Raw genomic sequence first — 46079 nt, forward strand, 5'->3', positions numbered from 1 at the left:
GTTTTTTCAAATTCGATTGCTTCATAGTGGACACTAAATGTCAAGATATTTCCCTGTACCGCTAGGTCAGTCAAGGTCTTTGGTTCAAAAAACACATCTAATGTGTTTGATGGGCTTTGGGGATTGTGATGAGGTGTATTCATGAACTTAGTTGGATAATGTAGTGTCATTAAAGGCGTTTTTTAGGGCGTTTTCGACGGCATGAATGCGTTCTTGGCATACTTTATAGGCATCAATGGATTGCTCTATGATGTTTACTAGGTTGTCAATGTCTGGTTCGTCGCTGTGTTCTAGTAGATTGGCGTTGTTTTTCAAGATGTCGTAAGCATCTTTGAAAGTGGCTGGGGTGGACATAACTGTATACAAAATTGCCTAAAATACTGCCCATTCTACCTAATTGATGAGGGTTAGGCAAGTTGATTTTGTATAAAATGTCTTTAAATAATTGGTTTTCAAATGACAACAATTCTGTTATTATAAAGAAAGTATGTTTTGGTATAAACATCTAGGCTGTTACCGATTTTGATTTGATTGCCTTTTGGGTGGATTTTTCTTGGGATAAGAAAATAAGTCAAATCAAGGTCGGTATTTTTGTGCATGACCGTCTTTGTTGATTTCAAGGATTGAAGGACTAATGATGGCATGCGGTTTGGGTGTGTTAGGTTTGATGGAAGTGTTTACATATTGTAAATATTTTAAAAATAATTAAGTTATCTTTAAGTCTCAATATCAAATATTAACATACCCCCATAAAAAAGGAAAATTATGACTGATTTAAAAAAGCCCAATAGTACCCTTGATGAACATGCCTCTGATTTGACGCTTGATACAGATTTTGTGGGAGGCGACGATAGCGAGGTCTCCTCAGGTGCAATCAGCAAAAGTGCCATCAAAGGCATGATTATCTTTGCGGTGGCAGCCGTTGTCTCCTTAGTGTTGTATCAGGTCATGCCATTTGGTACTGATGTCAACAAAGGTTTGGCCATGTTGTTGTTTATCGGCATATTATGGCTGACTGAGGCGATTCATGTTACAGCAACCGCCATCTTGGTGCCAATTATCGCTGTACTGATTGGCGTGCCTGAGTTTGACACCAAAAAGGCTTTGTCTAGTTTTGCTGACCCTATCATCTTTGTGTTTTTTGGGGGGTTTGCACTGGCTGCTACGCTTCACATCCAAAAACTTGATAAAAAAATCGCTTTTGGGCTTGTACGTCTAGCTGGCGGTAGATTGGGCTTGGCGGTTGTGTATATTTTTCTTGCCACCGCTGCCTTATCGATGTGGATTAGTAATACCGCCACCGCTGCTATGATGTTGCCACTTGCCTTAGGTCTACTTACCCAAATCGACCAAGAAAAAGACCGTTCTACGATGGTGTTTGTACTACTTGGGATTGCATATAGTGCAAGTATCGGTGGCTTAGGGACCATGATTGGCTCTCCACCAAATGGCATTGCCGCTAAGGCACTGGATTTGAGCTTTGTGGAGTGGATGAGTTTTGGTGTACCAATCATGTTGGTTATGCTACCATGCTTGCTTGGCGTGATGTATTTTTACCTAAAACCCAATCTTAAACAAAAAGTCGAGATGTCTGATGAAGTTATCCCATGGACAACTTCACGTATTTTAACCACCATTGTGTTCGTGGCTACGGCATTGGCATGGATTTTTGGTAAGCAGTTGGGCGAGCATTTTGGCTTTAAATCTCCTGATACAGTCATTGCTCTATTGGCTGCCGTTGCGGTACTGGCTTTGGGTCTGGTAAGCTGGAAGCAGGTTTCGGACAATACTGACTGGGGTGTACTCATGCTCTTTGGTGGCGGTATTGCCTTGTCTGATGTCATGAAAAACTCAGGAGCATCGACATTTTTGGGCGAGCAAATTACCAGCGTGCTGTCTGTCGCCCCAGTATTGGTGGTTATTTTGGTGATTACTGCGTTTATTATTTTCTTAACAGAATTCACTTCAAATACTGCATCGGCCGCCTTGCTTGTGCCATTATTTGCACCGATCGGCGTACAGCTTGGACTGCCACCTGAGGTGCTAATTATGGTTATCGGTATTGGTGCTTCTTGTGCCTTTATGCTTCCTGTGGCAACCCCACCGAATGCCATCGTAATGGGTGCAGGTCATATCAAACAAAAAGAAATGATGAGTGTAGGCTTCTTGCTCAATCTTGTCTCCATCGCCATTGTTACTATTTGGGCGTATTTTTTCTTGATTTGATGAATAGTTGCCAAAAAAATGAGCGTGTCTTGCAAGGCACGCTCATTTATTTTATAAATACATATATTTTTATATATTATATATATTACAATTTATGTCAAAATGTGATTTAATACACCAATTTTTTTAAAAATTGAGAGTGCTTATGACCACGACCACCTTAAACACGCCTGATTTTGTCAAACACCAAGCCATCATTGACTGGGTTAATGACATTGCCAAACTCACTAAACCTGCTCGCATTGAATGGTGTGATGGCTCACAAGAAGAGTATGATCGCCTTATCAAGCTCATGATTGACAACGGCACGATGATTAAGCTCAACCAAGAAAAACACCCAGATTCTTACTTAGCTTTTTCTGACCCATCAGATGTGGCTCGTGTTGAAGATCGTACTTTTATCTGCTGTGAAAAAGAAATTGACGCTGGCGAAACCAACAACTGGGAAGACCCTGCCAAAATGCGTGCTACCTTAAACGACAAATTTGACGGTTGTATGGCAGGTCGCACCATGTATGTCGTGCCTTTTTCTATGGGTCCTTTGGGTAGCCACATTGCTCATATTGGTATTGAGATTACTGACAGCCCTTATGTGGTTACAAGCATGCGTAAAATGGCTCGCATGGGCAAGGCGGTGTATGACATTTTGGGCGCAGATGGCGAATTTGTGCCATGCGTACACTCTGTTGGCAAACCACTGGCAGACGGCGAAAAAGACGTGGCATGGCCTTGCAATGCCGAAAAATACATCGTCCACTACCCAGAAACCCGTGAAATTTGGTCATATGGTTCAGGCTATGGCGGTAATGCTCTGCTTGGCAAAAAATGCCTAGCACTTCGTATCGCCTCCGTCATGGGTCGTGAGCAAGGTTGGCTTGCTGAGCATATGCTCATTCTTGGCGTAACCAACCCACAAGGCAAAAAACACTATGTCGCTGCCGCTTTCCCTTCTGCCTGTGGCAAAACCAACTTCGCCATGCTCATTCCGCCAGCAGGATACGAAGGCTGGAAAGTTGAAACGGTGGGCGATGATATTGCATGGATTAAGCCATCAGCGGACGGCAAACTATACGCCATCAACCCAGAAGCAGGCTTTTTTGGTGTCGCCCCTGGGACAAACACCAAAACCAACTCCAACTGCATGGCATCACTCTCTCATGACGTGATTTATACCAACGTTGCCGTTACCGAAGATGGCGAAGTATGGTGGGAAGGCAAGACCAAAGAAGTCCCCGAAAATCTCATCAATTGGAAACGCCAAAAGCATGACGGTAGCGAAAAAGCCTCGCACCCCAATGCTCGCTTTACCGTATCGGCAAGCCAATGCCCATCTATTGACCCAGATTGGGAAAATCCAGCAGGTGTGCCTATCTCTGCCTTTATCTTTGGCGGTCGCCGTGCCGACACCGTACCACTTATCAGCGAGGCAACCGACTGGCTAGACGGTGTTTATAAAGCCGCCACTATGGGTTCTGAAACCACCGCCGCCGCCGTTGGTGCTCAAGGTGTGGTACGCCGTGACCCATTCGCCATGCTTCCTTTTGCAGGTTACAACATGGCAGATTATTTCAATCACTGGCTAGAAATGGGCGAAAAAGTAGGCAAAGTCGCAAGTGAACATGGCAACACCCTACCCAAAATCTTTAACGTCAACTGGTTCCGCCGTGATAAAGACGGCAACTTCGTTTGGCTGGGCTTTGGACAAAACATGCGTGTCCTAGAATGGATCATCAATCGCTGTGAAGGTAATGCCAATGCGGTCGAAACCCCCATCGGACTTGTGCCCACTTACGAAGATTTGAACTGGACTGCGTCTGATTTTAGTAAAGAAAACTTTGAATTGGTAACCTACCAAGACAAAGCCCAGTGGGAAGCAGAACTTGCCAGCCATAAAGAGTTGTTTGATAAACTTGGCGAGCGTATGCCAAAAGCCTTGATTGAAAAACAAAAAGCCCTACTAGAAAAAATCCAAACTCAAATGTGATTTTTTGAAAGATAAAAAACCGACATGATATGAATGATGTCGGTTTTTTTGGCTATTTAAAGAGAGATGCTTGGCATAACGACTTAAATAATAACCAGTAATTTTGGTAAGACAAATATCAAAAATGGATTGATGAATTAACAATGAAGCTTTTATTGCGGAAGTTTTGTGGGGAATTGATTAATGTATAGGTATTGATATACTTATTTTGTTATTTTGTGAAATTATTGTGATATTGGTTAAATCCGCATATCAAAACTGGTGATTAAATAACAAAAATCCTGCAATTCAAATCTAAAGGTCAGTAATATTAGTCTCCTTTATCAACCTACAAGATTAATGTGCTCGGTGTCGCTCACATCAGATGGTCTGTCCATGCTTAAAAACAAAATCCGGTGGCGGACAAGTTGTGGAAGATTGGTATCTTAAAAACAATAAAACTTAAAAGACTGGATTGATGATAATATTTGCAAAGGAGTATTTTTTAAGTGGGTCAGAATTGGCAATGTGAGTAGCTGAAAAATACTGAAAGCTTTTAACGCAATTAAGATAGCCCTCATGTAATATGAGGGCTTTTATCTTTGGCGGTATTTTGGTAAACTTCCAAGAATACCAATAAAAACAGCTTACAAACTAAAAATTCATCTTCCAATCAAAGGGCATTTCATGATGTCCGCGTAGTGCCATCATCAGCGTTTGTTTCATGTGTTGCAAGACTTCTGGTGTGTAGCTGATGGCAGGTAGACCCCAAACAGGATTTGGCCAGCGTACATCATTTTGGTAGCGTGCGATGTGATGAAAATGAAGTTGCGGCACTTGATTGCCAAGAGCGGCCACATTCATTTTATCTGCCCCAAAGATTTTTGCCATTTGACTAGATACCCAGCTGGACTCCCGTAAAAATTGGACTTGGTCAGCATCGGATAATTCATAAATTTCTTTAACGCCTGAGACACGAGGCACTAAGATTAACCAAGGAAATTGACAGTCATTCATGAGTCGCACGGTGCATAGAGGTAAATCGCCCACTAAAAATGTGTCTTTGGCTAAGGTTGGGTGTAATTGAAACATGGTTTGCCTTTTTGTAATTATCAAATTTTAACTGCACATTATAACATATATTTGGCTGAATTTGAGAAAATTTGAAATTTTTATGATAAATAATGGGTATTTTAATAGATTGTGTTAAATTAATAAAAATTCATCAATTTAAACTGGAAGCCATCTAATTTGTGTGCTAAACTAAGACGTTGAGGCAAAATGTCAATGGTAATTTGTGAATATTTGTTCTCAAAATTTGGCAATGTGGTAACATCATGCAGGTGCAAAATCTTGGGTGTGTCATACCGATGTTTGTCCTAATCAATGTGTGTGATGTTTGGGTTTAGGTTTGTAATTTTTTTTGCGCATTGTGTGCTTATGAAAAATCCAACAGATTTTAATTGATAAAAGGTGAAAAAATGGGTAAAAATGTCGTTGTCTTAGGTAGCCAATGGGGTGATGAAGGCAAAGGTAAAATTGTTGATTTGCTGACCGAAAAAGCAACTGCGGTGGCACGCTATCAGGGTGGACACAATGCAGGTCATACGCTGGTAGTAGGCGGCGAAAAGACTGTGTTACATCTTATTCCGTCTGGGATTTTGCGTGAGGGTGTAACTTGCTTTATTGGCAATGGCGTGGTGCTTGCCCCTGATGCTTTATTAAAAGAAATGAAAGGCTTGGCAGATAAAGGCGTGCCTGTGCGTGAACGCCTGCGCATTTCGCCTGCTTGTCCGCTCATCATGCCTTATCATACTGCCCTTGACCAAGCTCGTGAGCTAAAACGTGGCGGCAACAAAATCGGCACGACAGGTCGTGGCATCGGTCCTGCGTATGAGGACAAAGTGGCTCGCCGTGCTTTGCGTGTGGCGGATTTGTTCCGTGCGGATTTGGCGGATAAATTAAAAGAAATTTTAGAATATCACAACTTTGCTTTAACCCAATACTACGGCGTTGAGGCGATTGACTATGAGTTGACCTTAGAGCTTTGCAAAACTTGGGCGGGCGAGCTTAAAGAGCTGGTTGTAGATGTAACAGATGAGCTTGAAAAACGCCGTCAATCAGGCGAGAACTTGATGTTTGAGGGAGCGCAAGGTACGCTTCTTGATATTGATCATGGTACTTATCCTTTTGTAACCAGTTCAAACACCACCGCAGGGGGCGTGGCGACTGGTACAGGACTTGGTCCATTGTATTTTGATTATGTGCTTGGTATTACTAAGGCTTATACCACTCGTGTCGGTTCAGGACCTTTCCCAACGGAACTTTTTGATGAGATTGGCGAGCATTTAGGGACGGTAGGGCATGAGTTTGGAGCGACCACAGGGCGTGCCAGACGTTGTGGCTGGTTTGATGCGGTGGCACTTCGCCGTGCGGTAGTGCTAAACTCAATGAGCGGTATTTGCTTGACTAAGCTAGATGTGCTTGATGGGCTATCTGAAATCAAAATCGCCACAGATTACCAAGTGCCAGAAGGCGAAATCAGGGGAGCGTATGATGCTGAGTATTATGCTCAGGTAACCCCTGTGTATGAGACTTTGGAGGGTTGGACAGAAAGTACGATTGGTATTACCAATTTTGATGATTTGCCTGAAAACGCCAAACGCTACATCAAGCGCATAGAGGAGTTGGTGGGCTGTCCTGTGGATATTATCTCCACAGGTCCTGACCGTGCCGAAACGATTGTGTTAAGAGACCCATTTGACGCATGATGAATTGATTAAAATGGATAAAAATAACCGTATGTTTCATGCGGTTATTTTTATCATAAATAAAAAGCAAACATCATTATTAATGATTTGAAAATAGAAAATCAACATTGCAGGTTAATCAGTTGGGTAAATTGACGATAATATCTAGCAAACTCAAAGCATGATACCAAATTATGGGGTGGGACTTTACCTTGATTTAACCTATAAAATAAACAAGATTTATTATTATGAGCAAATCAATCAACAATCAATTACAGCCTGATATGATTGAGGCGTGTTATTTGTGGGTCAAAGAGCGGTTTTTTGACACCATACCAAAAAGACCCATTGCCAAAGCCAATATTCACAAACAAGCCACCCAAATTACCGCCAGCAAGATAGGCGGTTTGCCTTATTTGCCTTTGGGAGGGTCATTACCGACCAATGATGATGGCGAGATGTTTTATTTATTGGCTCAGATTGATTGTGCGGATTTAAAAGGATTGCCAGATTTCCCCACGCAGGGCATATTGCAGTTTTTTATCATCATGGATGAGATGGGGATGGATTATCGGGTGGTTTATTATCCCATCATTGAGCCTTATTATGATGATGAGCAAATCAAATCCATCTATCAGCCCACCATAAATGACCATATCCAGATTGATGAATATGCCATGACATTTGAGCTTGATGAGACTTATCCTAGTTTTTATGAACATTCAGCAAAATTCACCCAAGAATATTTGGCTCATTTTAATCATACGCTTAATTATAAACAAAAAGACAGGCTCTCTCGCCACATCAATCATTTATATAAGCAAGAATTTGGTGATGATGTTGCTAAAATTGCCTGTGGTGGTTTTGCCTATTTTATCCAAGATGACCCAAGACAAGAGGGCGATGGTTATGATGTGGTATTATTTCAATTTGTCAGCGAGCAGGATATTAACTTGGTTGATATGGGTGGCATAAACTTTTTTATCACAAAATGGGATTTAAAAGATAACATATTTGATGGGGTATTGATGGTATTTGATTATTATTAGTTTTTTTTGATAAAATCAAATCCGTTAAATAAATCATGAGATAATCATGAAATGATGATTGACCGATTTATTTCCTTGTTTATAAAGCGGTTTTTTGCCCAAAATCTTGTTAAAATCGCCCAAATTCCCCCTAAAAAGCCCCAAATCTGCTATAATACCCCAATTTTTCCCTAAATTTTACCAACAGATAAAACTATGACAACACTCTACACTCACCCCAAATCTTATGGTGTCATCGTCATCGGTGGCGGACACGCAGGCACCGAAGCCGCCCTTGCTTCGGCTCGTATGGGCGTACCAACCTTGCTTATCACTCATAACATCGAGACCTTGGGTCAGATGAGCTGTAACCCAGCCATTGGCGGTATTGGCAAATCGCACCTTGTGCGTGAGGTGGACGCATTGGGTGGGGCAATGGCACTGGCAACCGACCACGCAGGCATTCAGTTTCGTGTGCTAAACAGCCGAAAAGGGGCGGCGGTGCGAGCCACGAGAGCCCAAGCCGACCGCTTGCTATATAAGGCGTACATTCGCCATACGCTAGAAAATCAGCCCAATCTTGACCTATTCCAACAACCTGTTGATGACATTATCGTTGAGAACGGCAAGGCGGTGGCGGTGGTTACCGCAAGTGGTGTCCGCATTAACGCACAGGCGATTGTGCTGACTTCGGGGACTTTTTTGGGTGGAGTGATTCACATTGGCTTACAACACCAATCGGGCGGACGAGCAGGCGATATGCCGTCCATTCGCTTGGCTGACCGTTTGCGTGAGCTAAAACTCCCCGTTGGACGACTAAAAACAGGCACGCCAGCCCGTATTGACGCACGGACGGTGGATTTTAGTGTAATGACTGTGCAACACGGCGACACACCGCTCCCTGTGATGAGCTATATGGGCGATGTGTCAATGCACCCTCGTCAGATTCCGTGCTATATCACGCACACCAACGAACGCACCCACGACATTATCCGTGCCAATCTTGACAGAAGTCCGATGTTTAGCGGTAAGATTGAGGGTGTCGGTCCAAGATACTGTCCGTCCATTGAAGATAAGATTCATCGCTTTGCCGATAAGGATAGTCATCAGATTTTTATTGAGCCTGAGGGTTTGACCACGCACGAGCTGTATCCTAATGGCATTTCCACAAGTTTGCCCTTTGATGTGCAGATTGAATTTATCCATAGTATGAAAGGACTTGAAAATGCTCATATCATTCGCCCAGGTTATGCCATTGAATACGATTATTTTGACCCACAAAATTTAAAGCCGACTTTGGAAACCAAATCCATTGACCGTCTGTATTTTGCGGGGCAAATCAATGGCACAACAGGCTATGAAGAGGCGGCGGCACAGGGGCTACTGGCGGGGATAAATGCAGGGCTTGCGGTGCAGGGTAAGGGCGAGTGGACGCCCAAACGCCACGAGTCTTATCTTGGCGTGTTGGTGGACGACCTTATCACGCACGGCACCAAAGAGCCATATCGGATGTTTACCAGTCGTGCCGAACACCGCTTGCTCCTTCGTGAAGACAATGCAGACGCTCGTCTGACCGCCATTGGGCGAGAGCTTGGTTTGGTGGATGACGCTCGCTGGGAGCGGTTTTGCCAAAAACAAGAGCAGATTGAGGGCGAAACCGCCCGCCTAAAAGACATCTGGGCAACGCCAAATAATGAGCTTGGCAAGGCGTTTATGGCAAATACGGGCGAAATTTTAACCAAAGAAAACAGTCTGATTGACCTATTAAAACGCCCCAATGTCAGTTTTGCCGACATTGCCAAAGTGACGGGCAGTCAAGTGAGCAGTGAGGCAGGCGAACAGATTGAAATTAGCGTCAAATATCAAGGCTATATTGACCGCCAAAACGATGAAATCGAGCAAATGCGAAAGCTGGAAGACACGCCCCTACCGCTTGATTTTGATTATAGCCAAGTGTCGGGTCTGTCCAATGAAATCGTACAAAAACTTAGCCATATCCGCCCTGCAACTTTGGGGCAGGCAAGTCGGATTAGTGGGGTAACGCCTGCGGGGGTGAGTTTATTGGCGATGACGGTGAAGAAGATGAAGAAGGCGGAGAAATTAGTGGAGTAATAAAAATACGCACCATTTGAAGCTTGGTTTAATGGTGCGTATTATGCACCTTATATTCAAATAAGGAAAATTCAATGAATACCAAAAAAATCATCAAACAAGCCTTTTAATAATTAACCTATTCTATAAAAATGCTCACAATCATTTTATTTTATGGTGTAGCAAGAAGCAATGAGCGTTTTATTTAAAAACTTGTTTAAATTTAAAAAAGCAAAAAATCGTCAATGCTATTTATCCAATCAAGAGCATTTTGATTTATCGGACGGTTATGAAGTGCTAAGCTCACCGCCAATATTTTTGGGGTGGGATACGACTTATGCCGAACTTGAACGACTTGGCATATGTCGTATTGTGCGTGAAGAAAAAGTAGATAATTTGGTGTATTATTATTTTTTGTACCCCGTTCGTCTAGGGTTATTGATAATAGAAGGACTTTGTGCCAGACATTGTGAATCGATCGATAAGGATAAAATGTCTGTGGTGAGATTTTATCATTATGATTTTATTGATGAAAGTGAAGTCTTAATGATTAAAAATACTTTAATAAAATCGGTAGATCATTACCCAAATACTGCGGTAAAAGTTATTGATCCAAAATTTAATGGGGAAAATCATAATTTTTATATTTCATTAAAGGGCATTGAGTTTGAGAGATATAGTTTTTCTGGTTATTTTGGTATTGGAAATAATAGAGATTTTGTGGGCATTCGTCAAAATCAAGATTATGAAGCAGTAATAAACATTGATAGATTACTATTGCTTGATGAATTTATATGGATTGATGATGATTATAAAAAAAGCAAGTATATTAAACGCATTCCGCCAAAATTGGTAGAACAATATCCCGCTAAGCCCTTAGTTTGGCAAGATGATGTGAATGGCGTAGTAGGGATTGCAGATTGGCAAAATGCGGTGATTATTCCCAAACAAAAGTTAGAAGGAGTTGCCTTGTTTGTTGCTAGACCTGCAAAAGGTAGTGGTTATTCATTCTTACGATTAGACACCGATGATGAAGAATTTGATTTGTATAAGAGTCAGTATAATGACAAAAAAATTGCAGAAATATCAGAGCAATTGGCGGACTTTTTAGGTATTCAAAGAAAGACTGTGGAGATGGATGATATTTAGTTTTGTTAAATAAAAATATTTTAATTAGGTAGTTTAAGTTGATTAATTTTATTTTAATCCAAAATAAACCATAGGTGTATATTGCACATCTTTTAAACATCGTGCTTTCAATGGTGCGTTGTACACACCTTACATTTAAATAAGGAAAATTCAATGAATACCAAACAAATCGCTCAGCAAGCCCTACAAATCAGCCAAACAGGAAAATTACCCACCAATAAAGGCGAAATTGATTTTTTGGATAAACAAACATTTGCCCAAAACAATACTTTATTATATCGCCCAGATGACTTGGCACAATTATTTACTAATGACAATCAAACTAGTAATGGTAATTTAAGAGTAAGTGTAACGCACGAAAGTAGCCAGCAAGCAATTTATCGTTTGATTGTCAAAGAACAAAAACAGAGTGTTTGCTTATTAAATTTTGCCTCTGCCAAAAATGCAGGCGGTGGTTTTTTAAGTGGGGCAAAAGCCCAAGAAGAAGATTTGTGCCGTTCGTCTGGGTTGTATTTGTGCCAATTAACCCAACCTGATTATTATCAAATTAACCGAAAGCACAAATCAATCTTTATACCGACCACATCATTTATTCGCCTGCCGTGCCATTTTTTCGGGTAAATAAAGAAACGCTGTTGGACGATATTTTTACTTGTTCGGTCATTACCGCTCCTGCCCCTAATGCAGGCGTACATTTGCAAAGATGTCCCGATGATACAAATAGCATTGAAGAAACTTTAATTCGCCGTGCCAATTATGTATTAAGTGTAGCAAAACATCAAGGGCATAAAATTGTGGTGTTGGGAGCGTGGGGCTGTGGTGTCTTTAAAAATGACCCTGTGCAAGTGGCAAAAGTATTTAATGATTGTTTAAAACAAGAAAAGTTTAAAAATTTCTTTGATGAAATTATCTTTGTCATTTATGACACCAGCAAAACTTTAAAGGTTTTGACGGCTTTTGAAAATGAATTTAAAGTTTGATGATGGAAATAAAAAATGGCAAAATCCAAACTTACTCAATTAAAAAACGAGCTTGAAAAACTTAAATTCCACAATTCTTGCTTATCATGTTTAATTGGCGAGTTAACGGATAATCATTCGTAAGGTGTGTACCATGCACCAAAATTAAATGCTGTGCCTAAAATGGTGTATATTACGCACCTTTACGCCCCATTCTGTATTTTTGATGACTGCAAACACACTCAAAATAAGGAAATCGCAATGAAAAAATATGCGTTGTTAATGGCAGTTTTGATGATTGGCTGTGTTAATCCAACACAAAATTCAACCAAACCCATAATTAGCCAAAAACAAACAACTTTGGCAGATTTTGATGGTTGTGTTGATGTGTATGATGAAGCTCGTTTGGAGGATTTGTATTTTGAAAATACCAAACAAGCCTTGCAATTTTTTCCAAAATTATTGGATAAAGACAATGCCCTTGTGCCAAAATATAATAATGCTTATTTTAATATGGCGTGTGGTGGCACTGCTTTAACAGGTAATATCAGCACCAGCCAAAAACAAGGCAAAACTTGGGCAGAAATTAAAACCTGTGGCGATTTGACTTGGCAAAGCGAAAAAGACGCTTGTAGTGTTGATAAAGGATTTTATCATAATGGGTTGAAGGGTCAAAATGGCGAAACCATTATTTTAAAATATGGCTACATTTTCTATGTCAATAATGAAGGCTTTGTGAATGCCTATAAAATTTCACAGTTTTAATGGCGAGTGGATTTTTGCTTTATTTTTGGCTAATTTTTGGTTATGATAAGTCATTTTATCATAACCAGAATTTACTATGAACCCCCAAGAAATCCTCCAAGCCATCAGCTTTGCCTTTATGATTGTCTTTCCAAACCTAGCTCTGATGGGGCTGGGTTTTTATATGAAAAAATTAGGCAAAATCAACGCCAATTTTATCGATACCGCCTCCAACATCGTTTTTAATTTTGGCTTGCCGTGCCTGCTCTTTTTTAGCGTGATTAAAAGCGAGGTCAATTATGCCGAGCAGTTACCACTCATCATCGCAGGGTTTGTAACGACTTTTGTGCTGTTTTTTGGGGCGGAAATCTACGCCAAATGGTTTGTCCCTGAGGTGCGAGATAAGGGCGTATTTGTGCAAGGGGTGTTTCGCTCCAACATGGCGATTATCTCGCTGTCGGTGGCGACCAACGCTTATGGGGCGGTGGGGACGAGTGTGGGGGCGGTGTACATGGGGATTATTACGATTTTGTATAATATCCTGTCGGTCATCACGCTGTCTCGCACAAGCCAAAATACCGATTTTAAATCGCAAAGTGTCGATGTCATCAAAAAGATTTTTACCAATCCCTTGATTATCGCCCTAGTGTCTGCCTTTGTTTATAAGGGTTTGGGATTGCCCCTGCCACCCAAGCCGATTGCCAAAACAGGCGAGCTACTCTCAAACATCGCTCTACCGCTGGCACTCATTTGTGCGGGGGCGACTTTGGAAGTCAAATCCATGCTGGGGCTGTCGGGCGTGTCCATGCAGGCAAGTATTGGGCGGATTATCGTTGCTCCACTACTGGCGGTGTTGGTGGGGGTGCTGTTTAAATTGCCCCCTGTGCAATTTGGTGTGCTGTTTGTGATGGTGGCAAGCCCTGCGGCGGCGGCAAGCTATGTCATGGCAAAGGCGATGGGTGGCAATGATGTGCTGGCTGCCAATATTTTGGCGTTTACCACAGTGGTCAGTATGATTGGTCTGGCGGTGGGCATGGCGTGGCTGAGGGCGTTGGGGTGGGTGTAGGTTTATAATATCTTTTCCATTAAGGTGGCGACATTGGCTTTGGTGTGCTGATTGTCCCATGTAATGAGGGTGTGTAGTCGTCGTTTGTAAATCTCGGATAAAATGATGTTGTTTGCGTTTTCGCCTTGTTTTTTTAGGACATCGGTAAGGCGTTGGCAGAGTAGTTCGTTAAACAACAATTCTATTTGGCTAAGATAATGATGTTGATTAAGATGAAAAAACTCTCGCCATGCACGGCTTAGGTGGGCTTGCAGCCTAGCATCAGGCAGGCTTGCCATGATAAGATGAGCCATGCCATCGATGGCAGGGGCGGTTTTATCATGAATATTAAAATGAGCCATGTCATCGTGATTGCTCATTTGTAAAATCATTTCAATGGTGGCAACCAGCTTTGCCAAGTCGTCATCTAGGTCTTGCCATGTGGGTAGTTTTGGTATGTCTAGATTGTGGCGTTGTAGGTGTGGCAGGTAGGGCGTGTGTGTATCGGCAACTCCTGATTTTTGAAGTAGTGCTGATAAGGGATTGGCAAGAAGAATTTCTGGGGCGTAGAGCAAGCACAGGTGTAGCTGTGTATTGCCATCGATATCAGCGGTATAATTGACAATATCCGATTTGGTGCGTGGGGATTTATTGCTGAGTCGTTGCCAAAAATCGTTATTTAACCACCAACGAAAACTTGAACCCTTAGGTAATTTGGCGGTCAGTTCTTTTAATTGAGCGGTGGCACGAGCTTTATTTTCTGGTAATGATAAATCATAACGTTGTTTTAGTATGTTATAGACGTAGTCAGCGATGCTTTGGGCGTGGCTGATTTGTTCACGCATGGCATCTGCCCCATGCTCCTTGATATAAGTGTCAGGGTCATGACCGTCAGGCAGAGTTAAAAATTTTAGGGTTTTATCATCGGAGAGCACAGGCATGGCAACTTCAAGGGTTCGCCACGATGCACGTTGTCCTGCCTCATCGCCATCGAAGCATAATGTGAGCGTGTCGTTGTATTTTAGTAGCCCTGCAATCTGCATGTCGTTGGCAGCAGTACCCATAGGTGCGACCGCCCCACAAATCCCAGCTTGGTGCAAGGCAATCACGTCCATGTATCCCTCCACCATCAAATAGTCGGTGGCTTTGGCTTGGCGAGCTTCATAAAGCCCATATAAAATGTGCTGTTTGCTAAACACGGGGGACTCTGATGAGTTGATGTATTTGGGTAGCTCATCGCCTAAGGCACGCCCTGCAAAGCCTACAACACGCCCTTGTCTGTCTTTGATGGGAAAAATAACCCTGTCTCTCAGTAAGTTAAAGTCATTGCCCTTTTGGGAGGTGCGTACCAGCCCTAAGATGCGTAACCCTTCAATGTCATTGGGGAATGCTTTTTGTAGGTGTTGCCAATCACTTGGAGCATAGCCTAGCCCAAATTTTGCTATCGTCTCTGTGGTCAATCCACGAGTGGCAAAGTAGGCTTGGGCGGTTGGCGTGCGATACAGCATGGCTTCATAAAACTTGGCAATATTGGCAAGCAGGGTATATAAATCGCCTTGCGTGTCTTGGGGGTTGCTTTGGGGGAGATGTGCCTTGCTAAAATCAGAAGTTTTAACACCAAAGTTATCCATACTCCCAGATGAAGCCATAAAATCATCATTAAAATCAACATGATGAGTGTCTATGGGGGGGTGGATTTGGGGCGATTGCTCGCTTTTTGAGGCTAAGGGCTGTGTGGTGCTTGGTTTTGGGGTTTTGTTGTAGCGGATTTTTTGGGCAAAACCGTCATCTTTGGGTAGTTCAATGCCTGTTTGCTCGGATAAGTATTCTACCGCCTCTGTAAAGGTCATGCGTTCAAATTCACGCAAAAATGTGATGGGATTGCCCTTAACGCCACAACCAAAACAGTAATATAAATTGGTCTGAGGATTGACAAAAAATGAGGGGGTTTTTTCGCCATGAAAAGGGCAACAGCCCTTAAACTCACGCCCAGCGGGTTTTAGGGTGGTGTGCTTTTTGATGATGGCAACCAAATCAGCAGAGGAGTTAATGCGTTCGAGGGTAGCGTCAGGGATTTTCATGGCAATCAAATCTAATCATAGGGCATCATAGCCAGCCCGCTCGTCTAAATTTATAGTGTAAATAAGAGCATACCGCCAGTACGCTACCTACCACCACAAAATAGCCATATCGCCACCCAAGCTCTGGCATAAACTCAAAGTTCATACCATAAATCCCCGCCACCGCTGTCGGCACAGCAGCAATCCCCGCCCAAGCAGCAAGTTTACGCACGACATCGTTTTGTCCCATGGTAACCATCGCCATGTAGGTATCCATCGCCACTGATAGCATTTCGTTGAGACCGTTGACCGCATCGATGGAGCGAAGCAGGTGGTCATTGACGTCTCTAAAATAAGGCTTGGCGGCACTGGGAAAAGCAGAAACCAGCTCGTTTTGTTTGTGATTGATAAAAAAGTTACACACATCTTGGACGGGTAAAATCACCGCACGCATGTGAACCAGTTGGGACTTTAATTCATACAAGCTTTTTAGGGTGGATTTGCTAAATTCGTGTGAAAAAATATTACGTTCTTGTTCACGCAGATAATTTCCCAAGCGGTCAGTAATCGGTAGGTAATTATCCACAATAAAGTCTAAGATGGCGTGTAAAACAAAGATGGGACCTAGTCTGAGTTTTTCAGGTCGTCTATGGCAATGTTCACGTACAGGGGTGTAGGAGTTGGAAGCACCACGCCGTACGCTGATGATGAAATTTTTACCCATAAAAATGGCAGTTGTGCCGTAGCGAATGTAGTTATCTTCAAGTTTGGCGGTACGCACCACCACAAAGATGGTGTCGTTGCCGTAGCTTTCGACTTTGGGTCGTTGGTGGTCGGCAAAGGCATCTTCTAGGGCGAGCTCATGCAAATCAAAGGCGGCTTGCACTTCTTTGACAGTCTCAAAGCTGGGGTCATACAGCCCAAGCCAAACAAAGTGGTTGTTGTTGGTAAGTTGGCGAGAGACCTCATCAATGCTAAGACTCGTTATGGGTTCACCTGTTTTACGAGAGTATGAGTAGCAAACAACGGTTTCGTTGTCGCCTGAATTTTCTTCTAAATCCTCAAAACGGTCAGCATCTGGGTCGTAGACCGTCATCGTCAAGGTGGTATCTTCATCTGTTGCGTCAGCATCGCCATAGATGTAGCTGTCTTCTTCATCATGCAGATTTAGCTCATCATCGTGATGTTCGGCAACTTCCTCAGAGTCAGTCTCGTTGGGGGGCGGTGTGTGTGGCGTGGCTTTTGGTGTGGTGTCTGTCATACCGTCCCCCTGTGATTGATGGATAAAGCATCATATTGTACCAAAATTTGATGAATTGTGCTAAATTTTTGGGGCAAACTATAAAAATAAATGGCATTTGTGATAAAATACCCAAAAATTTTAGCGATGAATATTATGAAAGTTTACTTGGCACGAGATGGCGTTCAAGCAGGGCCTTATACGCTCGATGAGCTTAACCGTATGCTAGCCTCAGGTGAGGTGGCATTGACGGATTTGATGTGGCACTCTGGCATGAGCCAGTGGCAGAGTGTGGGTCAGATGACAGAAGGGGCTTATCATTATCAGCCAAAGACAGCACCTGTATTGGAAACCCAAACAGCACAAACTTCCCAAGAGCCACGAGGTTTTGGCGATAATGTGGATTTTAATCCACCAATCTCTGACACCCCCAAGCGTGTGAGCGTGGCACAGCTATATGGACAAAAACCCATTGAAAATCAGCCAAATAAGCCGTTTTCTACGCCCCAAACCACACAAATACCCTCACGCCAAGCCGTTTTGGACGATAAAATCGAATATGCCAGCGTGGGGGCCAGATTTGGGGCTTTTGCCATCAATGTTGGGCTGTACTTGATGACCTTAGTTCCGCTTATCATGGCGTTTGTGCAGGTTATTGACCCCAACGAATTGGCAAAGCTGACAGATTATGCCAGCATGCAAAGCTACTCACAGTCTTTGGTGGATAATATCCCCACCACAACAATGGCAATGAGCAATGTCATGATACTTGTACTCATCGGCGTGCAGTTGTTATTGATTATCATGCGTGGACAGTCCTTTGGCAAGATGGCGATGGGTATTCGTGTGATTGATGAAAAAAGCGGTAAGCTACCTAGTTTTGGTACACGAGTATTTTTGCGAACTTTTTTGCTTGTTGTGCTGTATATTGTGGGTGCAAGTGCGTTTTCAGGATTTCCTGCACTTATCATGCTGGTCATGAACTATGTGATGGCGAGCAACAACGACAAGAAACAGGGCTGGCACGACAAATTTACCAAAACCATCACTGTCAAAGCAAAGCCTATTCAGCTCAACAACAAAAAATAACCATGCAAAACTCTCTTACTGGCGAACAGCTTGCCATGCTAGACAAAGTCCAACTTCCTGATGACTGGAAAATGGCACTTGCTCCGTTTTTGTTATCCGACACGATGGAAAACTTACGGACGTTTTTACGCCACGAATACGCACAAGGCAAGACGATTTATCCACCCAAACCCCTCATTTTTAACGCCTTAAATAGTACACCTTTACAGGCGGTCAAAGTGGTGATTTTGGGGCAAGACCCCTATCATGGGGCAGGTCAAGCGATGGGGTTGTCGTTCTCTGTTCCCAAAATCATTCCCAAACCGCCAAGCCTACAAAATATCCTAAAAGAGCTTGCTACCGATTTGGGCGTGCCTGTCTGCCCACATGGCGATTTGACACACTGGGCAAATCAAGGCGTACTACTACTAAACGCCACACTCACGGTTGAGGATGGTAAGGCAGGCAGTCATCAAAACAGGGGTTGGGAGGAATTTACCGATGCGGTGATTGATGTCATCAACCGACAAACCGACCAGACGGTTTTTATTTTATGGGGCAGTTATGCCAAGAAAAAAGGGCGATTTATTGATGCTCGCCGTCATTTGATTTTGACCGCCAATCACCCGTCTCCCCTATCAGCCAATCGGGGCGGATTTTTTGGTAGTCGTCCGTTTTCACAAACCAACGCTTATTTGATGGTACATGGCAAAACACCGATTGATTGGGCATTGCCGATTTAACTATGGATGATGCTCACCGCCACAGTTTTATAAGGCTTGTTGTGTACATCCATTAAAACAATATTTTTATTAGGTATGCAAACTCAAACACCATAAACGGTTGCTATTCCGCCTCTTAGACTTAGAGTGTATTTTTTTGTGGAATTTTTACATAAAATCAATACATAAATAGTCATAATTAAAATTAAATTTTTCAGTCATTTATTGAAAATATTCAAAGAATTTGTTAGAATTAGCACAGCCCATAAATAGATTTTTTGATTGGGTATCCCAATCAGTGATTTTCAAGTCTTTAAGACTTGCATTACTAAATTACTGAAAAAAACAAGTAAGCTACGCTTGCGTAAGAGTATTTATGGGCTTTTTATGAATTCTGATAGTTACAATAAATTAAGACAAGCTGTCTCTTTGCAAGATTTAGCAAAGGTGTTAGGATTTTCTTCATCTGGATTAGCATATATACTTTATGCAATGGGGAAGAAAGATAGTACAACTAGATACCAAACTTTCCAAGTTAAAAAGAAAAATGGAGGGGTAAGAGAAATTAAAGCTCCTTGTTCACAATTAAAATCATTGCAAGAAAAATTATCTAAACTCTTATATATTTGTTTGCAAGAAATTAATAAACAAAATAACTTGAACCAATCGTATTCTTTTGCTTATCAGCCAAATAAAACACATTATAATAATGCAAATATACATAAAAACAAACGTTATGTTTTCAACATAGATTTAAAAGACTTCTTTAGAAGCATTAATTTTGGTAGAGTTCGTGGATATTTTCTCAACAATGAATATTTTAAATTAGACCCTAAAATTGCAACTATTATTGCTCAAATTGCTTGTGATGATAATTCTTTACCCCAAGGCAGTCCGTGCTCTCCTATTATATCTCATTTTATCTCCAATATTTTGGATTATCGCCTATCACAATTAGCTAAAAAAGCAAAATGCCATTACTCTAGGTATTGTGATGATATTACTTTTTCAACCAATCAAAAAGAATTTCCCAATATTATTGCCAAACCCAAAGATAATATTTGGTGTGTTGGTGATGAATTAAGAAATATCATTGAGCGTGCAGGATTTAAAATAAATGATGACAAAGTGAGAATGAGCTATCGCCCAAGTCAGCAAAGTGTTACTGGATTGGTCGTCAATAAGCGAGTAAATACCTCTCGTTATTATAGAGATGCTATTCGTGCTATGGTGCATTCGCTGACTAGAACAGGGGATTTTAATTTTACAAAAGAATTTGCACGAGACAAAAGAACGGTAGAAAATAAATTAAACTGTTTGCAAGGAATGCTTTGTTATATCCGTCATGTTGATAACTTAAGTGACGGTATTGCTCATAAGAAACTTAAAAATTTTAAAGTGCTGCGAGCATTTATTTTATATCACTACTTTTTTGCCAATGAAAAGGTTGTATTGTTTGGTGAAGGTAAAACAGATATTTTTCATCTAAAGCATTATCTAAAGTATAGAGATAAAGAAACCATTTATGGCATTCCTAAAGAAAATGAGCTATTGGAACAATGGAGGGAATTAAAATTACTAAGATTGGATAGTAAAATTTTTGACCCTATCTCACAAGATGGCGGTACAGGAGATATTAAAAACCTTATTACTAGTTACAAAAAAGAATGTAATAAATTTTTTGTGCCAAAATCTCAAAATCCAGTTATTATCTTAGTGGATAATGATATGGGTGTTACAAAGTTATTTACTTCCATAAAACAGATGACAAAGTCAAAAGAAGATGTAGATGGCTCAAAAGATTTTTATCATATTGCCTATAATCTATATGTTGTTGCCTTACCTAAATTAAATAATAAAGATACGGCAATTGAAAATTTTTATAGTGAAGATATTAGAAAAATCAAATATTTGGATAAAGACTTTTCTCAAGACAATGGATACGATAGCAAAACCCAATATGGCAAGAATATTTTTGCAACAAAAATTATTCCGCATAATTATACAATGGTGGATTGGTCTAATTTTGATCAAATATTTGACAGAATACAAGCAGTTATTGATGATTTTAATGGCAGAAAATTAAAAAATAACGCCAGTTTGAAATAAACTGGCGTTATTAAAATCACAATTCCCAATCCTAGCAGGTTTTGACGGTATGATGTGGGATTTTTGTGGTAAAATGGGTGAAGTGATTGTTTTGTAATGAGTAAAAATCATGAATACCGGGTATAGCATAGAAAAATTATCCATTATTGGTAAAAACAACTTCCTAAAATCCACCAGTCAAATCCTATTAAAATCCGATGATGATTTTGATAATGACGACAAGCATTTTATGCAAATTGCCCTAGATTTAGCACAACAAGGGGCAAAATTGGGCGAAGTGCCTGTGGGGGCGGTGGTGGTGCTTGATAATCAAATCATTGGGCAAGGCTTTAATTGCCCCATTAGCCAAAAAGACAGCACCGCCCACGCTGAAATGGTCGCCATTCGTCAGGCGTGTGAAAATTTGGATAATTATCGACTGATGGGGGCGACTTTGTATGTAACCTTAGAGCCGTGTACGATGTGTTTGGGGGCGATTATCCATTCAAGGATTAGCCGTGTGATATTTGGAGCAAGCGAGCCAAAAGCAGGGGTAATTATCAGTCAAGAAAACTTTGCCGAAAAACGCTATTTTAACCATTATATCACGATTGAAGGTGGATTATTTGCCGAGCGGTCTGGGCGATTGTTACAAGAGTTTTTTCGTCATCGTCGAACCCTTAAAAGGCAAGCAAAATCTTCTTTGCCATCTTAGTCCAATCCCTTGGTTAAATCCGTTAAAATTTTGCTCAATTCATCAAAATCCCTTATAATAGGCGTCCATTTGCCCTTTTGAGAATGTTATGAGTAGTCAGCTAAATCCACGCCAGCAAGAAGCCTTAGTCCACATTTCAGGACCGTTATTGGTATTGGCGGGGGCAGGTTCTGGCAAAACCTCGGTCATTACCCAAAAAATCGCTCACCTGATCCAAAATTGCAATATCCCTGCTGAACGTATCACGGCAATGACCTTTACCAATAAGGCGGCTCGTGAGATGAAGGAGCGTGTCAAAAAGCTGTTACCATCAGAAAAGACGCGTGGTCTGACGGTGTCGACTTTTCATCAGTTTGGTTTGCAGTTTTTGCGTTATGAGTTGATTCATACGCCCCTAAAAGGCAATTTTAGTATCATGGATGCTGATGACAGTAAGCGACTTTTGGCGGAACTCATGGTGCGAGACAACCTATCAGGGGCGGAGCGTGCTGACATGGTGGGTAAAGCAATCAAGATGATTAGCGATTGGAAAAACGACCTCGTCGCCCCAGAATATGCTCATGAAACGCTGACGGATCCTGAGGAGATGGTGTTTGCTCATTTATATGGTCTTTATGAGCGAAATCTAAGAGCGTATAATGCGGTGGATTTTGATGATTTGATTGTCATGCCTGCTCGTATTTTAAAAGAAAACAGTCAAGTGCGTGATAAATGGCAAAACCGCATTCGCTATCTTTTAGTAGACGAATACCAAGACACCAACACCGCCCAGTATGAACTCATCAAAATGCTCGTAGGTATCCGTGCCAGATTTACGGTGGTGGGCGATGACGACCAATCCATCTACGCATGGCGTGGAGCAAAACCTGAAAATATGGCACTGTTAAAGCAAGATTTTCCAGCGTTGCATGTGGTTAAGCTAGAACAAAATTACCGTTCCACCAATCGCATTTTGGCATCAGCCAATGCCGTGATTACCAATAATGAGCATATTTTTGAAAAATTGCTGTGGTCGGATAAAGGTCATGGCGAGCTGATTCGTGTGGTCAGCTCGTCTGATGATGGAGCGGAAGCTGAACGTGTTGCCAAAGAAATTGTTACTCATCGCCTAAGGCACAATAACTCATGGGAGCAGTATGCGGTGCTATATCGGTCGAATTTTCAGGCAAGGGCGTTGGAAGCGGAGCTTCGTTCGTTGCAAGTGCCGTATAAGCTCTCTGGGGGTACGTCATTTTTTGCTCGTACTGAGATTAAAGATGTGATGAGTTATTTGCGGATTATTTTAAATCCCGATGATGATGCAGCATTTTTGCGAATTATTAATACCCCAAAACGTGGCATGGGGTCGGCCACCCTAGAAAAACTTGGGCTTTTTGCTCAGGAGTATGGTCTATCCTTGCTAGCGGCATGTACCCATTCGGGGCTAAAATCAGCGGTGGGAGCAAAGGCAGGGGCGACATTGGCAAGTTTTGGCGAATTTATTGAGCATTATACACGTGAACTCTATGATAATCCTGACCCCATGCCACTGGTGCGTCAGATGATTATGGAGACGGGCTATATTGATTACATTAAAGAAGACAGCAAAACACCCCAACAAGAAAAAAACCGCCTCGATAACATCGAGTCTTTGTATTCGTCCATCAACGCACTCATTGAACGTGCTGAAGATGATGACGAAAAAAGCATCGATGCGGTTATCCGTAAGTTGGTTTTGCTTGATATGTTAGAACAGCAACAAGAGGAAGAAAATACCAATAAAGTAAACCTCATGACGCTACACGCTGCTAAGGGTCTTGAATTTGATTTTGTGTACATCATTGGTGTAGAAGAGGACATCTTGCCTCATCGTAACTCCATTTTAAGCGAGACCATCGAAGAAGAAAGACGGCTGATGTATGTGGGTATCACACGAGCAAGGCATGAGCTTACCTTGATGTACGCCCAAAAACGCAGGGCAGGTAAAGAATATCGCCAAACCACGCCATCACGGTTTTTGGATGAATTGCCTGATGACCACATCGATTATCCTGCCAAGCGTAAAAAAACAGCCGACCCCACTCAGGTGGCAAATGATTATTTGGCAAATATTCAAGCCATGCTCGCCGCAAAACGAAAATCTTCGTAGATGAGTGGGTTTTTAAATGCAAAAACCAAAGATGTCATGTCTTTGGTTTTTTATTGATTATCGTCTGCGATATATCACGTCCCAAGAGGTGCGTCCGTAATCTTGCCCTCGTTTTTCAAATTTGGTGGCGGGGCGAAATTCTGGTTTTGGCGAGAAATTGCCCTTGCCTGCCACATTATCAAATTCTGACATATTATCTAGCACTTCTAGCATCCACAGGGCATAATGTTCCCAGTCAGTTGCACTGTGAAAAATGCCACCAACAGCCAACTTATCCGCCACCAAACTCATGCGGTCTGTGGTTACAAAACGGCGTTTGTAATGACGCTTTTTTTGCCATGGGTCAGGAAAATAAAGCTGAACGGTGTCAAGATGTCCGCTGGGTAAGTTTGAGAGTAGGGCAATGGCATCGCCGTTTAGTACTTTTAGGTTGGTTAAGCCAAGCTCATGTGCCAAATAGGCGGCACGCCCAATACCGGGTTCGTGAACCTCAATGCCGACAAAGTTGCGATTGGGGGCATTTTTTGCCATCTCGACTAATGTATCGCCCATGCCAAAGCCGATTTCTAGGGTTAGGGGAGCATCTGTGCCATTTGGGGTATCCTCAAAAAATACACGTAAATCGTGAATGTTTGAAACATCGCCCAATTTACCCAAATCTTGACCGTGATTGATGATGTAGGGGGCAAAAGTGGCGTCGGTCAGGGCTTGTTTGGCGTATTGGCTAAGATGTGTGCGACGACGCATGAAGGTGCTGATGGCATGGCTGTATTCAGTAGGTGTGCGTGTCAGTCCTGCAATCTCATTTTTGATGGTCTGTGCAGAAATGTCAGGGGTTTGGCGGTCGCCACCGATGGGGGCAAGTGGTGTGTTTGGGGTATTGTTGCTCATAAACTGGCTTTACTTCATAAAATAAAATGGCTAAAATAGCCATAAAAGACCGTTTATTATAATCAATCCCATCAGGGCAATCAAGGCTTATGGCGATTTTTGCATGGGGATTGGTAGAGGATTTGGGGTTTGTGATGTTTCGTTTGCCTTTTTTGGAAGATAGTACGCCACCACCTTTTTATGTGCCAACATTATCTTGCGAAGAAAGGGTACAGTTGGATAGGTGGTTTATTGGCAGGCGTTCACAGGCGTATTATTTAAAACGTTTTGGTGAATTTGATAAAGCAGGTCGTTTGCATGCCCGCTTTCATTGGTCAGCTTTTTTTGCAACATTTGGTTGGCTACTTTATCGCAAACGCTACTTAGATTGCGTGGTTTATTGCGTCGCTGGCTGGTCTTTTATCAAAGTAAATATCGTCATCATTTTGGCGATTTGTGAATTTTTATTTGTCGGAAAAATCCCTGCGGACGTACAAATGACGGTGCGTATAGCCATTGCTGGCTGTGTTTGGCTTTTTTGGTCTGGCATGGTGGCACGTTGGGCGGACGCGTATTATTATCGCATGGCACGCCGTGAAATTGCTGATGCTTTGGAATTGTACCCACAGGATAAAGTTGCTCAAAAAGCACATCTAGAACAGCATGGTGGTGTGAGTATGATGGGGCTTGGGGTCGCCTTTGGTATGTTTGGTGCGTTTTTGGCAATCATTGTGTTGCAGTTTATGCCAATCATTGCCGCTCAAAAAGAGCAGGCGGTCATTTTTGAGAGTTATCGTACGGTCAGTGCTATCCAAAAACGTGTGGCACACATCGTGGAGCAGACAGGCTCTTGCCCTGTGGGATTACCTGTGTCGGCAGATGGGCAGAGAGTGTCGGTGGAGGTGGTGGCGAGTGTGGCAGGCGTACCAACCGATTGTGCGGTTGTTGCGACAGTAACAAAATCAAGCTATCCAGTACGGTATTTGAATGGGCAGTATTTGACCATCTATCGACAAATTGACAGCAATTCATGGCGGTGCCAGACCTCCTTGAATAAGCAACAAACGCCCAAAAGATGCGTGGGGTAGACGACAGGTCTGCGGACACCATGGGGTGTTGGAGAGGGTGGTAAATTTAACGACGCTGTGATAGATTTGGTGTGCAAGTGCTATCTTGGTGCAGCCTCCAAGACTTTTATGGGAAGCTCCACCCCAAGCTTACTTGTAAGTTTGTCATTCTCTACCGCAACAATATCATTTGCAAACCAACCCACCACCATTGGCAACAGTTTGTGTTCTAGGGCATGAATGCGAGCTTGTAACTCATCAGCCGTTTCATTGGGTTTGATGTGCGTAACCGCTGTCGCAATCACCGCCCCTGCGTCTAATTCTTCGGTTACCAAATGCACGCTGCAGCCGTGCAATCGCTCGCCTGATTTTAATACCCGTGCGTGCGTATCCAAGCCTTTATAAGCAGGTAAAATAGATGGGTGCAAATTAATCATTGGAATGTTTAAGTCATTATTGACACCACCTATAAATAAGGGTGTCAAAATTTTCATAAAGCCTGCCAAAACCACCAAATCAGGCTGTAATTGCCTTAAAATATCCAATGCCCTTTGTTCAAATTCCACTCGTTTATAAGGTTTGCCTGTGTCGTCTTTATCAATGACAAAGGTGGAAATATTGGCACTCTTGGCACGAGTTAGAGCATAAGCATCTGCTTTGTTGGAAATGACGCCGACGATGTCTATATTTAAAGTGTTGTTGAATTGTTTGTCAATTAATACTTGTAAATTACTACCGCTACCAGAAACAAGGACGGCGATTTTTAGTTTTTTTGGGGCACTCATTTTTTATCTCTTAATTAATAAACTTAATAGGGTATTTTGTTATATGCTCATCAATCGTTAAGAAAGTTGGATTTTCTATCATTGCCTGACTGATGATAATACGGTCAAAAGGGTCTTTATGAAAATATTCTAAATTTTGTAAATTTAAAATATGATTTTCATTGATTGTTAATATTTCATAAAGATGATACTTTTGATTTGAGTAATCAATTCTGCAATGCTTTTGGTTAATGGCAATTTGCCAAGTTGATATTTGATTTGCATTTCCCAAAAAGTTGCCATACTGATACAAAAATCATTGTCTGGATTTTCTAAAATTTTTAAAATGCTTTTTGGTAATCGTTCAGGATAACAGCTTGCCCAAATAAAAATATGTGTGTCTAATAAATATTTTGCCATTTTCATCACTTATACAAAATATCATCTTCTGGAAACCAAAAATCATCGCCAAGATAGCCATCAAAATCATCACTCATTGTCATTTGACCTTGAAAAAATCCCAAGCGTTTTTTGGTGATTTCTTCACGGTTTAATGGCAAGGCTTGTTCATTGTCTTGTGTGATCGCACTCGGAAAGCGATTAAAGCGTTTTTGGGCAATGCTTGGTTTGTTTTCTTGTTGAGAAAAAGGAATATTGGCAATCATTTTTATCAAAGAAAAACGCTCTTGCTCTGATAAATTTTCAATCATTGGAGCAAAGGCTTGAATGTTGGGAGCATATTCTTTTAAATAATCTTTATTATAAGATGAAGTTAATTGCATTGATTATCTCCTTTTAAATTTGGCCTTAATTTTTATTAAACCCAATTCATTACTTTAAAGAAATATGACCAGCATGATGAGGGCATTCAAATTTTGTTAATTTGTCATTCACAAAGGTGGCATTGACTTGTTCAATTTCTGCTTTATGGGCAAGCCAAGTGAGTGTGTTTTGGCTATGGTAATTTTGCTCCTTAGGATTGCCAAGCCAAAATACAACCGTTGGCTTATCCATACCTAATTTTAGTTTAGGGCAATAATCTGATGAATTTGCCCAATCCCAATCTTTGCAAGTGCCATTTTGTATACAGCTTGGGCGGTAGCATTTTGATTTAACACTACCCCATTTACCGCCTGTACTTTCGCAGAGAGATTTCATCTGCTGACCTGTACAGGCGGTTAATAATGCAAGTATCAATAAAATAAAGCAATTATTTAATGCCTTATAGATAAACCACTGCATTCCCACTGCGTTTACCAATCTGCCCCAATTTCCAAGCAGTTTCGCCTTGTGCGGTCAAAAATTCAAGGGTTTTGTCCGCCTTATCAGCAGGGACAACGACCACAAAGCCCACGCCACAGTTAAAGGTACGCACCATTTCCATGGGATCAATGTTACCTTTTTCTTGTAGCCATTTGAATACAGGCGGAAATTCCCAAGAATTTAGGTTAATTTCGGCTGATAAGTCATCAGGCAATACACGGGGCAAATTTTCGGTAAGGCCTCCCCCCGTAATGTGTGCCATTGCGTGAATGTTTGCGTTGCCAAGTTCTTTTTGTAAGGCATTGATAGATTTGACATAGATTTTGGTCGGGGCAAGTAGCACATCTTTTAAGGGCTTGCCGTCAAGCTCGGCGGTTTTTAAATCCGTGCCAGACACTTCAATGACTTTTCGCACCAGCGAGTAGCCGTTGGAATGCACGCCAGAGCTTGCCAAGCCAATCAGCACATCGCCTTGCCCCACATTTGCCCCTGTGATGACTTCGTCTTCTTCGACCACGCCCACACAAAAGCCCGCCAAATCGTAATCATTGCCGTGATACATCCCCGGCATTTCAGCCGTTTCGCCACCGATTAAGGCACAATTTGACAGCTTGCAACCATCGCCAATGCCCTTGATCACGCTTTCGGCAACATCGACATCGAGCTTGCCTGTGGCGTAATAGTCTAAGAAAAATAACGGCTCAGCACCGCAAACAAGCAAATCATTCACACACATCGCCACCAAATCTTGTCCGATGGTGTCGTGTTGGTTTAGGTCTAATGCCAATTTTAATTTGGTGCCAACGCCGTCCGTACCAGACACCAAAAGCGGTGATTTGTAGCCTTGTGGAATACGGCAGAGTGCCCCAAACCCACCAAGTCCGCCGATAACCTCTGGGCGAGAGGTTGCCTTTGCCACCGATTTGATACGCTGCACAAGTGCTTCGCCTGCGTCAATGTCCACGCCTGCGTCTTTGTAGCTTAGAGAAGTTGTGGGAGAAGTTGTCATGATTTGCCCTTAAAAATTGAGAATATGGGGTTATTATAACAAAAAAGGAGGGGAATTATCCATTTTGTTGTGTGGGATTTTGCGAAGTCAGGGGGGTAAGTTATTTTGCAAAAACTTGATAAAGTGTGTGCAAACTCGCCAACGCCACCACAGGGGCGGTTTCTGTCCGCAGTACCCGCTCGCCAATCGTCCACGCCCTAAAATTGTGCTGTATCGCAAAACCAATCTCGGCAGGGGACAGACCGCCTTCACCGCCGATAAGCAGGCTGATGGTGTTGGGAAAACCACCTTTAAATTTGGCAAAATTTACTTTGCCATCGCTTAATGCCAGCACAAGTTTTAATTCATCTTGGCAATTTTGTACAAACTCGCTCAAACTGACAGGCGGTAGAATTTTTGGGATAATATTCATTCCGCACTGCTCACACGCCGACACCGCCACGCCTTGCCAATGGTTGATTTTTTTTAAATCTCGTTCGTACTTTAAATGTTCTTGACAGCGTTCGCTAGTCAAAAGCTGAATGCTTGCCACGCCCATTTCGCACGCTTTTTGAATGGCATAATCCATTCTATCGCCACGACTCATTACAAGCCCAATATTGGCAATAAAGAGTGGGGTGCGGTTAATGGGATTAAAATTTTGAATTAAAACTTTGGCGTGTTTTTTATTGATTTCGGTTAAAGAAACTGTATATTCTCCGCCATTGCCATCAAATAAAATACCGCTATCGCCAACTTTGGCACGCAAAACTTTGCACCAATGATGATAAACGGTATCGGTAAGGGTAATTTCTTGTCCAATTTGATGATTGGATAATGGGTTATCACTATAAAATCTATTCATAACTTAATGTTGATAAAGCCTAATAATATCAATATAAAAATTACACCAATAATGGCTTCAAATAAACCAAATTGGATTAAATGGGGTTTATTTTTTGCTTGATGTATCTGAACTTTATTTTTTCGGTTGGGGTTTTTAGGTTTTCTTTTTGGTTGTGAATGTGTGATTGGTTTATGATTTTTTGTTGTTTGATTGTCTTTTGCAAGAGACAATTGACTGTATTTTTTATTTTTATTATCAATATCTCTGCCCAAGGTTTTGTGCTGTAATTTTTCACAAACACCAATAGCACGATAACGCCCCTCGTGGTCCGCACTTAAAAAAAATTCCACCGCATCGCCAATTTTGGGTCTTTTAAAAGAACGATTTGTGTATTGTGTGATATGAAAGAATATATCTTCTCGTCCTTGGCTGTGAATGAATCCATAGCCAGCATCATCATTCCAAGACAAAACAATACCTTCTAATTTTTTCATTTTTGACCCCTTGCAATAATTTAGTTTCTAAATTCACAATCTACCAAATGGTCATTTACCATTCCACACGCTTGCATAAAAGCATAACAAGTGGTTGCTCCCAAAAATTTAAAGCCGTCTTTTTTAAGCTGTTTTGCCATTTTGGTAGAATATTCGGTAGAACTTGGAATGTCGGATAAGGATTTTGGCTTATTATCTTGGGGAATTTTGGTTAAACCATTGGGCGACATTGCCCAAAGATAATCAGAGAAACTTTGGGTTTGGGTAATTTGTAAATACAGTTTGGCATTGTCAATAATCGCCTTTATTTTCCCCCAATGACGAATAATGCCTGCGTTTTGCATTAATTCATCTACTTTTTTATCATCAAAGGTGGCGATAATATTGGGGTCAAAATCAGCAAAGGCGTGATAATAATTCTCTCGCTTTCTTAAAATGGTAATCCAGCTTAATCCTGCTTGCATACTTTCTAGGCAAAGTAGGGCGAATAATGCTCTATCATCAAAAATGGGCTTACTCCACTCATTATCGTGATAGGCGACATATAGAGGGTCGTTGCCACACCAAGTACAGCGATTAATAATGTCATTCATAAAATATAATCTATTAGCATTATTCCAAAAATATTGGCGATAATGGTTATATAAAACATGCCTCGAAATTCGGCTTTTGTGGCTTTATGGTTTAAAAATTTATGAGCGAAACTTGCTCCAATCCAGCCACCTAATACATCAATAATATGCAATGTCTTTTCTGGAATTCGCCAGTCGTCAGTTTTGGCGTATTGTTTGTCTGTGTAGTACGCAATAAAACTGGCGATACTCATAATGACATACCAAAATAATATCATTTTTGAGAAATTAAAAAACAAAACTGCAATACAAACCAAAGCAAAATAACTCATTGCAATGACGCAGATTGTATTTAAAACACCGTGTTTTTGTTTTCGGCGTTCTTGATAGGCTTCGTAGGCTTGGCGTTTTTGGATTTTTTGTTGTTTTTGATGTTGCTTTTGCAGGACAAAAGATAATTCTTGGATATTGGTGGCACAAATGCGTCCTTGTTTGTCCTCGCCTAATTCAAAAACTACAGATTCTCCAACAGTTGGCTGTTTATTTGGTCGATATTCACGCACATGAAAAAATAGGTCTTTTTGACTCACCATATGAATAAATCCATAACCTTTATCTGGGTCGAAATTTAATATAATACCTTGATGTGTTTGCATGGTGATATTCTAGGTTTTTTGATATTATAAAATTGCCAATTTCCACCCCAAAGGGTATTTGGGGTGGAAATATTGTATTGTGTATTATTTTAAATAATCCTTTAACTTTTTGGCTTGCTCACTGGCATTGCCAATATAGGTCGCTGGCGTTAATTCTGCCAAACGCTGACGGTCATTTTCAGGCACTTGGGCAAGCTCATCGCCATTGACAAAGTTTACCATCATTTCACGAGTCATCGCTTGTCCACGCGTCAAAGCCTTTAATTTCTCGTAAGGCTTTTCTACATTATAGCGTCTCATGACGGTTTGAATGGGTTCGGCAAGCACTTCTTGGGCGTTATCTAGGTCTTCGGCTAATCTATCGGCATTTAATTCTAATTTGCCAATACCCTTTAAGCAGGCTTCAAAAGCAATTAAACTTTGAGCAAACCCAACACCCATATTACGAAGTACCGTGCTGTCGGTCAAATCTCGCTGCCAACGGCTAATGGGTAATTTTTCACCTAAATGAGCCAATACTGCATTGGCAATTCCCAAATTGCCTTCTGAGTTTTCAAAATCAATGGGATTGACTTTATGGGGCATGGTTGATGAACCCACTTCGCCTTCTTTTAATTTTTGTTTAAAATAGCCCAGTGAAATATAACCCCAAACATCACGGTTAAAATCAATCAAAATGGTATTATAACGGCGTAAAGCATCAAATAGCTCCGCCATATAATCGTGCGGCTCAATTTGCGTGGTATAAGGGTTAAAAGTTAATCCTAAACTTTCTACAAAACTTTGTGAGTGTTTCGCCCAATCAATATTAGGATAAGCAGACAAATGAGCATTATAATTCCCCACCGCTCCGTTAATTTTACCAAGCAATTCAACCGATTTAAATTGGTTAATTTGGCGATATAGACGATAGGCGACATTTGCCATTTCTTTGCCTAATGTGGTAGGGCTTGCGGTTTGTCCGTGCGTGCGAGATAGCATTGGTACATCGGCGTATTTTTCCGCCAAGTTTGCAATATTATCAATAATATCTTGCATTGATTTAACTAAAATATCACGACCTGATTTTAGCATTAAAGCGTGGGATAAGTTGTTAATGTCTTCTGATGTACAGGCAAAATGAATAAACTCGCCTGCGTTTTTTAATTCGTCAATGTCTTGGGTTTGTTCTTTTAGAAAATATTCCACCGCTTTAACATCGTGGTTGGTGGTGCGTTCAATTTCTTTAATACGCTCGGCATTTTCTAATGAAAAATTATCAATAATGGCGTTTAATTTGGCATTGGTGTCATTAGAAAATGGGGAAATTTCGGTGATTTCGGGGTGGTTCGCTAGGGCTTGTAGCCAGCGAATTTCCACGGTAACACGGGCGTGCATTAAGCCAAATTCAGACAAATAAGGACGCAGGGCATCGCATTTACTTGCGTAGCGACCGTCAAGGGGGGATAGGGCGGTAAGTTGGTTTAAATCAGACATGATTTTTCCTTTAAGTGGCGTGTCCAAAAATGGACCTGATGATTAATGAATTTCAATGGTGGTGTTTTCGTCTACATTGGCAAACACTTCAAGAGCGTCCCAATTTGACAGACCTACCGAGCCTGTCGATGAGAGCTGTCCAATGATTTCAGGATTACTAACGCCGTGAATGCCGTAGCCTGATTTGTTTAGGGCAATCCATACCACGCCAACAGGGTTATTGGCACCTGGCGGTAAGATGGCGGTTTCTTTTTTGTTGTTTTTGGTGATGGTTGCCTTGTAGTGGGGCATTTTTACTTTATTGCTGATGGTGTAAGTGCCTGTATTGACAGATTTTTTGGTGTTGCCAATGGTAACAGGGTAGCTGGCGACGAGCGTTTGGTCTTGGTAGGCGGTTAAGGTGTTTGTGGCTTTATTGATAACCACTTTGGTAAAGCCATTTTCAAATGCAGAGCCAGTATCGACCACAGTGATGGTTTCACCTGCGACAAATTGCTTATTTGGGTTGATTTTGGTAAGGTAGTCGATACGCATGTGAAAGCGTTCGGCAAGCTTTTCTTGTATGCTCTCGTAGCCTAAGTCGTTGAGTTTGGACTGGGCTTCTGTATCTTTTGGCAGGGCATTAAAGGTGGTAACATCTTCTGGGGTAATGGTGTAGCTAACCAGAATATCCTTGCTATTTTGGTTGAGTGCCTCCCATGTTTCTTGGTTCATCTTACCGGTGGCAGGGAGGTTTTTCATACGTTGAAAGTTGGCAAGAGCATTTTTGCTGTGTGTCCCCCAACCACCATCAATAGCACCGACTGAGGCGTGGTGTCTGTCTAGTAGTGTTTGGATTTTTACTGTCATGGCACTGTTGGCTTTCATTTGGGGAGTCCAAACGGCGTTATTGACAGCATCGATGTATTCGGCACTCTCTACGGTGGTGTAGCGTTTGCCTGATTTGTCGGTTTTGTTGTTTGTGGCTTTTTTGGGGCGTGCGTGATTGATGGTGTCGCTGTCATCGGCAGTCAGCACGGTGGGGTCAAATGGGTTTTTTTTGGTGGGCTGGGCGTTTGCACTTAGGGCGGTTAGGCTCAGTAGTGAAGCGACCATCATCGTGGTGGTTTTTGGGGTAAAAATTTTCATAAATTCATCACTTTTAAAAGAAAAAAACATGGCTATTATGCGTTAAAATCGGATAAATGGCAATGGGCTACGCTTAACCCTTATGATACATTTACAGTTTAGCAATAATCTAGAAAAATCTCGGTAAAACCCACCACTAAAACTGGATTTCTAATCGGTTAAAAATGCCAAAATCATGGTTTTTATCAAGGCTTTTGTTGTTATAATAACTAACATCGGTTTGGATAAACAACCAATCTCGCCATATGGGCTGGCGGTAGCTGATGTAGGGACCATAGGTGTTTAGCGTGGGTGTCTTGTGTGTAAAGTCGCCACCTGCATACATACCGTAGCTAAACTCACGCATGCCATGTTTGCCATTTAGCTGATGCCTCTGATATAGGCTGTTACTCCATGCGGTGTTTTCGTCATCTTTGTGGGTGTAGGCAAGATGAGTGCGATTAATCAGCGTGCGATGATTGGATTGGGGCTGGCTAAATTCTAGAGTGGATAAGGCAAAATGCTCGCTTTTTGAGCCATAGCGATAAACTTGCTCAAAACGACCATCGATGTCGTGGTCTAGCTCCCAGCGTTTTTCTGCTCGTAGTTTAAGGTAGATGTCATCAGAACGCAGTCCGATGTCTGCATCTGTGTCTACACCCAGTGTTTCTTGGAATTTTGACCAACGCAAGGCAAGTGATGAGTTGTCTTTTCGTGCTTGACGGTGGTTAAAGGTTTCTTGGCTGTCTACGATGCGTCCATCATTATAAATACCGCCACCATGTTCTAAGTCCAAATCATCATCACCCACGATGACACTTAGGCGGTGTTCAAGCGTGGGTAGCCTGACACGGGCTCGAATGCGAGGCTTGATGGTCGTGCCATCGTCAGCACTATAATGGGTATCTAGCATGACTCGAATGGAGGCACGAGCAGGATTATTGGGGTCGGTTTGACCAAACCAGTCGTCCATCGTGTGAGCGGTGCGATTGAGCCATTTTTTGGTGTGTTCGTGAGTGTGGTCAATCCACGTATGATGGTTGGGGTCTGTCTCTAAGTTGGCGTGGGCGTAACTTGTGATGGCACTAAGTATCATGACTAAGGTACGTCCTGCCGTGTATTTTGGGTGTATCATCATGAGGATATGAGTTGGTTTGGGCGTATCATGACAATAATAATACCATCAAAATATGCCCAATGTCATTTTCTAAATTAAAGGTATTTAAAGTTTGATTTTGTCTTTTAGCAAAAACTCCATCAAGGCTTTTTGGGCGTGTAAGCGATTCTCCGCCTCGTCCCAAACCACCGCTCGTGGGTCGTCTAGGAGGTCATGACTGATTTCCTCGCCACGATGAGCAGGCAAGCAATGCATGAAAATCACGTCTTTGTCTGCTGTATCGAGCAGTTCACGAGTTACTTGAAAACCTACAAAATCCGCTTCACGTTTTTTCTGCTCGGCTTCTTGTCCCATGCTTGCCCATACGTCTGTAACGACAAGGTGCGAGCCTTTAACCGCCTCGTTGATGTCGCTCGTCAAGGTCAAACGGTGGGCGTATTTGGTGGTAAGCTCGCTGTTTGGCTCGTACCCTTTTGGCGTGGCAATGTTTAGATGAAAATCAAACTGCTCAGAGGCTAAAATATATGAATTGCACATATTATTACCATCGCCCACCCATGTTACGGTTTTGCCTTTGATGTCGCCACGATGCTCGGCAAAAGTCTGCATGTCTGCCAAAAGCTGGCAAGGGTGATAATCATCGGTCAGGGCGTTGATGACAGGCACGGACGAATATTCGGCAAAGGTTTGTACTTTTTGATGAGCAAAAGTGCGAATCATCACGATGTCGGTCATCGAGCTAATCACCCGAGCCGAATCCTCAATCGGTTCGCCACGCCCAAGCTGAGTATCATTGGGCGATAAAAACAGAGCCTGACCACCAAACTGCCCCATACCCGTTTCAAAAGAAACACGAGTGCGAGTGCTGGACTTTTCAAAAATCATCGCAAGCGTACGACCAACAAAGGGGCGATAAATCTCGCCGCTGTGTTGCATTTTTTTTAGCTCAATGGCACGAGCAATGACGGCTTGTAATTCGTCTTTGGATAAATCAAGTAGGGTTAAAAAATGGCGAACGCTCATGGCAAATCCTTGTATATCATTAAAAGAGATGAGTATAACAAAATTTTGGGAAAAAATGCAATGATTTATCCAAGATATGCTAAACAATCCGTCTGGTCGGTCTGTTCATGGTTTGGCAAAATAACTCATAACTGATGGTATTAGCCCAGTCTGCTACCTCATCAGCGGATAAGCCCTCGCCCCACAGTATGGCGGTGTCGCCTTTTTCGATGGGTAAATCTGTCATGTCAATCATCATCATGTCCATTGCCACACGTCCGATGATAGGAGCGATGTGATGTTTGTTGTTTTTGATGATAAGTACCTTGCCACTTGTAATTGCGCGCGGATAACCATCGCCATAGCCTACGCTAAGTATGCCGATGGTGCTTGGTTTTTGTGCTGTCCAAAGTCCGCCATAGCCTACTTGTTCGCCCACATCAAGCTTATGGGTGGCGATGATTTGGGTGCTAAATGTCATGACGGGGCGTAAATTTAGCTGATGAGCAGAGTATTCTGTGATGGGCGTGCCACCATATAAGGCAATGCCTGCTCGCACCCAATCATGATGAACGTGAGGGAAATGAATGATGCCTGCTGAGTTGCATAATGAGCCTTGAACCTTGTGATTGCATAGCTTGTTTAGATGAGAGAGGGCTTCGTTGAAGCGGTCTATTTGCTTGGTGTTGGTGGGGTGGTCTTTATCATCAGCACAGGCAAAATGACTGGTTAAAATCAGCCGATAACCCTTGTCGTTTAGGCATTTGCCAGCTTCTATAAGTTCATCAAGACCAAAGCCTAGACGGTTCATGCCTGTGTTGTATTTTAGCCAAATGGTGCGTGTAAAACTCCCATCTGGCGGTACATTTTGTAAAGCCCAATCCAGTTGTTCTTTGCAGTGTATCACACAGCCAAAATCATGTTCTAGGGCGATTTGCCATTCATGGGGGTTAAACACGCCCTCGATTAACACCACAGGTTTGGCGTGGTTATGCAGTTGCAAAAGATGAAACACCTCCAAGCCCTCGCCCAGTGTCGCCACACCAAAGGCGTCAGCCCCCATGAGGGCAGATAGACAGTTTGCTACACCATGTCCATAAGCACCTGATTTAACCATCGCCATTATCCGTGCGGTGGGAGCGAGTGTCTTGATGGTATTTAGGTTGTGAGTCAGATTGGCTTGATTGATGTCAATGTATGTGTGTCGCATGGTTTTGTTCTCAGTAAATCTATTCTTCTTCGTAGCTGTCAGGGGTTTCGCTGGCAATGAGGTTATCAAAGCGTGTGTACTCGCCCACAAATTTAAGGGGCAGTTTACCAATAGGACCGTTTCTTTGTTTGCCGATGATGATTTCGGCAAAACCTTTATTGTCAGGCTTATCTTTGTAATACACTTCATCACGATAAATAAACATGATGAGGTCAGCGTCTTGCTCGATGGCTCCTGATTCACGCAAATCTGCCATCACAGGGCGTTTGTCGGTGCGTTGTTCAAGTGAGCGGTTAAGCTGTGATAGAGCGATGACAGGGCAATTCATTTCACGAGCTAAGGCTTTTAAGCTACGGCTAATCTCGCCAATTTCTTGGACACGGTTGTTTTCCATGCCTGGTACTTTCATTAATTGTAGATAGTCCACAACAATCAAGCCAATGCCTGTCTCAGGGTGGTTTTTGGCGATACGTCTGCACGTGGAGCGTACCTCAGAGGGCGGTAAGTTGTTGCGGTCATCGATGTAAAGATGAGTGTTCTGAAAAAAGGTAACAGCCTGTGATAGACGTATCCATTCATCTTCGCTCATGTTTGCCGAGCGTAGGTTGCCTTGATGAATGCTACTAAATGCCGATATCATACGCATTAAAATGGATTCGGCGGGCATTTCCATCGAAAACATGACCACAGGGAGTTCTTGGTAGAGCACTTCTTGGGCAAGGTTCATGGCAAGGGTGGTTTTACCCATTGAGGGACGAGCCGCCAATACGATGAGGTCGCCACGTTGAAGCCCTTGTGTTTTGCCATTGAGCTCCTCAAAAGGTGTGCGAAGTCCGATAAGTCCGCCTCTGCGATTTTTCATTTCGTCCAGCTGGGTAACCACGCTTTCCAAGATGTCATCGACACGCCTGATGCCCTGCTTACCTGTGCCACGTGAGTAATCTTCGTTAATGCGAAAAATGTCGGATTCGACCACGTCCAAAATTTCGCTGACGGTTTGTTTTTTGGGGTGGTAGGCTAGATTGAGCATGGTGTTGGCGGATTTGATGAGTTGGCGATACACCGAAAACTCACGCACCCGTTCAGCATAAGGCACAAGGTTAAATAGCGTGGCGGGGCTTTGGTTGATTTGCATGAGATAATCTTCGCCACCCACCACAGAGAGTAAGTTTTGTTGGCTTAAAAAATCATGAACCATCAGTGTGTCATAGGGTTGGTTTACTCTAGATAGATGGCTGATGGCATTAAAAATCTGCTTATGTCTTTCGCCATAAAAATCCTCTGCCTTGACGATGTCGCTGATTTTTTCAAAGGAATCATCAATACTCATGAGTGAGGCAAGCAATGCTCGCTCGATGTCAATGTTGTGTGGTGGTTGTAGGGTCAGAAGGTCGCTGGATGGTTCTTTGGTGTCGGCAGTCATGGCAAATTTTCTGTTATCTAAAACGCAGATTTTACCATAAAGCGACAAATTGTGCTTTTTAAAATCTTAATTAATCGGTAAAATAACACCTTATCTTATACACAAGTTTTCCACAGTCATGAACACTCATTTAAAACCCATTCTTGTTACCACAGGCGAGCCTGCGGGCATTGGCATGGACATTGTCATTGATGTGCTGACTCATCATGCTCATGGTTTAACCACGCCACTTGTTATTTGTGCCGATAAAGTTGCCTTTGCCGAGCGGATAAATCAACTGTGTCAAAACGGCATGAATGCAAGCAATGTCATGGATTTATTAACCGTGCTAGATAATGGGGATTGGGAGTATCAGAATATTGATTTGGAAAAATTAATCAAAAACAAACCATTGTCTACACATTATCTGTTGCACATTCCTTGTGATGAACCTGTGGTTGCAGGCGTGCTAAATGTTGCTAATGCTGGCATGGTACAAGCTCAACTTGACGTAGCTCATCATCTTGCCAGCACCGCTTGGGTGGGGGCGATTGTTACAGCACCACTTCAAAAATCCGTGATGATAGATGGCGGTGTTACGTTAGATAATGGCGATAAATTTAGCGGTCATACCGAATATTTTATGTGCAAGGCAGGCGTGGATAAGGTGGTGATGATGCTTGCCAATGATAAAATGAGAGTGGCTCTTGTTACCACGCATTTGCCGTTAAAAGAAGTGTCAAACGCCATCACTGCCCACGAAGTTCATCAAACGGTTGCTATTACGCATGCACAGATGGTGGCGAAGTTTGGCATCAAAAATCCCAAAATCTTGGTGTGTGGACTAAATCCCCATGCAGGCGAAGGCGGTCATTTGGGCAATGAAGAAATGCACATCATCAATCCTGTTTTGCAAGGATTTCGTGATGAGGGCATGGACATCAGTCTTGCCATGCCAGCCGATACATTGTTTACTGATAAATATTTGCGAGTGGCAGATGCCATCATCGCCATGTATCACGACCAAGGGCTTGCCCCCCTAAAATCACACGGTTTTGGCGATACGGTAAATATTACGCTGGGCTTACCCTATGTTCGCACGTCAGTCGATCATGGTACGGCACTTGATTTGGCTGGGACGACGCTGGCAGACAGTCGCAGTTTGCGTTGTGCGATTTTGATGGCAAATCAGATGATGAGGCGGTCAGCTTAGGGCGTGTAAATTGTGTAAATATTGACGGTATAAATTGTAATTTGGTGGTGCGTTAGCCATTTTGCTTAAAATAACCAACTTTTGATTTTTTGTGCCAAATTTTAGCGGTAAGTTTTTTTTCAAAATACTGCGATTTATCGCATCTTAATTACAAATACCGACGGTTGGCACGTCTAGTTTATTATTTAGCGTGGAATAAATTTTATGTTTAATCAGACATTTGTAGATACTCGGCAACGCATAGAGAATTTTGCCAAAGAACAAAAACATGAATATCTGACGGTAGAACATCTGTTGTTGGGACTACTCTCTGACCCAGAGGCTCATGAGGTTTTGGTGGCGTGTGGGGTGGATTTGGAGTTTTTGGATAGAGAATTGAAGCGGTATTTAGAAGTTTATGTGCCTAAGCTTAATGACAAAAACACCTCTTTGATGATGACAAAGGCGTATCAGCGTGTGCTACAAAGAGCCATCTGGCAGGTGCAGACCAGTGGACAAGGACGTGAGGTGTCAGGGGTGGACGTGCTTGTGGCGATTTTTAAGGAGCGAGACACGCAATCGGTAGCACTATTGAAGGCTCAGGGTGTGTCAGGTTTGTCGGTCATGCGGTATTTGTCGCATGGACAGGTGCAAAGCGAGTTGGAGGAGGATACCGCCAGCGAGCATGATGTCAAAAAAAGAGCAACTAAAAAAGACCCTTTGAAAGAATTCACCCAAAACCTAAACGAGCGTGCCAAAAACGGACTGACCGACCCGCTCATCGGACGTGTGGATGAGATAGAGCGTACCGCCCAAGTGTTGTGCCGTCGCCGTAAAAATAACCCCTTACTCGTGGGCGATGCAGGCGTGGGTAAAACCGCCATTGCGGAGGGACTGGCGTGGCTGATTGTGGGTGGTAAAGCCCCCAAAGCCCTAGCAGAGACGGTGATTTATAGCCTTGATATTGGTTCTTTGGTGGCAGGGACGAAGTTTCGGGGGGATTTTGAAAATCGCATTAAAGATTTATTAAAAGCCCTAAAAAAACAGCCCAATGCCGTGCTATTTATTGATGAGATTCACACCATTATCGGAGCGGGGTCATCGATGAATAGTAGCATGGACGTATCGAACCTTATCAAACCTGCACTAGCAAATGGCGAGCTACGCTGTATTGGCTCAACCACGTTTGTAGAATATCGTCAGATTTTTGAAAAAGACCATGCTTTATCTAGACGCTTTCAAAAGATTGATGTTGTTGAGCCGAGTATTGAGGATAGCATTGGGATTTTGCAGGGGCTAAAAAGCCATTATGAGAGTTTTCATCACGTCAAATACACCGATGAAGCCATCAAATCTGCGGTGGAGTTATCCAAACGACACATTCACGACCGCTTTTTACCTGATAAAGCCATTGATGTCATTGATGAGGCAGGTGCCAAACTTCGCCTAAAACACACATCATTGCCCAACGAAGCGGATGAGGGTGTCATTGGTGTGGTAGACGTGGCACAGATTGAGGAGGTGGTGGCAAAAATCGCACGCATTCCTCCCAAGTCTGTTAGCCGTGATGACATTAAGGTGCTTAAAAACTTAGAGCAAGATTTAAAGCATGTGGTCTTTGGTCAAGATGAAGCCATCAAGAAATTATCCGATTGCATTAAACTTGCTCGTGCAGGACTAAAATCTGCTAACAAACCCATTGGCTCGTTCATGTTTGCAGGTCCAACAGGCGTAGGTAAAACTGAAATCGCTCGTCAGCTTGCCTTTGCACTGGGGATAGAGCTTGTCCGATTTGACATGAGTGAGTACATGGAGGCTCATACTGCATCACGGCTCATTGGGGCTCCCCCTGGTTATGTGGGTTATGATCAAGGGGGACTACTTACCGAAAAAATCCATCAGTACCCCCACTGTGTGCTACTGCTTGATGAAATTGAAAAGGCTCACCCCGATGTCTTTAATCTACTGCTTCAAGTCATGGATAACGGTACTTTGACTGATAATAACGGGCGTAGCACTTCATTTAAACAAGTCATTCTCATCATGACCACCAACGTGGGAGCAGAGAGTATCAGTCGTGCCTCGATGGGTTTTATGGAGCAAGACCACTCATCGGATAATCATGAGGCGATAAAACGAGCTTTTACCCCAGAGTTTCGCAACCGCTTAGATGCGGTGGTGCAATTCTCATCGCTGTCTGTACAAGTGATTGGCGAGGTTGTCGATAAATTCATCATTGAATTACAAGAAACCTTGGAGGACAAAAATGTCATTCTTGAAGTAGATGATGAAGTTCGTGCTTATTTGGGCGAAAAAGGTTATGATAAACTCATGGGAGCAAGACCGATGGCGAGGCTTATTACCGATGAATTAAAACAACCGCTTGCTCAGTTGATATTGTTTGGCGATTTATCGGAGGGTGGCGTAGTAAGGGTGCGTTTAGATGATGATAAATGTGCAAATAATGATAAAAGTTCATCAAAATTGCGTTTTGATGTGGTAAAATCAGCATAAATAAGAGATGGCGTTGGTCATTTGGTTTTTTTACAAATAAGGTAGAAATTATGGCGCAAGTATTAGATGGCAAAGCAGTCGCTTCCCAAGTTGAAAACGAGCTAAAAGAGCGAGTTTTAAACTTAAAAGAAAAAACGGGTCGTACACCAATTTTGGCAACCATTTTGGTGGGTGATGACCCAGCGTCTGCCACCTATGTCCGCATGAAAGGCAATGCCTGTAAACGAGTGGGCATGGAGTCCATTCGTGTGGAAATGCCCGCCAGTACCACCACCGATGAGCTGCTTGCCAAAATCCGTGAACTCAATGCCAATCCTGACGTACACGGCATTTTGCTCCAACACCCCGTACCTGCTCAGATTGATGAGCGTGCGTGCTTTGATGAGATTGACCTAGCCAAAGACGTGGATGGTGTAACTTGTCTGGGCTTTGGACGTATGGCAATGGGCGAGAGAGCTTATGGCTCGGCAACGCCACAGGGCATCATGCACTTACTTAACCATTATAATGTCCCCCTAGCTGGCAAACATGCTGTTGTGGTGGGGCGTAGTGCCATTTTGGGCAAGCCTATGGCAATGATGCTCCTAAATGCCAACTGCACCGTGACCATTTGCCACTCTAAAACCCAAAACCTTGCTGACCACGTCCGCCAAGCTGACATCGTGGTGGGAGCGGTGGGTGTGCCTGAGCTTATCAAAAAAGATTGGATTAAGCAGGGGGCGGTTGTGGTGGACGCAGGATTTCACCCCACCGAAACTGGGGGTGTAGGCGATATTGAGCTTGACGGCATTGAAAACATCGCCAGTTTTTACACCCCTGTACCGGGTGGCGTAGGACCGATGACGATTAACACGCTCATTCGCCAGACCTTAGAGGCAGGCGAGCTGGATGCTGATCGATAAGTATGTTTGACGTGAAAAGGGTAAGTTTTTACCCTTTTTTTTGTGAGTTATTGATGAGCGAATGTAACATTTGGTAATGCTTGATTGATTTTATCAAAATGGCCACCATATCTTTATAAAGATTAGGAGGTGCTTATGTCTCATGTCAAACCAAAACTCATTCGTTTTCATCGCTCCAAACGCCATCGCATGATTGCAGGCGTGTTTGGCGGCATTGCTGAATATTTGGGCTGGTCGCCTGCTCTGTTTCGTTGGTTGTTTATTTTATCCATTCCGCTGACGGTAACGGTATCCTTATTTGGTGGGATTTTGTTTTATCTTGTCATGTGGATGGTGATGCCTGAGGCGACCGATGAGTCGTATATTTATCAATAACGCCTGAGATTTTAAAACGCTCCAAGCCCAGCCATTGTTTTAGATAACATAATCCAATGACCATGCTTTACGGTAGACCCAACCAAAGTGGCGTCAAGGGAGCATTGGGTAATAGTTTTTGGAATTTTTGAGGGTAATAAGCATTGATAAAATACAGTCCATCTGCGTCAGCGGTCGGCGGTAGTAGCGAACGATTTTTTTGCTTAATAAGATGGGGCAAATCATCGCCATGTAAGCGACCTGTACCCACCGCAAATAATGCCCCCATGATGTTACGCACCATGTGATGCAAAAAGCCATCTGCTTGAATGTCCAAAACCAGATAAGCGCCATGAGAGAACAGGCGTATGTGATGAATGTCACGTACAGGTTTATTTGATTGGCAAAGTGATGAGCGAAAACTGCTAAAATCTTGCGTGCCACAAAAATGGCGAACCGCTTGTGTCATTTTATCAATATCCAATCTCTCATAAAAATGTGTTACCTGATGGCGTAAGATGGCAGGGCGGTAGGGTTGGTTTAGGGTGATATAGCGATATCGCCGTGCTGTTGCTCCAAAGCGTGCATGAAAATCATCAGGCATGGGCGTTATCCAGCGTAGGGCGATGTCATCAGGCAAAAGGGTGTTTACGCCACGTAGCCATTGATGGGGTGTGCGATTGGCATGTGTGTGAAAATGAGCAATCATGTTGCCTGCGTGAACCCCAGCGTCTGTGCGACCTGCGGCTACGATTTCCATGGGGTGATTGGCAACCCTTGAAAAAGCAGTTTCAAGCCTACCTTGAATGCTGTCCACTTCTTGTTGGCGTTGCCAGCCCTTATAATGTGTACCAATAAACTCAATGCCGATGGCGTATGTTTGCATATTCATCTTAATCACCAGAACTCAGCGTGCAATGCGTCATTCGCATATAGCCATAAAAGTCGCCCATAGATGGCAGGAATGCTAAGCTGTCCACCTGACCACACATGATGTTTGTATTGCCACGCACCTGCTTCGTAGGTGTCGCTAACCCCATGAAAGGCACACATAGTGGTGCAGACGATGGGGATATGATTGGTGTGCAATCTTTCTAATTCATCAATGATGCGTTGTGTTTTTGGGAGATTGCCAGCCCCAAAGGCAATTAAGATTATCGCCTTAGTAGTATCATGGCTTATGTTGGCAAGCTGACTGGCTAAGTTATCTGCGTGATTGGGTAGCACAAAGACGCTATGGATATGAGCCTTTGTGGCTTGTGATTTTAAAAAAGAAATGGGTTTTTTGTTGATGGTGGGTAAGATGGGTTTTGGGCTGTGAATAGAAGTGCCAAAAAAGGCATTGGGGTTTTGACTGTCGATTTTTTGGGTGTTATCTGCCCAAAAAGTTTGATGAAAAAACTGCACAAAAACGCCTTGTCTGTTTTTGCAAACATCAATGGCTTCTGATAGATTATGCCATGCGTCACTATCATCATTAATTTGGTGAATTGGGTTGTCACTGACAAGTAGGGGGGTCATACTACCTGTGATAACCAGCGATAATTCATCGTTTGCGAAGGCACAAGACAAAAAACTTGCCAAAAAACTAAGCGTATCGGTGCCTGTAATTAGGATAAAGCGTCTTGCCCCTTGTTGATGGGCGGTGCTAATAAGGCTAAAAAAATGTACGAAATCACTGGGATTTAGCGAACTACTGTCTTTGATACAAGTATTTTGTAAAACAACTGGTTTGTCTTTTAAACGAGTGTTTAACAACTGAACCAATGTTGGCAAAAAAACATCAGCAGGCAAGGGTGATAGAGGCGAGCCATGACTACCAAAAGTGCCACCAGCATAAATAATATGAATGTCGTCTGAGTGATATGAGGTGTGAGGCATAAATAATGGTTGGAATTGATAAAGCTCAATCATAACATGCTTTTTACAAAAAAGCAAAAGACGCACCGTGGTGCGTCCTCCGTCTCTGTGTTTTATTAAGAAAGTTGAGCAATGAGTGCTTTGGCTTCTTGTTTTTGGTCGGAATTACCCACTTCAATAACTTCATTGAGTAGGCGTTTGGCGCTATCATACTCGCCAAGATCTAGGTATCGTTTGGCAAGATTTAGGGTAACACCAGTATTATCAAGACCATCTACAAAATGTAATTCTGAGGGTGTACCAATGCTTGGCTTGGTGGTAGACATGGGCGTTGGCTGTGAGATGGGTTCTTGGGCAAACTTGCTCTCAACCGCAGCAGCAGATGCCGCAGCAGGAGCTTGTGGTTCAAGATTAAAATCTAAATCACTACCCAAATCTAGGCTTGG

The 46079-nt window shown here is 42.6% G+C and carries 44 protein-coding genes; 20 read left to right on the forward strand and 24 right to left on the reverse strand.

Features of this window, described 5'->3' with window-relative positions:
* Positions 1 to 147 precede the first annotated feature (147 nt).
* Entirely contained in the window at positions 148 to 354 is a 207-nt protein-coding gene (gene xseB / locus Q4B79_RS00050; RefSeq protein ID WP_303084377.1) for an exodeoxyribonuclease VII small subunit, read from the reverse strand.
* A 411-nt stretch (positions 355 to 765) separates the two neighbouring features.
* Between xseB and Q4B79_RS00055 the strand changes: the two genes are divergently transcribed.
* Together Q4B79_RS00055 and Q4B79_RS00060 are read left to right on the forward strand one after the other, a co-directional pair.
* Positions 766 to 2226, forward strand: coding sequence for a DASS family sodium-coupled anion symporter (locus Q4B79_RS00055; protein WP_303084378.1), 1461 nt, complete (start codon positions 766 to 768; stop codon positions 2224 to 2226).
* Between the two features lie 145 nt (positions 2227 to 2371).
* On the forward strand, positions 2372 to 4210 hold the full coding sequence (locus tag Q4B79_RS00060) for a phosphoenolpyruvate carboxykinase (GTP) (RefSeq protein ID WP_303084379.1): 1839 nt from the start codon (positions 2372 to 2374) through the stop codon (positions 4208 to 4210).
* A gap of 633 nt (positions 4211 to 4843) precedes the next feature.
* Here the strand turns inward: Q4B79_RS00060 and Q4B79_RS00065 are convergent.
* Complete coding sequence (locus tag Q4B79_RS00065) at positions 4844 to 5281, reverse strand: HIT domain-containing protein (protein ID WP_303084380.1); 438 nt, start codon at positions 5279 to 5281, stop codon at positions 4844 to 4846.
* A gap of 389 nt (positions 5282 to 5670) precedes the next feature.
* On the opposite strand from Q4B79_RS00065, the gene Q4B79_RS00070 reads away from it, so the two are divergent.
* From Q4B79_RS00070 to Q4B79_RS00105, 8 genes are all read left to right on the forward strand, one after another.
* On the forward strand, positions 5671 to 6960 hold the full coding sequence (locus tag Q4B79_RS00070) for an adenylosuccinate synthase (protein WP_303084381.1): 1290 nt from the start codon (positions 5671 to 5673) through the stop codon (positions 6958 to 6960).
* 227 nt (positions 6961 to 7187) lie between these two features.
* The gene (locus tag Q4B79_RS00075; RefSeq protein WP_303084382.1) at positions 7188 to 7988 is read left to right on the forward strand and encodes a YwqG family protein; all 801 of its coding nucleotides are present in this window, start codon (positions 7188 to 7190) and stop codon (positions 7986 to 7988) included.
* Positions 7989 to 8183: 195 nt separating this feature from the next.
* Entirely contained in the window at positions 8184 to 10079 is a 1896-nt protein-coding gene (gene mnmG / locus Q4B79_RS00080) for a tRNA uridine-5-carboxymethylaminomethyl(34) synthesis enzyme MnmG (protein WP_303084383.1), read from the forward strand.
* A gap of 171 nt (positions 10080 to 10250) precedes the next feature.
* Positions 10251 to 11207 carry a hypothetical protein gene (locus Q4B79_RS00085; protein ID WP_303084384.1) on the forward strand — a complete coding sequence of 319 codons (957 nt, stop codon included), beginning with the start codon at positions 10251 to 10253 and terminating at the stop codon, positions 11205 to 11207.
* 153 nt (positions 11208 to 11360) lie between these two features.
* Positions 11361 to 11828 carry a TIGR02452 family protein gene (locus Q4B79_RS00090; RefSeq protein WP_303084385.1) on the forward strand — a complete coding sequence of 156 codons (468 nt, stop codon included), beginning with the start codon at positions 11361 to 11363 and terminating at the stop codon, positions 11826 to 11828.
* 14 nt (positions 11829 to 11842) lie between these two features.
* Positions 11843 to 12187, forward strand: a complete 345-nt coding sequence (locus Q4B79_RS00095; protein ID WP_303084386.1) for a TIGR02452 family protein — start codon at positions 11843 to 11845, stop codon at positions 12185 to 12187.
* A 240-nt stretch (positions 12188 to 12427) separates the two neighbouring features.
* Positions 12428 to 12931, forward strand: coding sequence for a hypothetical protein (locus tag Q4B79_RS00100; RefSeq protein WP_303084387.1), 504 nt, complete (start codon positions 12428 to 12430; stop codon positions 12929 to 12931).
* A 91-nt stretch (positions 12932 to 13022) separates the two neighbouring features.
* Entirely contained in the window at positions 13023 to 13976 is a 954-nt protein-coding gene (locus Q4B79_RS00105; protein WP_303084544.1) for an AEC family transporter, read from the forward strand.
* Positions 13977 to 13978: 2 nt separating this feature from the next.
* Here the strand turns inward: Q4B79_RS00105 and Q4B79_RS00110 are convergent, their stop codons facing one another.
* Both Q4B79_RS00110 and Q4B79_RS00115 read right to left on the reverse strand, forming a co-directional pair.
* Positions 13979 to 16036 carry a DNA primase gene (locus Q4B79_RS00110; RefSeq protein WP_303084388.1) on the reverse strand — a complete coding sequence of 686 codons (2058 nt, stop codon included), beginning with the start codon at positions 16034 to 16036 and terminating at the stop codon, positions 13979 to 13981.
* A 25-nt stretch (positions 16037 to 16061) separates the two neighbouring features.
* A complete protein-coding gene (locus Q4B79_RS00115; protein WP_303084389.1) occupies positions 16062 to 17276 on the reverse strand; it encodes a magnesium and cobalt transport protein CorA in 1215 nt (404 codons plus the stop codon).
* Between the two features lie 135 nt (positions 17277 to 17411).
* Here Q4B79_RS00115 and Q4B79_RS00120 point away from each other — a divergent pair, with 135 nt between their 5' ends.
* The 5 genes from Q4B79_RS00120 to Q4B79_RS00140 all read left to right on the forward strand — a co-directional run bounded on the left by Q4B79_RS00120 (position 17412) and on the right by Q4B79_RS00140 (position 23976).
* Complete coding sequence (locus tag Q4B79_RS00120) at positions 17412 to 18344, forward strand: RDD family protein (protein WP_303084390.1); 933 nt, start codon at positions 17412 to 17414, stop codon at positions 18342 to 18344.
* A 2-nt stretch (positions 18345 to 18346) separates the two neighbouring features.
* Complete coding sequence (gene ung, locus Q4B79_RS00125; protein ID WP_303084391.1) at positions 18347 to 19066, forward strand: uracil-DNA glycosylase; 720 nt, start codon at positions 18347 to 18349, stop codon at positions 19064 to 19066.
* A 366-nt stretch (positions 19067 to 19432) separates the two neighbouring features.
* A complete protein-coding gene (locus Q4B79_RS00130; protein ID WP_303084392.1) occupies positions 19433 to 21154 on the forward strand; it encodes a retron Ec67 family RNA-directed DNA polymerase/endonuclease in 1722 nt (573 codons plus the stop codon).
* A gap of 109 nt (positions 21155 to 21263) precedes the next feature.
* On the forward strand, positions 21264 to 21848 hold the full coding sequence (tadA, locus tag Q4B79_RS00135) for a tRNA adenosine(34) deaminase TadA (protein WP_368500039.1): 585 nt from the start codon (positions 21264 to 21266) through the stop codon (positions 21846 to 21848).
* 88 nt (positions 21849 to 21936) lie between these two features.
* Positions 21937 to 23976 carry a UvrD-helicase domain-containing protein gene (locus tag Q4B79_RS00140; protein WP_303084393.1) on the forward strand — a complete coding sequence of 680 codons (2040 nt, stop codon included), beginning with the start codon at positions 21937 to 21939 and terminating at the stop codon, positions 23974 to 23976.
* 57 nt (positions 23977 to 24033) lie between these two features.
* Here the strand turns inward: Q4B79_RS00140 and trmB are convergent, their stop codons facing one another.
* The gene (trmB, locus tag Q4B79_RS00145) at positions 24034 to 24867 is read right to left on the reverse strand and encodes a tRNA (guanosine(46)-N7)-methyltransferase TrmB (protein ID WP_303084394.1); all 834 of its coding nucleotides are present in this window, start codon (positions 24865 to 24867) and stop codon (positions 24034 to 24036) included.
* A gap of 134 nt (positions 24868 to 25001) precedes the next feature.
* Between trmB and Q4B79_RS00150 the strand changes: the two genes are divergently transcribed.
* Positions 25002 to 25934, forward strand: coding sequence for a DUF2628 domain-containing protein (locus tag Q4B79_RS00150; protein WP_303084546.1), 933 nt, complete (start codon positions 25002 to 25004; stop codon positions 25932 to 25934).
* Between the two features lie 80 nt (positions 25935 to 26014).
* Here the strand turns inward: Q4B79_RS00150 and purN are convergent, their stop codons facing one another.
* The 16 genes from purN to dnaB all read right to left on the reverse strand — a co-directional run bounded on the left by purN (position 26015) and on the right by dnaB (position 38832).
* On the reverse strand, positions 26015 to 26698 hold the full coding sequence (gene purN / locus Q4B79_RS00155; RefSeq protein WP_303084395.1) for a phosphoribosylglycinamide formyltransferase: 684 nt from the start codon (positions 26696 to 26698) through the stop codon (positions 26015 to 26017).
* 10 nt (positions 26699 to 26708) lie between these two features.
* Entirely contained in the window at positions 26709 to 26969 is a 261-nt protein-coding gene (locus tag Q4B79_RS00160) for a type II toxin-antitoxin system VapC family toxin (protein WP_303084396.1), read from the reverse strand.
* Positions 26867 to 27103, reverse strand: a complete 237-nt coding sequence (locus tag Q4B79_RS09625) for a type II toxin-antitoxin system VapC family toxin (protein WP_368500040.1) — start codon at positions 27101 to 27103, stop codon at positions 26867 to 26869. Before Q4B79_RS09625 ends, Q4B79_RS00160 begins: the two co-directional genes overlap by 103 nt.
* The gene (locus Q4B79_RS00165; protein WP_303084397.1) at positions 27103 to 27459 is read right to left on the reverse strand and encodes a hypothetical protein; all 357 of its coding nucleotides are present in this window, start codon (positions 27457 to 27459) and stop codon (positions 27103 to 27105) included. Before Q4B79_RS00165 ends, Q4B79_RS09625 begins: the two co-directional genes overlap by 1 nt.
* Before the next feature lie 49 nt (positions 27460 to 27508).
* Positions 27509 to 27835: a hypothetical protein gene (locus Q4B79_RS00170; RefSeq protein WP_303084398.1), complete on the reverse strand. Its 327-nt coding sequence runs from the start codon at positions 27833 to 27835 to the stop codon at positions 27509 to 27511.
* Positions 27836 to 27899: 64 nt separating this feature from the next.
* Positions 27900 to 28949 (reverse strand): phosphoribosylformylglycinamidine cyclo-ligase, encoded by a 1050-nt coding sequence (gene purM / locus Q4B79_RS00175; protein WP_303084399.1) that lies wholly within the window; start codon positions 28947 to 28949, stop codon positions 27900 to 27902.
* Between the two features lie 100 nt (positions 28950 to 29049).
* Entirely contained in the window at positions 29050 to 29793 is a 744-nt protein-coding gene (locus Q4B79_RS00180) for a 16S rRNA (uracil(1498)-N(3))-methyltransferase (RefSeq protein ID WP_303084400.1), read from the reverse strand.
* Positions 29790 to 30269: a cold-shock protein gene (locus tag Q4B79_RS00185; protein WP_303084401.1), complete on the reverse strand. Its 480-nt coding sequence runs from the start codon at positions 30267 to 30269 to the stop codon at positions 29790 to 29792. Before Q4B79_RS00185 ends, Q4B79_RS00180 begins: the two co-directional genes overlap by 4 nt.
* 20 nt (positions 30270 to 30289) lie before the next feature.
* Positions 30290 to 30862, reverse strand: coding sequence for a DNA-3-methyladenine glycosylase I (locus Q4B79_RS00190; RefSeq protein ID WP_303084402.1), 573 nt, complete (start codon positions 30860 to 30862; stop codon positions 30290 to 30292).
* Positions 30859 to 31497, reverse strand: coding sequence for a DUF1294 domain-containing protein (locus Q4B79_RS00195; RefSeq protein WP_303084403.1), 639 nt, complete (start codon positions 31495 to 31497; stop codon positions 30859 to 30861). The genes Q4B79_RS00190 and Q4B79_RS00195 overlap by 4 nt, the downstream gene beginning before the upstream one ends.
* 84 nt (positions 31498 to 31581) lie before the next feature.
* The gene (gene purB / locus Q4B79_RS00200) at positions 31582 to 32973 is read right to left on the reverse strand and encodes an adenylosuccinate lyase (protein WP_303084404.1); all 1392 of its coding nucleotides are present in this window, start codon (positions 32971 to 32973) and stop codon (positions 31582 to 31584) included.
* Between the two features lie 42 nt (positions 32974 to 33015).
* Positions 33016 to 34101, reverse strand: coding sequence for a L,D-transpeptidase family protein (locus Q4B79_RS00205; RefSeq protein ID WP_303084405.1), 1086 nt, complete (start codon positions 34099 to 34101; stop codon positions 33016 to 33018).
* 136 nt (positions 34102 to 34237) lie between these two features.
* On the reverse strand, positions 34238 to 35218 hold the full coding sequence (locus tag Q4B79_RS00210) for a hypothetical protein (RefSeq protein WP_303084406.1): 981 nt from the start codon (positions 35216 to 35218) through the stop codon (positions 34238 to 34240).
* 84 nt (positions 35219 to 35302) lie between these two features.
* Entirely contained in the window at positions 35303 to 36220 is a 918-nt protein-coding gene (argF, locus tag Q4B79_RS00215) for an ornithine carbamoyltransferase (RefSeq protein WP_303084407.1), read from the reverse strand.
* Between the two features lie 79 nt (positions 36221 to 36299).
* Positions 36300 to 37409 carry an alanine racemase gene (gene alr, locus Q4B79_RS00220; RefSeq protein ID WP_303084408.1) on the reverse strand — a complete coding sequence of 370 codons (1110 nt, stop codon included), beginning with the start codon at positions 37407 to 37409 and terminating at the stop codon, positions 36300 to 36302.
* A 19-nt stretch (positions 37410 to 37428) separates the two neighbouring features.
* Positions 37429 to 38832, reverse strand: coding sequence for a replicative DNA helicase (dnaB, locus tag Q4B79_RS00225; protein ID WP_303084409.1), 1404 nt, complete (start codon positions 38830 to 38832; stop codon positions 37429 to 37431).
* Between the two features lie 118 nt (positions 38833 to 38950).
* Between dnaB and pdxA the strand changes: the two genes are divergently transcribed.
* The 4 genes from pdxA to Q4B79_RS00245 all read left to right on the forward strand — a co-directional run bounded on the left by pdxA (position 38951) and on the right by Q4B79_RS00245 (position 43794).
* A complete protein-coding gene (pdxA, locus tag Q4B79_RS00230) occupies positions 38951 to 40024 on the forward strand; it encodes a 4-hydroxythreonine-4-phosphate dehydrogenase PdxA (RefSeq protein WP_303084410.1) in 1074 nt (357 codons plus the stop codon).
* Positions 40025 to 40228: 204 nt separating this feature from the next.
* Complete coding sequence (gene clpA / locus Q4B79_RS00235) at positions 40229 to 42517, forward strand: ATP-dependent Clp protease ATP-binding subunit ClpA (protein ID WP_303084411.1); 2289 nt, start codon at positions 40229 to 40231, stop codon at positions 42515 to 42517.
* A 50-nt stretch (positions 42518 to 42567) separates the two neighbouring features.
* A complete protein-coding gene (folD, locus tag Q4B79_RS00240; RefSeq protein WP_303084412.1) occupies positions 42568 to 43419 on the forward strand; it encodes a bifunctional methylenetetrahydrofolate dehydrogenase/methenyltetrahydrofolate cyclohydrolase FolD in 852 nt (283 codons plus the stop codon).
* 135 nt (positions 43420 to 43554) lie between these two features.
* A complete protein-coding gene (locus tag Q4B79_RS00245) occupies positions 43555 to 43794 on the forward strand; it encodes a PspC domain-containing protein (RefSeq protein WP_303084413.1) in 240 nt (79 codons plus the stop codon).
* A 67-nt stretch (positions 43795 to 43861) separates the two neighbouring features.
* Here Q4B79_RS00245 and truA read toward each other — a convergent pair whose 3' ends face one another.
* The 3 genes from truA to Q4B79_RS00260 all read right to left on the reverse strand — a co-directional run.
* On the reverse strand, positions 43862 to 44665 hold the full coding sequence (gene truA / locus Q4B79_RS00250; RefSeq protein ID WP_303084414.1) for a tRNA pseudouridine(38-40) synthase TruA: 804 nt from the start codon (positions 44663 to 44665) through the stop codon (positions 43862 to 43864).
* A 5-nt stretch (positions 44666 to 44670) separates the two neighbouring features.
* Positions 44671 to 45654, reverse strand: a complete 984-nt coding sequence (locus tag Q4B79_RS00255; RefSeq protein ID WP_303084415.1) for an asparaginase domain-containing protein — start codon at positions 45652 to 45654, stop codon at positions 44671 to 44673.
* 95 nt (positions 45655 to 45749) lie between these two features.
* A partial coding sequence (locus Q4B79_RS00260) for a FimV/HubP family polar landmark protein (RefSeq protein WP_303084416.1) occupies positions 45750 to 46079 on the reverse strand: 330 nt, incomplete at its 5' end.

The organism is Moraxella sp., assembly GCF_030525845.1.
Lineage (GTDB): Bacteria > Pseudomonadota > Gammaproteobacteria > Pseudomonadales > Moraxellaceae > Moraxella.

Bases quoted from the DNA above. Each gene is read 5' to 3' on its own strand.
- xseB (WP_303084377.1), bottom strand. From the start codon at position 354: ATGTCCACCCCAGCCACTTTCAAAGATGCTTACGACATCTTGAAAAAC.
- Q4B79_RS00055 (WP_303084378.1), top strand. From the start codon at position 766: ATGACTGATTTAAAAAAGCCCAATAGTACCCTTGATGAACATGCCTCT.
- Q4B79_RS00060 (WP_303084379.1), top strand. From the start codon at position 2,372: ATGACCACGACCACCTTAAACACGCCTGATTTTGTCAAACACCAAGCC.
- Q4B79_RS00065 (WP_303084380.1), bottom strand. From the start codon at position 5,281: ATGTTTCAATTACACCCAACCTTAGCCAAAGACACATTTTTAGTGGGC.
- Q4B79_RS00070 (WP_303084381.1), top strand. From the start codon at position 5,671: ATGGGTAAAAATGTCGTTGTCTTAGGTAGCCAATGGGGTGATGAAGGC.
- Q4B79_RS00075 (WP_303084382.1), top strand. From the start codon at position 7,188: ATGAGCAAATCAATCAACAATCAATTACAGCCTGATATGATTGAGGCG.
- mnmG (WP_303084383.1), top strand. From the start codon at position 8,184: ATGACAACACTCTACACTCACCCCAAATCTTATGGTGTCATCGTCATC.
- Q4B79_RS00085 (WP_303084384.1), top strand. From the start codon at position 10,251: ATGAGCGTTTTATTTAAAAACTTGTTTAAATTTAAAAAAGCAAAAAAT.
- Q4B79_RS00090 (WP_303084385.1), top strand. From the start codon at position 11,361: ATGAATACCAAACAAATCGCTCAGCAAGCCCTACAAATCAGCCAAACA.
- Q4B79_RS00100 (WP_303084387.1), top strand. From the start codon at position 12,428: ATGAAAAAATATGCGTTGTTAATGGCAGTTTTGATGATTGGCTGTGTT.
- Q4B79_RS00110 (WP_303084388.1), bottom strand. From the start codon at position 16,036: ATGAAAATCCCTGACGCTACCCTCGAACGCATTAACTCCTCTGCTGAT.
- Q4B79_RS00115 (WP_303084389.1), bottom strand. From the start codon at position 17,276: ATGACAGACACCACACCAAAAGCCACGCCACACACACCGCCCCCCAAC.
- Q4B79_RS00120 (WP_303084390.1), top strand. From the start codon at position 17,412: ATGAAAGTTTACTTGGCACGAGATGGCGTTCAAGCAGGGCCTTATACG.
- ung (WP_303084391.1), top strand. From the start codon at position 18,347: ATGCAAAACTCTCTTACTGGCGAACAGCTTGCCATGCTAGACAAAGTC.
- Q4B79_RS00130 (WP_303084392.1), top strand. From the start codon at position 19,433: ATGAATTCTGATAGTTACAATAAATTAAGACAAGCTGTCTCTTTGCAA.
- tadA (WP_368500039.1), top strand. From the start codon at position 21,264: ATGAATACCGGGTATAGCATAGAAAAATTATCCATTATTGGTAAAAAC.
- Q4B79_RS00140 (WP_303084393.1), top strand. From the start codon at position 21,937: ATGAGTAGTCAGCTAAATCCACGCCAGCAAGAAGCCTTAGTCCACATT.
- trmB (WP_303084394.1), bottom strand. From the start codon at position 24,867: ATGAGCAACAATACCCCAAACACACCACTTGCCCCCATCGGTGGCGAC.
- Q4B79_RS00150 (WP_303084546.1), top strand. From the start codon at position 25,002: ATGTTTCGTTTGCCTTTTTTGGAAGATAGTACGCCACCACCTTTTTAT.
- purN (WP_303084395.1), bottom strand. From the start codon at position 26,698: ATGAGTGCCCCAAAAAAACTAAAAATCGCCGTCCTTGTTTCTGGTAGC.
- Q4B79_RS09625 (WP_368500040.1), bottom strand. From the start codon at position 27,103: ATGAAAATGGCAAAATATTTATTAGACACACATATTTTTATTTGGGCA.
- Q4B79_RS00165 (WP_303084397.1), bottom strand. From the start codon at position 27,459: ATGCAATTAACTTCATCTTATAATAAAGATTATTTAAAAGAATATGCT.
- Q4B79_RS00170 (WP_303084398.1), bottom strand. From the start codon at position 27,835: ATGAAATCTCTCTGCGAAAGTACAGGCGGTAAATGGGGTAGTGTTAAA.
- purM (WP_303084399.1), bottom strand. From the start codon at position 28,949: ATGACAACTTCTCCCACAACTTCTCTAAGCTACAAAGACGCAGGCGTG.
- Q4B79_RS00180 (WP_303084400.1), bottom strand. From the start codon at position 29,793: ATGAATAGATTTTATAGTGATAACCCATTATCCAATCATCAAATTGGA.
- Q4B79_RS00185 (WP_303084401.1), bottom strand. From the start codon at position 30,269: ATGAAAAAATTAGAAGGTATTGTTTTGTCTTGGAATGATGATGCTGGC.
- Q4B79_RS00190 (WP_303084402.1), bottom strand. From the start codon at position 30,862: ATGAATGACATTATTAATCGCTGTACTTGGTGTGGCAACGACCCTCTA.
- Q4B79_RS00195 (WP_303084403.1), bottom strand. From the start codon at position 31,497: ATGCAAACACATCAAGGTATTATATTAAATTTCGACCCAGATAAAGGT.
- purB (WP_303084404.1), bottom strand. From the start codon at position 32,973: ATGTCTGATTTAAACCAACTTACCGCCCTATCCCCCCTTGACGGTCGC.
- Q4B79_RS00205 (WP_303084405.1), bottom strand. From the start codon at position 34,101: ATGAAAATTTTTACCCCAAAAACCACCACGATGATGGTCGCTTCACTA.
- Q4B79_RS00210 (WP_303084406.1), bottom strand. From the start codon at position 35,218: ATGATGATACACCCAAAATACACGGCAGGACGTACCTTAGTCATGATA.
- argF (WP_303084407.1), bottom strand. From the start codon at position 36,220: ATGAGCGTTCGCCATTTTTTAACCCTACTTGATTTATCCAAAGACGAA.
- alr (WP_303084408.1), bottom strand. From the start codon at position 37,409: ATGCGACACACATACATTGACATCAATCAAGCCAATCTGACTCACAAC.
- dnaB (WP_303084409.1), bottom strand. From the start codon at position 38,832: ATGACTGCCGACACCAAAGAACCATCCAGCGACCTTCTGACCCTACAA.
- pdxA (WP_303084410.1), top strand. From the start codon at position 38,951: ATGAACACTCATTTAAAACCCATTCTTGTTACCACAGGCGAGCCTGCG.
- clpA (WP_303084411.1), top strand. From the start codon at position 40,229: ATGTTTAATCAGACATTTGTAGATACTCGGCAACGCATAGAGAATTTT.
- folD (WP_303084412.1), top strand. From the start codon at position 42,568: ATGGCGCAAGTATTAGATGGCAAAGCAGTCGCTTCCCAAGTTGAAAAC.
- Q4B79_RS00245 (WP_303084413.1), top strand. From the start codon at position 43,555: ATGTCTCATGTCAAACCAAAACTCATTCGTTTTCATCGCTCCAAACGC.
- truA (WP_303084414.1), bottom strand. From the start codon at position 44,665: ATGAATATGCAAACATACGCCATCGGCATTGAGTTTATTGGTACACAT.
- Q4B79_RS00255 (WP_303084415.1), bottom strand. From the start codon at position 45,654: ATGCCTCACACCTCATATCACTCAGACGACATTCATATTATTTATGCT.